The 57,671-nt window shown below is 44.9% G+C and carries 49 protein-coding genes (2 of these 49 cut by a window edge); 18 read left to right on the top strand and 31 right to left on the bottom strand.

Features of this window, described 5'->3' with window-relative positions; translation table 11 throughout:
* The 3 genes from uvrA to AC1XUF_RS29980 form a co-directional block, all read right to left on the bottom strand.
* A protein-coding gene (gene uvrA, locus AC1XUF_RS29990) for an excinuclease ABC subunit UvrA (RefSeq protein ID WP_483345563.1) crosses the window boundary here: on the bottom strand, window positions 1–1,711 show its 5' portion. It extends 1,154 nt beyond the left edge of the window; the window shows 1,711 of its 2,865 coding nt (coding positions 1–1,711); its start codon is at window positions 1,709–1,711; the stop codon falls past the left edge of the window.
* 114 nt (window positions 1,712–1,825) lie between these two features.
* Entirely contained in the window at window positions 1,826–2,614 is a 789-nt protein-coding gene (locus AC1XUF_RS29985) for a cysteine hydrolase family protein (RefSeq protein WP_483345562.1), read from the bottom strand.
* Window positions 2,615–2,644: 30 nt separating this feature from the next.
* A complete protein-coding gene (locus AC1XUF_RS29980) occupies window positions 2,645–3,196 on the bottom strand; it encodes a hypothetical protein (protein ID WP_483345561.1) in 552 nt (183 codons plus the stop codon).
* A gap of 95 nt (window positions 3,197–3,291) precedes the next feature.
* Here AC1XUF_RS29980 and AC1XUF_RS29975 point away from each other — a divergent pair, with 95 nt between their 5' ends.
* The 4 genes from AC1XUF_RS29975 (at window position 3,292) to AC1XUF_RS29960 (ending at window position 7,716) form a co-directional block, all read left to right on the top strand.
* Window positions 3,292–4,581, top strand: a complete 1,290-nt coding sequence (locus AC1XUF_RS29975; RefSeq protein WP_483345560.1) for a hypothetical protein — start codon at window positions 3,292–3,294, stop codon at window positions 4,579–4,581.
* Between the two features lie 77 nt (window positions 4,582–4,658).
* A complete protein-coding gene (locus AC1XUF_RS29970; RefSeq protein ID WP_483345559.1) occupies window positions 4,659–5,636 on the top strand; it encodes a glycosyltransferase family 2 protein in 978 nt (325 codons plus the stop codon).
* 23 nt (window positions 5,637–5,659) lie between these two features.
* Window positions 5,660–6,409, top strand: a complete 750-nt coding sequence (locus tag AC1XUF_RS29965) for a DUF5672 family protein (protein WP_483345558.1) — start codon at window positions 5,660–5,662, stop codon at window positions 6,407–6,409.
* 83 nt (window positions 6,410–6,492) lie between these two features.
* A complete protein-coding gene (locus AC1XUF_RS29960; RefSeq protein ID WP_483345557.1) occupies window positions 6,493–7,716 on the top strand; it encodes an OmpA family protein in 1,224 nt (407 codons plus the stop codon).
* A gap of 102 nt (window positions 7,717–7,818) precedes the next feature.
* Here the strand turns inward: AC1XUF_RS29960 and tpiA are convergent, their stop codons facing one another.
* Window positions 7,819–8,580, bottom strand: a complete 762-nt coding sequence (tpiA, locus tag AC1XUF_RS29955) for a triose-phosphate isomerase (protein WP_483345556.1) — start codon at window positions 8,578–8,580, stop codon at window positions 7,819–7,821.
* Between the two features lie 300 nt (window positions 8,581–8,880).
* Here tpiA and AC1XUF_RS29950 point away from each other — a divergent pair, with 300 nt between their 5' ends.
* The 5 genes from AC1XUF_RS29950 (at window position 8,881) to AC1XUF_RS29930 (ending at window position 15,816) form a co-directional block, all read left to right on the top strand.
* Window positions 8,881–10,149, top strand: coding sequence for a pepsin/retropepsin-like aspartic protease family protein (locus AC1XUF_RS29950; RefSeq protein WP_483345555.1), 1,269 nt, complete (start codon window positions 8,881–8,883; stop codon window positions 10,147–10,149).
* A gap of 32 nt (window positions 10,150–10,181) precedes the next feature.
* Entirely contained in the window at window positions 10,182–10,838 is a 657-nt protein-coding gene (gene mnmC2, locus AC1XUF_RS29945) for a tRNA (5-methylaminomethyl-2-thiouridine)(34)-methyltransferase MnmC2 (RefSeq protein ID WP_483345553.1), read from the top strand.
* A gap of 68 nt (window positions 10,839–10,906) precedes the next feature.
* Window positions 10,907–11,491 carry a D-sedoheptulose 7-phosphate isomerase gene (gene lpcA / locus AC1XUF_RS29940; RefSeq protein WP_483345552.1) on the top strand — a complete coding sequence of 195 codons (585 nt, stop codon included), beginning with the start codon at window positions 10,907–10,909 and terminating at the stop codon, window positions 11,489–11,491.
* 10 nt (window positions 11,492–11,501) lie between these two features.
* Window positions 11,502–11,942 carry an NUDIX domain-containing protein gene (locus AC1XUF_RS29935; protein WP_483345551.1) on the top strand — a complete coding sequence of 147 codons (441 nt, stop codon included), beginning with the start codon at window positions 11,502–11,504 and terminating at the stop codon, window positions 11,940–11,942.
* Between the two features lie 88 nt (window positions 11,943–12,030).
* On the top strand, window positions 12,031–15,816 hold the full coding sequence (locus AC1XUF_RS29930) for an SNF2-related protein (RefSeq protein WP_483345550.1): 3,786 nt from the start codon (window positions 12,031–12,033) through the stop codon (window positions 15,814–15,816).
* 4 nt (window positions 15,817–15,820) lie between these two features.
* On the opposite strand, the gene AC1XUF_RS29925 is transcribed toward AC1XUF_RS29930, so the two are convergent.
* Genes AC1XUF_RS29925 through AC1XUF_RS29900 form a run of 6 tightly spaced genes read right to left on the bottom strand, consistent with a single transcriptional unit; the run spans window position 15,821 to window position 23,742 of the window.
* Window positions 15,821–16,246, bottom strand: a complete 426-nt coding sequence (locus AC1XUF_RS29925) for a hypothetical protein (protein WP_483345549.1) — start codon at window positions 16,244–16,246, stop codon at window positions 15,821–15,823.
* A 12-nt stretch (window positions 16,247–16,258) separates the two neighbouring features.
* Window positions 16,259–16,642 (bottom strand): RidA family protein, encoded by a 384-nt coding sequence (locus AC1XUF_RS29920; RefSeq protein ID WP_483345603.1) that lies wholly within the window; start codon window positions 16,640–16,642, stop codon window positions 16,259–16,261.
* A 36-nt stretch (window positions 16,643–16,678) separates the two neighbouring features.
* Complete coding sequence (gene recQ, locus AC1XUF_RS29915) at window positions 16,679–18,838, bottom strand: DNA helicase RecQ (protein WP_483345548.1); 2,160 nt, start codon at window positions 18,836–18,838, stop codon at window positions 16,679–16,681.
* A gap of 50 nt (window positions 18,839–18,888) precedes the next feature.
* Entirely contained in the window at window positions 18,889–21,024 is a 2,136-nt protein-coding gene (locus tag AC1XUF_RS29910) for a ComEA family DNA-binding protein (RefSeq protein WP_483345547.1), read from the bottom strand.
* Between the two features lie 22 nt (window positions 21,025–21,046).
* Complete coding sequence (gene nadC / locus AC1XUF_RS29905; RefSeq protein ID WP_483345546.1) at window positions 21,047–21,910, bottom strand: carboxylating nicotinate-nucleotide diphosphorylase; 864 nt, start codon at window positions 21,908–21,910, stop codon at window positions 21,047–21,049.
* A 29-nt stretch (window positions 21,911–21,939) separates the two neighbouring features.
* Window positions 21,940–23,742, bottom strand: coding sequence for a hypothetical protein (locus AC1XUF_RS29900; protein WP_483345545.1), 1,803 nt, complete (start codon window positions 23,740–23,742; stop codon window positions 21,940–21,942).
* Window positions 23,743–23,844: 102 nt separating this feature from the next.
* On the opposite strand from AC1XUF_RS29900, the gene upp reads away from it, so the two are divergent.
* Entirely contained in the window at window positions 23,845–24,489 is a 645-nt protein-coding gene (gene upp, locus AC1XUF_RS29895; RefSeq protein WP_483345544.1) for a uracil phosphoribosyltransferase, read from the top strand.
* Between the two features lie 3 nt (window positions 24,490–24,492).
* Here the strand turns inward: upp and AC1XUF_RS29890 are convergent, their stop codons facing one another.
* Window positions 24,493–27,567, bottom strand: coding sequence for a carboxypeptidase-like regulatory domain-containing protein (locus tag AC1XUF_RS29890; RefSeq protein ID WP_483345543.1), 3,075 nt, complete (start codon window positions 27,565–27,567; stop codon window positions 24,493–24,495).
* Window positions 27,568–27,851: 284 nt separating this feature from the next.
* On the opposite strand from AC1XUF_RS29890, the gene AC1XUF_RS29885 reads away from it, so the two are divergent.
* On the top strand, window positions 27,852–28,919 hold the full coding sequence (locus tag AC1XUF_RS29885) for a mannose-1-phosphate guanylyltransferase (RefSeq protein ID WP_483345542.1): 1,068 nt from the start codon (window positions 27,852–27,854) through the stop codon (window positions 28,917–28,919).
* Between the two features lie 52 nt (window positions 28,920–28,971).
* Here the strand turns inward: AC1XUF_RS29885 and recF are convergent, their stop codons facing one another.
* On the bottom strand, window positions 28,972–30,069 hold the full coding sequence (recF, locus tag AC1XUF_RS29880; RefSeq protein ID WP_483345541.1) for a DNA replication/repair protein RecF: 1,098 nt from the start codon (window positions 30,067–30,069) through the stop codon (window positions 28,972–28,974).
* A gap of 126 nt (window positions 30,070–30,195) precedes the next feature.
* Between recF and pdhA the strand changes: the two genes are divergently transcribed.
* Both pdhA and tatC read left to right on the top strand, forming a co-directional pair.
* Window positions 30,196–31,227, top strand: a complete 1,032-nt coding sequence (gene pdhA / locus AC1XUF_RS29875) for a pyruvate dehydrogenase (acetyl-transferring) E1 component subunit alpha (RefSeq protein WP_483345540.1) — start codon at window positions 30,196–30,198, stop codon at window positions 31,225–31,227.
* 137 nt (window positions 31,228–31,364) lie between these two features.
* Window positions 31,365–32,237 (top strand): twin-arginine translocase subunit TatC, encoded by an 873-nt coding sequence (tatC, locus tag AC1XUF_RS29870; RefSeq protein ID WP_483345539.1) that lies wholly within the window; start codon window positions 31,365–31,367, stop codon window positions 32,235–32,237.
* Between the two features lie 11 nt (window positions 32,238–32,248).
* Here tatC and AC1XUF_RS29865 read toward each other — a convergent pair whose 3' ends face one another.
* From AC1XUF_RS29865 to AC1XUF_RS29845, 5 genes are all read right to left on the bottom strand, one after another.
* Complete coding sequence (locus AC1XUF_RS29865) at window positions 32,249–33,337, bottom strand: aminotransferase class I/II-fold pyridoxal phosphate-dependent enzyme (protein ID WP_483345538.1); 1,089 nt, start codon at window positions 33,335–33,337, stop codon at window positions 32,249–32,251.
* Window positions 33,337–34,347, bottom strand: coding sequence for a dipeptide epimerase (locus AC1XUF_RS29860; protein WP_483345537.1), 1,011 nt, complete (start codon window positions 34,345–34,347; stop codon window positions 33,337–33,339). The genes AC1XUF_RS29865 and AC1XUF_RS29860 overlap by 1 nt, the downstream gene beginning before the upstream one ends.
* 33 nt (window positions 34,348–34,380) lie before the next feature.
* Window positions 34,381–35,256: an NAD kinase gene (locus AC1XUF_RS29855; RefSeq protein ID WP_483345536.1), complete on the bottom strand. Its 876-nt coding sequence runs from the start codon at window positions 35,254–35,256 to the stop codon at window positions 34,381–34,383.
* A 93-nt stretch (window positions 35,257–35,349) separates the two neighbouring features.
* The gene (locus AC1XUF_RS29850; RefSeq protein WP_483345535.1) at window positions 35,350–36,021 is read right to left on the bottom strand and encodes a CBS domain-containing protein; all 672 of its coding nucleotides are present in this window, start codon (window positions 36,019–36,021) and stop codon (window positions 35,350–35,352) included.
* A gap of 87 nt (window positions 36,022–36,108) precedes the next feature.
* On the bottom strand, window positions 36,109–36,882 hold the full coding sequence (locus AC1XUF_RS29845) for an alpha/beta fold hydrolase (protein WP_483345534.1): 774 nt from the start codon (window positions 36,880–36,882) through the stop codon (window positions 36,109–36,111).
* A gap of 447 nt (window positions 36,883–37,329) precedes the next feature.
* On the opposite strand from AC1XUF_RS29845, the gene AC1XUF_RS29840 reads away from it, so the two are divergent.
* The gene (locus tag AC1XUF_RS29840) at window positions 37,330–38,241 is read left to right on the top strand and encodes an alpha/beta hydrolase (protein ID WP_483345533.1); all 912 of its coding nucleotides are present in this window, start codon (window positions 37,330–37,332) and stop codon (window positions 38,239–38,241) included.
* A 1-nt stretch (window position 38,242) separates the two neighbouring features.
* Here the strand turns inward: AC1XUF_RS29840 and AC1XUF_RS29835 are convergent, their stop codons facing one another.
* The 6 genes from AC1XUF_RS29835 to AC1XUF_RS29810 form a co-directional block, all read right to left on the bottom strand.
* Window positions 38,243–39,391, bottom strand: coding sequence for a polysaccharide biosynthesis protein (locus AC1XUF_RS29835; protein WP_483345532.1), 1,149 nt, complete (start codon window positions 39,389–39,391; stop codon window positions 38,243–38,245).
* A 196-nt stretch (window positions 39,392–39,587) separates the two neighbouring features.
* Window positions 39,588–40,985 carry an NADH-quinone oxidoreductase subunit N gene (locus AC1XUF_RS29830; protein ID WP_483345531.1) on the bottom strand — a complete coding sequence of 466 codons (1,398 nt, stop codon included), beginning with the start codon at window positions 40,983–40,985 and terminating at the stop codon, window positions 39,588–39,590.
* Window positions 40,986–40,991: 6 nt separating this feature from the next.
* A complete protein-coding gene (locus AC1XUF_RS29825) occupies window positions 40,992–42,440 on the bottom strand; it encodes a complex I subunit 4 family protein (RefSeq protein ID WP_483345530.1) in 1,449 nt (482 codons plus the stop codon).
* Between the two features lie 54 nt (window positions 42,441–42,494).
* Window positions 42,495–44,411 carry an NADH-quinone oxidoreductase subunit L gene (gene nuoL / locus AC1XUF_RS29820; RefSeq protein WP_483345529.1) on the bottom strand — a complete coding sequence of 639 codons (1,917 nt, stop codon included), beginning with the start codon at window positions 44,409–44,411 and terminating at the stop codon, window positions 42,495–42,497.
* Window positions 44,412–44,472: 61 nt separating this feature from the next.
* On the bottom strand, window positions 44,473–44,826 hold the full coding sequence (gene nuoK, locus AC1XUF_RS29815; RefSeq protein ID WP_483345528.1) for an NADH-quinone oxidoreductase subunit NuoK: 354 nt from the start codon (window positions 44,824–44,826) through the stop codon (window positions 44,473–44,475).
* Between the two features lie 104 nt (window positions 44,827–44,930).
* Complete coding sequence (locus tag AC1XUF_RS29810) at window positions 44,931–45,740, bottom strand: exonuclease domain-containing protein (protein WP_483345527.1); 810 nt, start codon at window positions 45,738–45,740, stop codon at window positions 44,931–44,933.
* 336 nt (window positions 45,741–46,076) lie between these two features.
* Here AC1XUF_RS29810 and AC1XUF_RS29805 point away from each other — a divergent pair, with 336 nt between their 5' ends.
* Window positions 46,077–46,658: a hypothetical protein gene (locus AC1XUF_RS29805; RefSeq protein WP_483345526.1), complete on the top strand. Its 582-nt coding sequence runs from the start codon at window positions 46,077–46,079 to the stop codon at window positions 46,656–46,658.
* Window positions 46,659–46,960: 302 nt separating this feature from the next.
* Here AC1XUF_RS29805 and glpK read toward each other — a convergent pair whose 3' ends face one another.
* Window positions 46,961–48,466: a glycerol kinase GlpK gene (glpK, locus tag AC1XUF_RS29800; RefSeq protein WP_483345525.1), complete on the bottom strand. Its 1,506-nt coding sequence runs from the start codon at window positions 48,464–48,466 to the stop codon at window positions 46,961–46,963.
* A gap of 100 nt (window positions 48,467–48,566) precedes the next feature.
* Here glpK and pbpC point away from each other — a divergent pair, with 100 nt between their 5' ends.
* A complete protein-coding gene (pbpC, locus tag AC1XUF_RS29795) occupies window positions 48,567–50,867 on the top strand; it encodes a penicillin-binding protein 1C (RefSeq protein ID WP_483345524.1) in 2,301 nt (766 codons plus the stop codon).
* Between the two features lie 6 nt (window positions 50,868–50,873).
* Here pbpC and AC1XUF_RS29790 read toward each other — a convergent pair whose 3' ends face one another.
* From AC1XUF_RS29790 to AC1XUF_RS29775, 4 genes are read right to left on the bottom strand one after another with little or no spacing between them, the layout of a single operon-like run.
* Window positions 50,874–51,902, bottom strand: a complete 1,029-nt coding sequence (locus AC1XUF_RS29790; protein WP_483345523.1) for a M28 family peptidase — start codon at window positions 51,900–51,902, stop codon at window positions 50,874–50,876.
* On the bottom strand, window positions 51,886–52,395 hold the full coding sequence (locus tag AC1XUF_RS29785) for a DUF192 domain-containing protein (protein WP_483345522.1): 510 nt from the start codon (window positions 52,393–52,395) through the stop codon (window positions 51,886–51,888). Before AC1XUF_RS29785 ends, AC1XUF_RS29790 begins: the two co-directional genes overlap by 17 nt.
* A gap of 3 nt (window positions 52,396–52,398) precedes the next feature.
* Window positions 52,399–53,901 carry a cysteine--tRNA ligase gene (gene cysS, locus AC1XUF_RS29780; RefSeq protein ID WP_483345521.1) on the bottom strand — a complete coding sequence of 501 codons (1,503 nt, stop codon included), beginning with the start codon at window positions 53,899–53,901 and terminating at the stop codon, window positions 52,399–52,401.
* Between the two features lie 33 nt (window positions 53,902–53,934).
* Window positions 53,935–54,099 (bottom strand): DUF5618 family protein, encoded by a 165-nt coding sequence (locus AC1XUF_RS29775; RefSeq protein WP_483345520.1) that lies wholly within the window; start codon window positions 54,097–54,099, stop codon window positions 53,935–53,937.
* Window positions 54,100–54,289: 190 nt separating this feature from the next.
* Here AC1XUF_RS29775 and AC1XUF_RS29770 point away from each other — a divergent pair, with 190 nt between their 5' ends.
* Together AC1XUF_RS29770 and AC1XUF_RS29765 are read left to right on the top strand one after the other, a co-directional pair.
* Entirely contained in the window at window positions 54,290–55,207 is a 918-nt protein-coding gene (locus AC1XUF_RS29770) for a PfkB family carbohydrate kinase (protein WP_483345519.1), read from the top strand.
* Window positions 55,208–55,230: 23 nt separating this feature from the next.
* Window positions 55,231–56,037, top strand: a complete 807-nt coding sequence (locus tag AC1XUF_RS29765) for a glycerophosphodiester phosphodiesterase family protein (protein ID WP_483345518.1) — start codon at window positions 55,231–55,233, stop codon at window positions 56,035–56,037.
* Window positions 56,038–56,101: 64 nt separating this feature from the next.
* On the opposite strand, the gene AC1XUF_RS29760 is transcribed toward AC1XUF_RS29765, so the two are convergent.
* The 3 genes from AC1XUF_RS29760 to kdsA all read right to left on the bottom strand — a co-directional run.
* Window positions 56,102–56,560 carry a GyrI-like domain-containing protein gene (locus AC1XUF_RS29760; protein ID WP_483345517.1) on the bottom strand — a complete coding sequence of 153 codons (459 nt, stop codon included), beginning with the start codon at window positions 56,558–56,560 and terminating at the stop codon, window positions 56,102–56,104.
* A 74-nt stretch (window positions 56,561–56,634) separates the two neighbouring features.
* Window positions 56,635–57,303 carry a phosphatase PAP2 family protein gene (locus AC1XUF_RS29755; protein WP_483345516.1) on the bottom strand — a complete coding sequence of 223 codons (669 nt, stop codon included), beginning with the start codon at window positions 57,301–57,303 and terminating at the stop codon, window positions 56,635–56,637.
* A protein-coding gene (kdsA, locus tag AC1XUF_RS29750) for a 3-deoxy-8-phosphooctulonate synthase (RefSeq protein ID WP_483345602.1) crosses the window boundary here: on the bottom strand, window positions 57,300–57,671 show its final stretch. Its footprint extends 441 nt past the window's final position; only the last 372 of its 813 coding nucleotides appear in the window; its start codon lies beyond the right edge, outside the window; it ends in the stop codon at window positions 57,300–57,302. Before kdsA ends, AC1XUF_RS29755 begins: the two co-directional genes overlap by 4 nt.

Raw genomic sequence — 57,671 nt, 5'->3', positions numbered from 1 at the left:
GTCCGCCACCGGTACCAGCTTCAGGGCCGATATCGATAATCTGGTCTGCCGCGTGCATTACCTCTTCTTCATGTTCTACCACGATAACGGTGTTTCCCAGATCCCGCAGCGATTTAAGCACCCCCACCAGGCGTTGGGTATCTCTCGGATGAAGCCCAATGCTTGGTTCGTCCAGAATATACATCGAGCCAACCAATGCACTTCCCAATGAAGTCGCGAGCTTAATACGCTGAAATTCTCCGCCGGATAAAGTACTGGTTAACCTGTTCAATGTCAGGTAGCCAAGCCCAACGCGGTTCATATAGTCCAGGCGCGTTTCAATTTCTGTCAGAACACGTTTTGCGATCTGACGGTCGTGTTCGCTGATTTCAAGATTCTGGAAGAAGGCGGAAACGTCTTCAATGGGCATTAAAACCAAGTCGGTGATCGAGGCGCCGCCGATTTTTACAAAAGAGGCATCTTTTCTCAAACGAGATCCGCGGCAGTCGGGACAAGTAGTGCGCCCCCTGAACCTGGATAACATTACCCGGTATTGAATCTTATAAGTCTGGGATTCCAATTCCGCCACGAAATCGTTAATACCCTGAAAGTATTGGTTACCTGTCCAGAGTAGTTCCTTCTGCTGAGGGGTCAGGTCTTTATACGGTCTGTGAATGGGGAAATCGAACTTAACTCCATTGCGGACAAGCGGAACCAGCCAGTCATTCATTTTTTCGGTACGCCATGGTGCTATTGCACCTTCATATACCGAGAGGCCCTTGTCCGGAATAACCAGATCAGGATCTATTCCCAGGATTTTCCCAAAACCTTCGCATCTCTTGCAGGCTCCGTAAGGATTATTAAAGCTGAAAAGATTGACACTTGGCTCTTCAAAAATCATCCCGTCCAGCTCAAACTTGTCGGAGAAAACCCGTTTTTCAACATTAACAACCTGGACAATACAAACTCCCTCACCTTCAAAAAAGGCGGTTTGAACAGAATCGGATAGCCGGTACTGGGTATCTTCGTCGTCATGCCTAATACCGGCGCGGTCGATGAGTATGAATATCTGATTGCCGGCCTGCGAAAAGTCGTCAGGACGTTCCAGAACATCTTCAATAGAAACTACTTCGTCATTCAGCACGATCCGGTTATAACCTTTTGAAAGCAAGATAGTAAGCTCTTCTTGCTGGGAGCGGCCTTCATGGACCAGAAGCGGTGCAAGAATCATCACGCGGGTCCCTTCTTCATGGGCCAGCATATAGTTAACAACATCTGTTACCGAGTCTTTTTTGACCAGATTTCCTGAAACCGGCGAGAAGGTGTGTCCGATGCGTGCAAACAGCAATTTGAGGTAGTCATAAATCTCAGTGGATGTGCCTACCGTAGATCGCGGATTTCGTGTATTCACTTTCTGTTCAATCGCAATGGCCGGAGAAATGCCTTTAATGTACTCAACCTCGGGCTTTTCCATACGACCAAGGAATTGCCGCGCATAACTGCTCAGACTTTCTACGTACATCCGCTGACCTTCCGCAAACAGTGTATCAAAAGCCAGCGATGATTTACCGGAGCCCGAAAGGCCGGTGATCACAACCAGTTTATTGCGAGGAATAGCAACATCAACATTTTTAAGATTATTAACCCGGGCACCTTTGATCAGAATGTATTTTCTTGGATCCAGATCATCGAATTGGGAAGCCTCAATCCGAGGTACAGCTAAATGCATCATAGGAGAAATTCAAGTGGATATTCGGTACAAGTTTGTAATGTACCGATCTTTATACAAACCAAAAGTCAGGTTATTTAGTTTGGCACTCTACAGAGGAAAGTAAGTCTGCCAATACTAAAGAATCAGGGAATTTGCCTTCGAAAAAGTCATTCCTTTTTCCCCTACCTCTTCGAAAATGGGATCAGCCAGATGTCCCCAATTGGTCACGTCCGACATACAATCAGAGAGCACCGTCACTTTTGGAATAAGTGCTGGCGCGTATTTTAATATCTGATTGATACTGGTAGCGACACAATGTGAGCGTGCCTCACCTGCTACCAATACCTGATCAAAGAATTCGAGTTGCGAAAGAAAACCGTTGTTCAATTCTGTTTCTGGCGCATTATCTACCGGCACCTGCGCTTTGAACACGCCAAAGTGCTCTGTCAGGGGATTGATCCCTTTTGGAATAGCCACATAGTCCCGACCGGTCCGGTGTGTCCAGGCGAGCAGCGAATGCATGAGCGTATCGTCAAGTGCAGCACCTCTGGAGCCTACAAGGCAATGTTCCGGCCAGATGAAATGATTGAATTCACCCTGACTTTCCAAGGTTTCAAGATAGCGAACAACATAGTCTTTTTGATAGCGCGGAACCCATTTTCCTGCTTTAACAGCCGCACTGGTGATTAATGTAAAAGGCGCCACAGTATTCCCGTTCTGGTCTTCCCAAAATAGGGGATGGGCAATATCCAGCACTCTGTGGGTATCCAGTGTTATAAAAATACGATCAATTTTATCGCCGTCCAGGGCAATCAGTCGCGTAATTCGTTCTATGTCCTGTTCGGAACCTGGAACATAAAGTGCTCCTTCCGGATTGCAAAAATCGAACTGTGCGTCAATGATCAACAATGCTGTTTTTTTCATAGCCGGTTTAAAATTGAAACTTTACAATAACTAGCCCTCCATTTCCTGAGGTAAGCCAAGTTGCCGGGCATACATCCGCGAACAAAGGCTGTAAACCGAATGGAGCATCCGGTTGGCGTCTTTGACATAGTCCACACGATAATCCTCCTCCAGCTTTTCCAAACCATTAAGAATAGTCAGCGCTTTCTTGGCCAAATACAGCGCGCATGTGTCTGCCCGGGAAGAGTAGGTTTTCAGTATATCAGGATACTTGTCCATAAAAGTATTGAGCAGGAACAGGTTGAGCTCCAAGCCTCCGATTTTATCCTTAGTCACTTTCACATGGTAAGCAATGTCGCCGCTGAGACTGCGCATATCCATCAAAATCCATCCAGGTGTGTTCTGGTTGAACTTGGAGGTTCGGACAATGTTCGCCATCAGGTCTTCCCGGCGCTCCAGAACCGTAGAACTTTCCTCGATAAGCTCAAAATGCAGTCTGTCAGCGAGTGTTTTATCCTTCGTGATTAGCCTGAGTAACAATTTATCCTTTTCTTTGGCAGGCATCTGGACAATCGCCTTCTTAAGTTGGTCAGGTAAGGCCATTCAAATGCATTGATAATTTTATTTAGAATCGCGGGATCTGCAATGGAACTTTATAGCTCTCGGGAGCTGTAAGTTCTTTGACAAAAATATCAGATATGAGTAAATATCTCTCAATCGGTTTGAGCATCGCCATTTTTTTAATTTTTGGATATACTCTACTGCTGAATGCCCAGGATACTCCTTCATTTGACGATTACGACACCACGCTGAATTTCATCAGAAGATTTTATTTTGATCACAATCCAATTGGTATCAGAAAAGACATTTTGTTAAGTCGGCACAACGAGCACCGGATCCTGTTTTCGAAATCAACCGCCGCCGTTTATTATTATCTGTTTGATCAGATCAATTTCCGAAATCTGATACTTTTTCAGAATCTTTTTCTCGTTGCTTTTTTTGTATTATTAATGGTTTTAATAAAACAAAAAAAGCTGTTTTTTCCGGAAGTTGTGCTTTGGGTATGTCTATTTCTGTTTAGTCTCGCTTTTTGGCAGGTAACCTTTTATTATTGGGGAGGAATTCAGCATTATACGGTATTTTTCTTCTCTATTCTCAGTTTATTTATGCTTGATAAAACTGTCGGGATGTGGGATCCGGATTTTTTTATTGCACTTGCCGCGGCGGCAATCGCTGTGCTTTCTTTCGGTAATGGTTTTATTGCACTTTTCCTTGGTGGATTTATTTTAAGCGTCAACCGCAAATGGATGATGTTGACTGTCTGGGGCTTAATGAGTCTGTCATTGCTGATCGTTACTTTTTTTATAAATTCTCCGATTGACCATGCTGCCCGCGCGACGTTCAACTTCGAGTGGATGATGCGTTTATTGCTTACGTTTCTGGGAAGTTTTGTATATGTCAACCCTAACCAAGGCCAGTATATCAATATCATTGTATGTATGTTTGTCGGTATGGGGGTTCTGGCAATATGGATCTGGCTGTTTTTCAAGGGTTATGCATTCAAAAGTCCGTTACTATATGCTCTTTTGTCCATGCCAATCCTGACGGGAATAATTGTCTCGATTTCGAGGTTTGAGGCGAAGTCGGCCGGAGGTATTGCACCACGCTATATGTTTTTTACAGCAACTATTCCCATTTTTCTGGTTTTAACGCTGTTGGATTCCAAATTGATCAAAATGACCCATTTGCGGGTCTTGTCTGGTTTTTTTCTCCTCGTATGGGCAGGGTCTTTTTATAACAACCTGAAAGAAGTCCGAAAAACAAATGGAGAGATCGTTATGAATTTGCAACGATGGGAAAAGGATCACAGCACACCGCTGATATCCGGCGGCAGATCGGAAGAGATTTCAGAGATATTAAATTGGGCAACAAATCATGATGTTGTTCGTATTCCAAAGAAGGACGTAGTTCCAGATGATTCTGAGTGAAAGTAGCGTCCCGGTATGTGAAACGGGCGCTTTTAGTATTAAATTTCGGTTTTGTATTTAAATTTTACGTACACAATATGGTTTCAGTAGCCATGTGCACTTACAACGGGGCAAAGTATCTGCCTGAGCAGTTGAAGAGCATTGCTGATCAAACAGTTTTGGTTGATGAATTAGTGGTGTGCGATGATAGGTCTGGAGATGATACTCTTGCAATCATAAAATCTTTTGCAGCTACATGCAAATTCCCCGTACATATCTATGTCAATGAACAAAATCTGGGCTCCACCAAGAATTTTGAAAAATGTCTTTCTCTTTGTCAGGGCAATATCATTCTGCTTTCCGACCAGGACGACAGGTGGCGTAAGGACAGGGTCCAGAAGCAGGTCGACTATCTCGAAAAACATCCCGACGTAGATGCTGTATTTACGAATGCCATGATGATGGACGATTATTCGGAACCGACTGGAAAGACCATCTGGCAGGAAATCGAATTTGACGAACGCGGGCAGACCAAATGGAGAAACGGAAAGCCTTATGAAATCCTCTTCAACGGTTTCGTGGTGACCGGTGCGACGTTGGCGATCAGGAAATCTTGTCTTGAAAGACTTATGCCTTTTCCAACGCATGTCCCTGATTTGATCCATGACGCCTGGATCGCGGTTGTTCTCAGCCTGCAGGGTAAGATCGATTTTATACCCGAAACGTTGATCTATTATCGGATGCATGCAACCCAGCAAGTGGGATTTGGGAGTAAGGTCGATAAGGTTCAGCTAAAAGACAGGCTGTTGAGAGACCGCAATAAAAAGCTTGTTCCATTGAGGGAAAAAGCAGATAGACTCAACGAACTTTACTTGTTGCTTCGGGCTATCCCTTTTGTGCCCCGAGAAAAACTGATCAAGTTATATTTATCGCAAAAACACTTTTACACAAGGGCATCACTTCCCGGAAACAGGATGAGAAGGCTCCATCCGGTTGTGAACCAAGTGGTAAGAGGTTATTACAGGTTTAGCAGTAAGGATTGGTGGTTACCTGCAATCGGGGACTTGCTGGAATAAAATAGTTAAATGATTGTAAACCCATGCAGGAAAGATCTTCTGTTGCCGTAGTGATACCTTTATATCAGCCATTTCTGACTGAAAATGAGGAGATATCGCTGAGGCAGTGTCTGAAGGTATTGTCCGGTTATCCGGTTAAAATCATCAAACCAAGGAGCCTGGCCGCGGATTTTATCAGCCTTAAATATCCTTCCATTGAGCTTATTTCACTGGAAGATCGTCATTTTGAAGGTATAGCGACATATAATAAGCTTTTAATTTCCATTGATTTTTATAGGCAGTTTACCTCATACGAGTATATTTTGCTCTATCAGTTAGACGCATTCGTTTTTCGTGACGAGCTGATGCAATGGTGCCGGAAGGGTTACGATTATATCGGGGCCCCCTCTTTTCACCAACAAGAGTTTGATGCATTGCAGGCAGGATCAAAGGATGTTTTTGCCAAGGCACTTGCCAGCCGTCGTTATGTGCTCAATGGTGGCCTTTCCTTACGGCGCATTTCCGCTTTTATCGGGTATTTGCAGATTTACAATACATTTTATCCTTCATGGAAAGGAAACGAGGATATGCTGTTTTCACAGGCAGCGACCCGGCTTATACCCATGAAATTGTTCATAAAGCTCCCATCCTGGCGGGAAGCCCTGAGATTTGCTTTTGAGAAAAGCCCTGCCGCGACTTATGAACTTACCGGCCACCAGCTTCCTTTCGCCTGTCATGCCTGGGAGCGTTACGACCCAGCTTTTTGGTCGCATTTTATCCCGGACTATCAGTAGGTGTGGTAGTTTAACAATTTTTAACAAACTAACAGGTGGTTTCACGCGTTCTTGCAGTTATTAAAAACTAACAATTTAAAACCATGAATTTCAAATTGCTTCTGGCTTTTTCCGGCGCGATTATACTTTCATTCCATACCACTTTCGGACAGATAACAGAAAACCCAAAGGTTGAAGAACAATCGCAACCCTATGTAAAAATTAAAAAAGTGGAACTTACAGACCGGTATACTATTATCTATTTACAGTTTACAGAAACCCGGGCGAGTCAGTCCGTACCTAAGCAATTCCCCTTTCCCTTCCCACAAGGGCCGGACCAGAAATTTAAGACAGGCGGTAACCAGATTTGGCTTGATCCCGAAACGAGATTATATAAACCGGGCGAAATCGAAAAAAAGTTCAAGTTCATCAAAGCTGAGAACATTCCTACCACCAGCAGAAAAGAAGTAACAGCGGGTGAAACGGTCGATTTCGTGGCCTATTTTGAGCGCTTAACTCCTGGTATAGAAGAATTTGACTTTTATGAAGGCCGAAGTTCGCAAGGATCTCAGTCGTGGAATTTTTATGGAGTACACATCAAAAACCCGGTAAACAGACAGCCGACAAAGATATCAAAACCGGCAGCGAAGGTAGAAGCACCTGTGTCTAAACCGGTTGAAGAGCCCATTATTAAAAATCCGCAGCCAGAGAAAAAAATGAGTGGCGCGCCAGTTATTACCGGGACAATTTATAATGCGAAAACTAAAAAACCGATCGCTGCGCAGATCAGTTACCTGGAGAATGGGGATTCATTGCAAATCAGATCTTCATCTGGCAAATATCGGATCGGTTTGGATCCTTCGGGGAAATATGATCTGAAGGTTTCGGCAAAAGGCTATTATGGTACGTCAATCAATGTTACGCCCGCCGACTCGTCGGACAATACAGCATTCGACCGGGACGTTTACCTGACCCCTTTGACCGTGGGTGAAACCATTACACTTCCTAATATTTATTTTGAAACTTCACAATTCACGCTCCTCCCAGAGTCATATGAAGAGCTCAATGGACTGGTAAATATGATGCGAGAAAGCCCTACCCTACAAATTAGGGTGGAAGGGCATACCGATAATGTAGGCGATTTTGACAAAAATCTTGAATTGTCTAAAAAAAGGGCGGAAGCTGTTAAATCGTATCTTATCGAAAAGGGCATAGATGCTGCCCGGATTGAAGCGAAAGGATATGGTGCTACAAGGCCTATCAGCAAGGGCGGGGTAGAGGATCGGAAGAAAAACCGCAGGGTGGAATTTGTAGTGACGCAAATGTAAATCGCAAAGATCAGTGATGGTCATTTATTGTCAGAAATAGGCAGGTATTGTTTTTAGATATTTCAATACATGACCAGGCCTGGCAATAAATGACCATTGTTTTTACCGGGCTTTGATAATATTGATAAACTCCCTTGATTTAAGGGATGCACCTCCAACCAGTCCGCCGTCGATATCCGGTGCTGCAAACAATTCCGGTGCACTTGCTGCGGTAACGCTTCCGCCATAAAGGATGGAAATGTCGTCGGCTACACCAGCTCCATATTTTGAAGCAATGTGCGCGCGTAATGCGGCATGCATTTCCTGCGCCTGCTCAGCACTGGCGGTAAGTCCGGTACCGATTGCCCAGATTGGTTCGTAAGCGATAATGACGGATAACAGTTGTTCTTCAGAAAGATGGAAAAGGCTTTCAGTGATCTGATTTTTTACAAATCCGATATAATCTTCATTCTGGCGCTGGTGGAGGGACTCACCGCAGCAAAAGATCGGGGATACGCCATTGGCCAGCGCGGTATTCACCTTTTCAGCCAAAAGCGCATTTGTTTCGTTGAAATACTGGCGACGCTCGCTATGCCCGATGAGCACATATTCAACACCGATAGACTGCAGCATCTGCGCAGAAATTTCACCGGTGAAAGCACCCGAGACCTTTTCGGAACAATTCTGGGCCGCCAATGAAAAATGAGGGACGTCTTCTATATATTTTTTGATCGTGGTGAGATAGATGGCGGGTGGGCAGAGGATGATTTTCGCATCATTTTGAACTTCATCTTTGGCCATATTAACCAGCTCGGAGGTGAGCGCAACTGCCTCATCCAGAAGTTTGTTCATCTTCCAGTTACCGGCAACGATTTTTTTTCGCATGAGAAAATTTTTATTGTGAAATAAGGTCTTTTTACGCAACAAAATTACCATAATTTCATCATTTGCATGATTTTACATAAATGATAAAATTATTGCCAGAAAGTTTGTTCTTATAAAGATTTTTTTGTGTTTAATTGAGTTAAAATGCATTAATTTTACTTAATTAACCTGTTTGGTGGAATCGATACTTGGGTGTACACAGAAGATATAAAGACAGAGTTCAGCCATTATCATCAGCGTGTTTTGTAGAATGTTAGCCGAAGAGTTTTAGACACAGAATTTTAAAGAAAGGAGGCCACGATGAAAACGTCTAAGTGGTTATTTTTAGCAATCATACTTTTTACAGGCATTGCATCATTTGCTAAAACAAAAGACATTCCCCCCGTTTCAGAGGAGAGGTATGGTTACTTTTTAGATAAGAACCATAAAACAGCCCGTATACCATTTGAGCTGCATTCCAATCTTATCCTCTTATATGCCAAGATCAATGATACGGATTCTCTGCGCTTTATATTAGACACAGGGGTAAGCTCGATCATTATCACGGATCCCTACATTTTAAAGCCGGACAAGCTACGTTTAACCCGCAAAGTTGATCTGACAGGAGCAGGGGAAGGGAAATCCATTTCCGCTCATGTTGCTATTGACAACAGATTTGCAATGGGGCGGTTGAAGGCCAATCATCAGAATATCGTGGTTCTGGAGGAAGATTTTCTTCGGCTCTCCGAATATGTAGGCGTTCCGGTACACGGTATTTTTGGCTATGAAATTTTTAACAATTTTGTGGTGACCATCGACTTTTCAAAAAAAGAGCTGGTTCTGATGCGGCCCGAGAAATACCACTACAAAACCAACAAGGGTGACAAACACCCACTGATTATTGAAGATACCAAGCCTTTCACAGATGCAGTAACCCTATTCGCCGATGGAAGAGAACATCCTATACGGGTCTTGATTGACACCGGTGCCGGTCATGCATTGCTGCTGAACAATACACCTAAGGAATCTTTCCGGTTGCCCGAGAAGGTAATCAGGGCTCAGCTCGGAAGAGGCCTGAACGGCGTCATCAACGGTAATCTGGGCCGTATTGACAGACTTCGGGTAGGCCGTTACCAGATGGACAATATCGTGGCCTCCTTTCCAGACAGTATTTCGTTTGGTTCAAAGTTGAAAGCGGGGACAGAGCGCCAGGGAAATATCGGATGCGAATTGCTGCGCCGGTTTAAGGTTACGATGAATTACCAGGGCGGATATATGGTTCTCAAACCTGTGAAAAGCCGCATGCGCGAGAAGTTCGAGCATGATATGAGCGGTATGGAGATCAGGGCAGAAGGCAGGGATTTCCATTCTTACTTCGTAGACCACATTGCCGACGACTCCCCGGCCTCAAGGGCAGGCCTGCTGGAAGGCGACCAGTTGCTCTTTATTGATGACCATTCGGCCTCTGAACTAAATGTCAGCGACATTTATAAGCTGATGCAAAGAGGAGACGGAAAAAACATTGACTTACTCGTCAAACGAAAAGGGGATATTTTCTTTACCCAGATTACCCTGCGAAGAATGATTTAATTACTTTTAAGCCAAACTAAAATCTGGCTTATTTGGAACGCCTTATCGTAACTGAAGACGGCTCGCATTCTTTGTTCAGCGCACAATTCAATCAACAATATCATTCGCTTCAAGGTGCTCTGAATGAATCAGAGCACATTTACATTAATTTGGGTTTACGACCAGTACTTGAAAATTCGGATCAGCCGGTCCGGGTTTTTGAAATGGGCTTCGGCACCGGGCTGAATGCATTTCTGGCCTGGAAACTGGCTAGTCGATTGCAAAAGCAGGTTTACTACACTTCCGTGGAAGCTTATCCGATAACGTCGGAAGAAGCTTCCAAATTGAATTATGGCGAATTGCTTGGTGAAAGCGGTTTTTTGGATCTGCACAATACGCCATGGTCGTTGCAGAACAATATCTCGGACTTTTTTTCCTTTCAAAAAGAAAATATACAAGTTCAGAACTTCACATCGGAAGTGCTATTCGATGTGATTTTTTATGACGCATTTGATCCGCGTGCCCAGCCTGAGCTCTGGACGGAAGAAATTTTCAAAAAAATAGCAGCCCAAACCAAGTCTGGAGGCGTATTGGTAACATATTCGTCAAAAGGAATTGTTAAAAGGGCTTTAGCTGCGGCGGGCTTCCGGGTAGAAAGGCACAAGGGCCCGGGCAGAAAATTGCATGTGCTAAAGGCTGTCAGATTGTGATATTATAGTAGCTTGCCATTGCTTGCATTGATTTTTATCGTGCATGGTTTTCGTCAAAATGTTTTCATATGGATTATCATAGTATCATCAGCCAGGAATTAAGGGAAGCGCAAACGGTGCTTGACCATTTTTTGAACGATCCCATACAAATTGAAAAAATAGAGGTCGCTGCGGCGATGATGGCATCGGCGATCAACCATAACGGAAAGATCATTTCCTGCGGGAACGGCGGCTCACATTGCGATGCCATGCACTTTGCGGAGGAATTAACGGGGAGATACCGGGATAACCGGCGCGCGTTACCCGCCATTGCGATATCGGACGTCAGCCACCTGAGTTGCGTGAGTAACGATTTTGGTTATGAGTTCGTTTTTTCGCGATACCTGGAGGCATTGGGCCAGTCAGGTGATGTCCTGCTCGGATTGAGCACAAGCGGTAATTCCGCGAACATCATCCGTGCGGTCGAGACAGCGAAGTCCAAAGGAATGAAGGTGATTATCATGTCGGGAAAAGATGGCGGAAAGCTGGGAGGCCTCGCAGATATTGAAATCAGGGTGCCTCATTTCGGATATGCCGACCGTATCCAGGAAATCCACATCAAGGTCATTCACATTTTCATGTTGCTTATTGAAAAAATGGTTTTGCAGGATTAACTGATACAGCATGAACGTACGACCTTCTGCCATCATTCTCCGGGGAAACTCGGTTTTGACTTTGCGCTATTGCTATGGCGACTCGGAAGTGTATGCGCTGCCGGGTGGAAATCCTGACCCGGGTGAATGCTTGTCTGTGGCGCTTGCTCGGGAATTGCAGGAAGAGCTGGGTATTGCCGCGACGGTCAATGCGATGGTTTGCTCAGGAGAAGTGATATGGCCCGAAATAAAAAAGGAAACGTTGCATATGGTCTTCGAAGCAGAGATTCTATCGGGTACCCCTGTCTTGAATCCCGAACAAACGACAGCGTTGGAAGTTGTGTGGCTTCCGGTGACAGAACTGGAGGTCAAACTTTTATACCCGAATATAGGGAAACAAATTCTTGATTTTTATTGCAAAACCTTGAATTCAGGCCATATAGGCGTCATCAGACAACCCTATATCCGTTGAGGATTTCTTGAGCTACCATATATTCTGGTTGGGTTTCTATAAAAGAGAAACATACCGTACTTTTGCATTTTAAACGGCAGCAGGGTAAATGGAAAACGAAAAGAGGGAGAAATTATCCAACTTCTTACTAAGGCGGGCAGACAAGGATGTACTGTCAAGAGGGCGTTCCATTTATAGTAGTGGCGGCTTAAAGGTTTCTAAACTTGATTATAATGGCCCCGGCAATGCTGAATTCAAAGTCAAGAGCGACTATTCTATTCAGTTTTACCAGATCTACATCCGGGATTTTCTTACTCCCCAGATAACAACAGAATGTTCATGTCCCGACAAAAACGGGCTTTGTAAGCACCGGGTTGCAGCAATTCTGTATATTCTTGACAAAATGCCTACGATCAAGCAAGTTGTTCATGATATGAGCAGCACGGTCGTTGAACTCCCCGAATTAAAAGAATTTCAGCTGAGAAGCCTGGTGTCAGATGACGTCTGGAAAAACAGGGCTGCTCTGCAGGAAGTGGAAATCGTTTCTGCCAAAGAAGGAGAAGCGGAGTGTCTGGTCGTGGAAAACAATGTCAGTTACCAGGTAGCCTTCCAGAGGATCAAGAATACCAGGCAGGTTCATACTTCCTGCACGTGCGGGAAAAAATTATGGGTACCGCTGTGTGAGCATAAATTGGCGGCCTTGCTCAAACTTCGAGATGAGCTCGGCGAAAAGGCCTTTGAGGTTATGCGGGATTTAACAGTCGAAAAAAACAACCTTCTGGCAGAATATGGCTTTTCATTGGAAGATCCTTATAAAGACAAATTTGATTTCAGGTTGGATGAGGATGGTGGACTGTTACTGATCAAACTGGATGCTGCTTTGCAAAAGGTCGGACCGTATCAGGACTGGAGCTCACTGAGAAAACGGATATTACCTGAACAAAATGGATCTTTCAATATATCAATCAGCGAAAATGGTCAGGACGACGAAGACAGGATTTCCATATTTGTTTTTTGGCCGAAAGGTAAGAACCATTTACTGGATGTAGGGTTCGGTGTATTTTCTGTTAGATATAGTACTAAATCAGAAAAACTGACCAATATCCGCAACATCGCCGGCGGATCGAGCCACTACTATGCAGCGGACGAAATTCCGGTTTTGAATGAAGCCGATGCGAGGCTGGTGCGTTTGGCGAAACATTGGGAAGAAGGTCTGCAAAAATTTATCCGGAAGCAGGGCTGGGCTTACAATGCGTACTTACATTTTGACGATGTCGGTGCCGAGCAGCGTTATGAAGCGCGTAACTACGTTGGCAAGCAAATCAACCGCGTTTTCAACGACCTGGATCCCGAAAGGCTATACCTGGCCGACGGTGATTATATCACCAGTAACAACCAGCTTATTCAGCTCGAATTGCTGCGTGAGCCGGTCAAGCTATTTTTCGTTCTTACAGAAGATAAGGAATTTATCACACTTAATCCTTATGTTGAACTGAAAGCCGGGACACCACTGGAACTGCAAAAAGTTATTTCCTTTGATAGCTTTTGGCTCGGGATTTACAATGAAAAACTTCTTTTTCGCTGGGCGGGGATAAGTGAAGCGGAAATGGTTGCCTATCTGAGCCAGAATGGATACAAAATACGCGTTAAAAAAGAATTCGGAGATGGTTTTCTCAAAGACTGGATCATTCCGGTTACCGAGCAGTTCGATGTGATGTTCCAGACCCGACATCAGGTACGATTGGGTCAACTTACATTTAAAAAGCCTAAAATTTACCTGAAAGAGGATGATGCCAATTTATTGATCGTCCCTTCCTATGTGTACGAATCAGCCGACAGCGAAACGGGAGAAATAGAATTTTTGCACGATCAAAGGCGGTCGAAAACCAGCTTCGAGGACAATCAGATAACCATGCTGGAACGTGACCTACCCGCCGAGAACGCAGTTTGGGAATGGGTAAAGTCGATACATCCGAACTTCGGACAGCAAACGGGTCAATCGTTCTTTTATGTTCCGTTTGATCAGGTGATGAAAGATGGGTGGCTGTTCAACTTTGTAGAGAGCGCGAGGAAAAAGCACTTTGAATTGCTTGGCTTCAAGGACCTCAAAAAAATGCGTTTCAACCCCAATCGCGGTACTGTAAAAGTGACGGCTTCTTCAGGGATTGATTGGTTTGATATGAAAGTCGAGATCAATTTCGGGGATCAGGTAGTATCGTTGGCAGAGGCGAAAAAGGCGCTGCTTAAAAAGCAGAAATATGTGCAGCTTCAGGATGGATCGCTCGGAATGCTTCCAGACGAATGGATCAGTAAGCTGGAACCGTTATTGCAGTTCGGACGAATCAATAACGACCAGATTCATCTCTCCAAAATTCACTTCTCGCTGATCGATGAACTGGTGTCAGAAATTGACAATGAAGAGGTGTTCCGTGAATTATGGGAGAAAAAACAGAAACTTCTCAATTTTAAGCAGATACCTAATGTTCCTTTGCCAGGAAATGTAAATGCTACGCTCAGACAATATCAGGAAGAAGGGTACAAATGGATCCATTTCCTGGATGAATTCGGCTGGGGAGGTTGCCTGGCAGATGATATGGGTTTGGGGAAAACGTTGCAGATGCTTACCTTTTTGCAGCAGCAGAAAAACATAGATCCCTCCAATACGAATCTTGTTGTCGTTCCAACAACACTGATTTTCAACTGGCAGGCAGAAGCAGCGAAGTTTACGCCTGACCTTAAATTATTCGTTCACCGGGGAATGTCACGGCGGAAGGATATTGATTTTTTCCGAGAATACGACATCATTCTCACCACCTATGGTACGATGCGTAGCGATGTGGAATTGCTACGGTACTTTGATTTCAACTACATTGTTCTGGATGAAGCGCAGGCCATCAAAAACCCGGATTCACTTACTTCAAAAGCGTCCCGCCTCTTGCATGCCAAAAATCGTTTAACGATGACGGGTACGCCTGTAGAGAACAATACCTTTGACCTTTATTCCCAGTTTGAGTTTTTGAACCCGGGTATGCTGGGGCATGCGGACTTTTTCCGCACCGAATATGCCACGCCTATCGATAAGTATCAGGATAAAGAGAAAGCGGCAGAATTACGAAAGCTGGTATATCCGTTTATGCTGAAACGCACCAAGGAAGAAGTAGCAACGGACTTGCCTGATAAGACAGAAACCATTTTGTTTTGCGAAATGGGCAATAAGCAGCGAAAAGTTTACGAGACTTTCCGAGAGAGGTATCGCCAGGAAATTGCGGAAAAGCTTGCTACTGACGGGTTGAACAAAAGCAGCTTCCTGATTTTGGAAGCATTACTGAAACTAAGACAAATATGTGATTCTCCGTCTATTTTGTCAGGGGATGAGGATTTTGGAAACGAATCGGCTAAGTTGGAAGAGATAACCCGGGAGATTGAAGAAAATGCATCCAATCATAAGATTTTGATTTTCAGTCAATTCCTTGGTATGTTGGACTTGATTCGCCAGCATTTGGAAAAGATGAACATTCCTTACGAATATCTGGATGGTCAAACGGTTGACAGAGCGGGAAGGGTCAACCGTTTTCAAAATGATCAGACATGCCGGGTTTTCCTCATGAGCTTAAAGGCGGGCGGGGTAGGATTGAACCTCACAGAAGCGGACTATGTCTATCTGATTGATCCCTGGTGGAATCCGGCCGTAGAACGGCAGGCAATCGACAGGACGCATCGTATAGGGCAAACCCGAAAAGTTTTTGCTTATAAAATGATTTGTAAAGACACGATTGAGGAGAAAATATTGCTGCTACAACAGCGCAAGCAGGATCTGGCTGAAGACTTGGTGGGAGGGGAATCCGGTTTTATCAAAAAGCTCAGCCAGGAGGATATTATGGGATTATTCAGCTGAAAACTTAATAGTTCAGAACCTTATTACTCGCCGAAATATTCAGCAAATTCTGCGACGTGGAATCCGCTGAAGCAAATTGAAACAATGGTGAAGGATTGTATAGTGATTTTTCTCCTGCCAATCCTTCTTCATGGTTTTGCTCCACTGTGGCATTGCTGTTGATATTTTTATCCGGAAAATTGTACATATTTTCCACATTCATATTTCTTCCAGCTTTGTTGCTTGCTTGCTTTTCCAATACGCAGAGTACTAGTAAAAGTGATGCTATGATTAAAGTAAGATGATTTTTCATAAAAAGATGCGTATAGCTTCGTGTCAAAGTGAGACAACTACCACTCAAAGAGCAAATTTTGAGCCAGAGGGTTGTAATTCCTAAAAAATAATTTGGATGAAAAATGCCCATTGTTGCATCCTGAGGGCTATTTTTCATTATTCCGTTACATTACTGAACTATTGCTGTAAACTCTATTTCTACCAGATAATCAGGGGAAACTAGTTTGCTGATCTCGTAGATGGAGGTTGTAGGCTTAATATCAAGGAAATAGGCTCCATGCGCTCTCGCTATTTCATCGAAGTAGATGATGTCGGTCGTGAAAATCCGGGTACGAACAACATCTTGCAAGCTTGCCCCTGCTTCTTCCAAAACTTTCGCAATGCGTTCTATGATGTTATTCGTTTGGGCATAAGGATCATCAGCTTTGACTTTTTCCCCATCCACTATGGCGACAGTACCGGACACTTCTACAATATTTCCGATACGTACTGCGCGACAGTAACCCATTTTATCTTCCCAGGGAGACCCTGAACGTATATTTTGTCTTGGCATGGCTAAATAAGAAATATAATTATACAAATATAGCGTTTAAAATGACCTTTCTCCCTCCTCCTCCCAAATTGCCAGTGCTAAGCGGATCTGCCCATAATCAAATTGTTCGTTAAGTAGTTCGAAAAGAGGCTTAAGGGGATCATTTTTGGTGATCTGCATTTCCAGCGCCGCTTGAATAATTGTCTTGTAGGCCCGATCATCGATCAGTGCTTTCAGATCAATTTGATTGCCTTCTTCTTTTAATTTGATCAGATGGGAAATGATCGTAACTGCATTCAGATTTCTCTTTTCTGCAATAACTTTAACTGAATACCCCTCTTTGTAAAGATCAAGTGTTTCAACGAAGGTCATTCCTTTGACGACCCGCGTGCCTGGCTTTGTATTTTCGCGTGCAAAATCAATGATTTCTTTGATGAATGTTTCGCCGTATCTTCTGAATCGTTCATCGGCTATGCCGGGTATTGCTTTCATCTGTGCTTCGGAAATGGGTTTTTTCTGTGCCATTTCCGAAAGGGTCGCATCGCTGAAAACGACGTAAGGGGGGACTCCAGTTGCGTCGGCCATCTGTTTCCTGAGCAGCCTTAGTCGCTCAAACAGTGCATCGCGAATGATCTCCTGCTTTGCTTTTTCCTTAGGTACAAGCTCTTCTTCTTTTGCTTTTCGTTCGTTTAGGGGAATGAATTTCACCAGTTCAACTTTACGTTCCCCTTTTAAGATCTGCCTGCTAACAGGGTTAAGTTTAAAAGCGTGCGCCTCGTCGTAGGCAATATCCATCACGCCTGAGTTCAGCAATTGGCCAATGTACTCAGCCCACTCTTCACTGCGAAGCTCGTTGCCTGCTCCAAAAGTGGGAAGGCGGTCGTATCCGTATTGGAGTACATTTCGGTTCCTGCTACCACGCAAAATGTCAATCAGCATGCCCATTGCTACCTTTTGATCTGTTCGTGCAATACCAGAGAGTGCTTTTTGAGCTATAATCGTTGCATCGAACCGAACTCTTGGGTTTCTGCATACGTCGCAATTGCCACAATCTCTGTCGACTGCTTCATTAAAATAGCTCAACAAAATCCTGCGTCGGCATATGTCCGCCTCGGCATATTGTTTCATCCGATTGAGCTTAGCGTGGAGCAATTCCTTTTGTTCTGCGGATTGGTCGGAATTGTTGATCATGTCCTGCCGGGTAATGATATCCATATAGCTGTAAAACAGAACGGTATCCGAGGGCGACCCATCGCGCCCGGCACGCCCGATTTCCTGGTAAAAGCTTTCTACATTAGAGGGTAGGTTGTAATGAATCACCCAACGGACATTGGATTTGTCAATGCCCATGCCGAAGGCAATCGTGGCAACAATGATCTGGATATCGTCCTTTAAGAATTTTTCCTGAACCTTTGATCGTTTTTCTGCTGCAAGGCCGGCGTGATAAAATTCGGCTTTGAAACCAGCATTCTGCAGACTTGCGGCTACGGTTTCGGTCCCTTTGCGGCTGAGACAATAAATGATACCAGCCTGGTTTTCGTGTTTGCTGATAAAACTCTGGATTTGCTGAAGGCGTTTTCTGCCCGGCAATACGCTCAGGTTCAGATTGGGCCTGTCAAAGCTGGCAATGAAAGTTTCGGCATGTTCAATGCGAAGTTGCTTTAAGATATCCCGACGTGTAACCCTGTCGGCAGTGGCAGTGAGTGCAATGAGCGGAACCTCGGGAAAACGAAGTTTCAACGTGTTTAGCTGGCGATATTCCGGGCGGAAATCGTGGCCCCAGGAAGAAATACAATGGGCTTCATCAATTGCGAAAAGCCCGACGTTCCATTCCTTTAAAAAATCAAAAGTATTGCCGGAGAACAGCCGCTCCGGGGCGATATAAAGCAATTTGAGCTCGCCTATTTTGGCCTGCCAGAGAACTTGGTCCTGCTCTGCTGAGGAAATCGAAGAATTCAGAAATCCGGCATTTATTCCATTACTCCTGAGCGCTTCCACCTGGTCTTTCATCAAGGCGATCAGCGGGGAAATAACCACAGTAAGCCCGGGTCGCAACAGAGCCGGAATCTGAAAGCAAACGGATTTTCCGCCTCCGGTCGGCATCAGGACCAGGCAGTCCTTGTCGGCCATCACGGTATCGATAATTTCAGATTGTTGGGGGCGAAAAGAATCGTATCCGAAGTATTTCTTTAATGCATCCAGTTTTTGGTATGCCATATTTGTTTGATATTTAGGTTTTATGTTAGCCTTAACTTGTCAACAGCATCTCAGAACTGGTACATAAGCTGCATTTTGAGTTCGCTGCGTTTGTTTCCATTGATCTCATTCAATCCTGAACTGATTTTGTCCAGGTTCTTGTACCTCGTTTGGGACCACCGGAGCCAGACTTTCATTTTTTTCGAAAGATTGTAGCGTACCATCAGATAGTGCCGGGTGCCGGTATCGTAGTAAGCCGGTATGGAAAATGCGTAAAGCAAGTCTTTTTCATAAACATACTGCCGACTGTCGTAATCATCCGTATTAAACCAGGCTAACCTGGCGCTGAGTTCAAATTTTGGGAAATGCCAGGTGATATCTTGTAAAGCAGTCAGGCCTTTTGATTTGGAAATACCCTGATAGTTAAAGTTACCACATTGGAATCGGGTCCGGATCGAGAATCGTAGCGGTTTCTCGTACTCGAAATTGAACATAGCCGTCCGCCTGACCGTACCAGCCAGCGGAGAAACATTATCGTCGTTTTTTTGAGGATTATTCTGTTCTTTGTGTTTTTCGTGAAACAAAATGTAGGCGTTCAAACGCTTATTGGGTTTCCAGAGCAAATGGAGATAATAATCGTGTCCTCTTGAAGCAGCATCTACCTGATATTTCAGTCCCGGAAAACGGAAGTAGTCGAAGTAGCTGCTGATTTGCCAGCTACGGTTCGGAGCAAATCTCAATCCCCAATAGGCGCCGGTTTCATTGATAGGCCGGGATGACTCGCTAAACGAGTTGCCGTAGAAAGTGTGGAAGTCCTTATCGTAATGTCTGAAAAGCATTGAAAAATCCAGCTTCTTGCCCAAACCCACTATGGTGCCGGCAACAACCCCCATTCCTCCACCTTTAGATATCGAGCCCTCACCAAAGAAATGGAAATTTTGCCAGCGGTAATCGCCATGCAAGCCTGCGACTGAATTTTGCCTGCCCGAGAATTCGAATTGGTTGTAAGGTGCGTCCCGCTTCCGGAATATAGTGCCATAATGGGTACTTAAGGTAGTCAATCCAATTTGGCCCGTTTGATTTGGAAGGCGGTACAAAATATGCAGACCTACGTTTTCTTCTGAGAAATTGTTGTGCTTTGCAATTTCTGTCGGAGTGCGGTGATATCCGGTCACCGGTAAAGAAGTAGTAATCTTTTCGTCGGAATTTCCGGAAACGGTTTCCTGGGTCGCATCTCTTTTTAAAAATGAAACCAGCAATGTGATTTCCATATGTTCAAGCGGCGTGAGGGTCGCGGCCATGCCACGGAAAAAATTGGCCTCCATAGCCGAGGTGTATGGTTTCATTCCCAGGTTGCTTCGGTAAGTCGTCTTTATCACTTCCGAGCCTTTTCCCAAAGGAAAACCTGCTCCCAGGATCATCCCCTGCCCGGCCTGCATCATGAAATCGCCGATTATAAGATTTTTAAGTTTTCCACGGTTCATGATCTGGGCATGGAATGAAGTGAAATCGATTCCATATAGCTGCCGTTTTGCCGACCAGCACCAAAATTTTTCGCCGGCGTCTTTTTCCAATGAAATACCTAAGCTATATGCTCCAGTCCTGGCATTCCGGTATCGGAGATATCCGTTAAAAGGGCTCCCCTGGTATCTGGTGCTTGATCTCGAGTCCGGATCTAAAGCGCTGAAACCTTTTTGTTGTTCCAGTATTCTGCTTGAGCGGAACATGAGAAAATGCTGGCTGGGATTTTTGAGCGATTCATGCAATGAAGTCTCGGACCGATTGACTGTTACGAAAGGAAGCAAGCGCTGGATCGTGGTCAGGTCGAAATCAGGAACTGCCTGCAATTCGTAAAGTGACAAAAGAGGGCCTAGTTTTTCCCGATAGTTGAAAAATGATGTTAATTGAGCTTCCGAAAGAATAAAAGTATTGAAAAGCTCGTCGCGGGTTACCTTATTCAGGTCGAGCGGGCTCGTGTAAAGCTGATAGAGCGATTCATAGAGTTCGGCATTATCATTATCTTCTGTGGGGACCGGAAAAAGGTCGGCGATAAACTGGTTAATATCTATTTCTTTGCGAGGAGGATTCTGGCCTGTTGCAGATTGTGAAATCAGCGGGCAAATCAGAACGAACAGAATTAACCTAAACCCTGATTGTTGCGCACATGGTTGTCTGGAAGCGTATGTTTTCGGTATAAGTCTCTGCATACGCTTCGGTATTAGATGAGGGTTAGAAGGCTTTTAAACTTAAATCCAAACTTCTCGCCTGATGTGTCAAAGCACCACTGGATATACCATCGACGCCCGTTTCCGCGACTGCACGCAATGTTTTTTCAGTAATATTTCCAGATGCTTCAGTTTCAAACCGGCCGCCAATTCTTTTGACGGCTTCACGCATATCGGCCAGCGAAAAGTTATCGAACATGATGATGTCCACGCCACCAACCCGCAATACCTCGTCCACTTCTGCCAGATTTCTGGTTTCAATTTCAATTTTCAGGTTTTTGCCAGTGTCCTTTAAATACTTTTTGGCTCCGGTAATGGCTGCTTCAATCCCCCCCGCATAGTCAACATGATTATCTTTCAGCATGATCATGTCATAAAGCCCCATTCGATGATTGACTGCTCCGCCGATTTTTACCGCGAGCTTTTCAAATAGCCGGAAATTGGGCGTTGTTTTACGGGTATCCAGCAACTTGACGGGCAGATCGGTGACCAAAGCTGACATTTGCCGCGCATAGGTAGCTATCCCGCTCATTCTCTGCATGATATTCAGTACAAGTCGTTCCGCTTTCAGGATCAGTCTTGCATTTCCTTCCACTGTAAACACCACGTCACCTATTTTGACGTTGGAACCGTCAAGAAGTAACACATTTATTTTTAGGGGTGGATCATGATAAAACGAAGCCGTCTCATCGAAAATAATCTGGGCCACTTCGACACCGGCAAGAACACCATCCTGTTTGACAAGCAATTTGGCCCTTTTGGTAGCCTCAGCAGGTACAGAAGAGAGAGAAGAGTGGTCTCCGTCACCAATGTCTTCCAGTAAAGCAAGCCTGATCAGACTGCGCAGTTCGTGTGGGTTGGTTTCCATTTTTTTTAAATTAATCAGAACGTTTGTTGTCAGAAGGTCTGTTGGCGATAAGCCATATTGTAGCGTACTGCGAACGTAAAAACATTGGATTTTGTCGCAACATTTACGTCCTGGGAAGTGATCTTTCGGACCTGGTAACGGCCGTCCAGAAACAGGTTATGAGCAAGCGAATAGGAAACGCGCAGATCTGTAAATAAGGTGGCGGCTTTGATACCCTGACCAATTTTTTGGTTGTATTCCCCGTTGCGGTTGACGTTCCTGTCATCGTAACTTTTTGAAATGTCCCCTCCAAAATTCATGTATGGGCCGGTCGTAGGATTTTTTCCCTGATCGGCGACCATCAATGTGCCATATACCGATAGCCGGGAGGTTGCTTTGTAACGGATAATTCCCAGATATTCACGGAAATTCGCGCCTAACGGATGAGCCAATGCTTGTCCATAATGCATGTAGTTCCGGCCACCATCTTTATGGGAGTAGGTATACGGACGTACCATGTTGTATTCGGCCTGCAAATCAAGGTTGGGAACCCCCAGCACGTCGACATATTTTGCCCCTACCTGTAAGCTGTATTTGTTGCCCCAGAACCCACTTCCGTTAAAAAGGTCTTTGGAAAGAAACTCATCCAGCACAACTTGACTGTAAATGGAAGCTTTCTTTCCCAGAAGCCAGCGAAAATCAAAACCTAAGAGTGCATTATCCTGACTTCCAATATAAGATTCGACATATCTGTAAAAAATGATGGGATTGAGATAATTCAGGTCATAACCACCTCCCACCGAGTCGCGGTTAAAAACTTCTGCCTCGAAAACACCTATATTAATCTTATCGGAAAGATTGATGCTCAAATGATGGATAGCAGCAAACTTTTTCTTCTTCAAAAGTTCCGAGAATGAATCTTTACCGGCAGTGATCATGCTGGTCCAGAGGTTAGTATAATGAAAGCGGCCTAGTTGGGTATCGATCCTCAGAAAAAGATAAGGGCTGCTATTATCTGAAAGTATCAGCGAGCGATAGCCACTTCCAAAAACATTGTAATCATTTCCGAATTTGACGTTGACGCTTTTCAATGGACGAAATGTGATGTATCCACGCGCCGAGAGAAAATCGACGCTGCGATTTCGGGGACTATACTTTGTGAAACCTTCACCTGGAAAATTTGAAGAGGTTCCGTCGGGGTGACTGAAATCATTGACATATCGTGGGAATCGCCCTTGATTGTCAGCTACATAGGTGTAGAACCCGAATTTATTATTGATCATTCCCCTGATTTCCACTCCTCGTCCCGTATACCATAAGTTATTAAAACGGGCCGTGTCATTGCTGTTGTCCTTACCTGCAAAATTGGTTGTTACAAAGTTAAAGTGCAAGTCAAAGTCTTGATTATGAATGCTGTATAAATCCACGGGATGTTCGAAAAATTGCCTTTTTTTTCCAGGCGGCGGGGCCTTAAACCAGCCTAAACGGGCAAGCTTGTTGTATTGAGCAGAGTCGGTAGAAACCATTCCGTTTGTCCATTCCCAGCTATCTTCCCTGATATAATCAATGATTTCCCAATCGCGCTTGGTGAGGTTTACAGTACCTTCCTTTAAAATAGAATCGGTAAGTGCTACAACGGCCTTCCTTTCAAATGGTTTCACGTTGATATTAAGGCCTTCGGTGAGCTTGCCGCGCTTGATTTCCAGGCGGTCGATCAGATGATAATAGTCGTCATTGAGAGGGATAAACGAGCTTTGCGCATATGTATACGACAGGGATATCAGCGTAAAAAACAGGATATTGAGATGCCGGATAATTCCTCGGTACATAGGCAAAAAAAATCTACTGTTCACGCAGACAGGGTTTTTGCGGATAATTTTTCGGTTAACTCTTCCAAATTACGTCAATGAATTTGTATTATCTTGCATTGAGTAGTTTAAAAAACTGTCACATCCATGTTTTTACTTTCCCAAAAACCTTCCATTGCCGATCACTATCTGGCCGAGCTGCGTGACGTAAATATTCAAAAAGACCGGATGAGATTTCGGCGCAATATGGAGCGGATTGGGGAGTTATTGGCCTATGAGCTTTCCAAAACGCTCACCTTCCGGACCGGGAAAGTGGAAACGCCGCTGGGCCAGGCGCCGTCACGGTCATTGCTCCAGCCAGTGGTTTTGGCAACTATTTTGCGGGCCGGCCTGCCACTTCATGAAGGCTTTTTGAGTATGTTTGATATGGCCGATAATGCGTTTGTCGGCGCTTATCGCGGGCACCATATTAATGAGGAAGAGGAATTTACCGTCGAAATGGACTATATCACCAGCCCTGATCTTACAGGAAAAATCCTGATCCTGATTGATCCGATGCTGGCTACGGGAAGATCCATGGAAAAGGTTTACCACGCATTGCTCCGCTTCGGGATTCCTTCCCAAACCCACATCGCGTCCGTCATAGCCAGCCCGGAAGGGGTTGAGTTTCTGCAAAAGAGGATCCCGCATTGCAGGTTATGGTTAGGCGCAATCGACCAGAAGCTGAATGAACAATACTACATTGTGCCAGGCCTTGGCGACGCGGGCGACCTGGCTTATGGAGAGAAGTAGCGGCTAGTTCATCAGCTGATCGAATGTGATGGAAATGTAGTATGTCGAACCAACATTGGGGCTGGCATACGATTGCACATAAGATTTTCCAAAAAGGTTGGTGCCACCCAGCTTGATGATCGATTTGATCGACGGCACTTTCATGCTTATCTGGGCATCGAGGTTGCTGATCGCCGGCACCGTCGTGTTAGAGAAAATGGGCACGTCGGTGGAAGTAGGGACAACAAAGCTGGATTCCCACAGAAACGATTGCTGATAGCGGTAAACCACATTGAACCCAAATGAGTTGCTGCTGGTAATCCGTTTGCCAAAGTTGAGGTTATACCTGTATTTTGGTGTATTGAATTGTGAATACTGCACCTCCGGCGATGGCTTGAAGTTTACGATCACATTGTTGGAAACGTTTCCGCCTATATTGAACCCCTTTGGGAGAGCGTAATTTAATCCGATTCCGAAGCCCCTGGTGGTGATGGTTTCATCCGTGTTAACGGTCCTCGCGTAGGCATTATAATTGCCAACACCAATTCCCGATTCGATCGGTAAGCCAGGCGCGGCTGCTGCCATGGGCACAACAATTACGGTTCCGCCCATAAAATCCTTGTATTTGCTGACGTAGTAATAAGCGTCAATGAAAAGTTTTTTGGCAATCACTGATTTATAACCGATTTCATAGGAGGCGATTCTTTCCGGTTTTAGTTTTTTGGGCTGGTATTTTGGCAACTTTTCAAGCGCATACGCTTTGGCAAGATTGGGGACAAGGCCTGGTACCTGGGCAGCCAAAATTCCTGGTAACTGGGCGGCCAACACTCCCGGCAATGCCTGGCTTACGCCCGCAGCAATTGCGGCCTGTATCGCATCCGGAGTGTTTGGGATTTGCCCTGCAGCGACCGCCTGATTAACTCCCGCGGTTACCTGCGCGGTTACAGCTTGCGTAATAGTAGTCGTAGCCTGTTGCGTAACTGCGGCCTTCGCATAATTGGTGGCGTTCTGAACGACAGTTGGGTCACTGTTGATCACCTGCAAAATGGCTTCTTCTGACAGATTTTGTCTTAAAATCCCGTTGGAGAGGTTGTAGCGCGTATCAAATTCGGGGAGGCCGCCCACCAATGTCCCTGACGGGGTTTTCAGATCGATATATTGATTTTGGGTTGTCGGAATCCTGAACCCGGTTTGGTAAGATAGGCGGATGTTGTGTTCTCCAAAAGAAGTAACCGCCGAAATCCGCGGTGTAAACTGGCCGTCAAAATTTTGATTTTTATCATATCGGATGGACCCGGTCAGTTTCAGATGATTGGCAAGGATTGTTTTTCCTGCTTGCACGAATGCGCCAAATTCATTGATCGGAATTGTCCCGTTCCTGCCTTCCTTATTGTCGGCAAACAAAGTTCCATGGGACCTGAGGCGATATTGACGATAGTTGGCACCAGCAAGTAGTTCTACAAAATGGACCTGATTTTTAAAATTGTAAAATCCTTCCACATGGTAGAGGTTGGTTTGATCTGCGAAACCTCCGCCCCCATCCACAATCGGCATATTCCGGTATTTGTCGAGCAATTGATCAAAAGTTGCGGTACCCGGCATTGGCATGCCGTTATCGGCCGTCTGCCTGGCCAGCAAATGGGCATCTGCCTCGGTAGCCCCTCCGGCCCGCGCTGTTGCAAAAGCCCCTACGTATTGTCCAAACCAGGTACTGTTGGGTTTGAATTCATTGAGCATGGAAACTGCTGCCAGGCCGGTCAGATAGGATTTTCCGGATCTTTCCTGTGTTGTGTAAGCTCTTACGGTGAAGTTGTCGCTTCGGAGTTCAAGCTTGGCCTGGGTCAGGTTGAATGCACGGAGGGAATAGCGGCCGGTACCGGTATAAACGGTTGTACCGTAACCATAATTAACTTGTGCAACCGCCTCAATTTTTTCGTTGATGCGGTAATGTACGGCTGCATTGGCTTTGAAACTCCTCGTGTTGTAATCGACCAGGTCTTTCTCTCTATATCCAGTCCGGCTCACAAAAGTGTTTGGAACGAGTGCAACGGCATTTTGAGGGATAATCCCGCTGGATGCCAGCGATTGTGCGACGGCATTGATGTTCGTCTGGATTTCATCTCCGTAGACATTAACGCCATCGTAGTCAACATCTGCACCTGCCCCACGGTTGGGATCGGCGGTACCTCCGACATTCAGGTTGGAATAATTGGTAGCTTCCCAATCTTTGGCAGCGATATAGGACAGATTTGCTTTGAAAGCGATTTTGTTATTAAATGCTTTGGCGAATCGGATGGTGGCATCTACGAACGGAGTAGTTGCATTGGTACGTCGGGACTCGTGCATGACGCCGCTTTTAACGTTCGCGCTCAACCCCTGATATACAAACGGGCTTTTGCTGTTCATCAGGATTAATCCGTTAATGGCATTAGGCCCATATAGCGCTGATGCTGCGCCAGGCAGTACTTCGATGCTTTCGACATCCAGTTCTGACATGCCCACGATATTGTCCAACGGAAAATTGAGGCCTGGGGCCTGGTTGTCCATTCCGTCGATCATCTGCACAGTACGCGGATTTCCTGTGCTTCCGAATCCCCGCATATTGACGGATTTAAAAAGAAATCCCTGCGTGGTCATATCAATCCCCTTGAGGTTGATCAGCGCATCATAAAAATTGGCCGACGGAGAATTGCGGATATCCCTGACGTCCATTTTTTCAATGGCGACAGGTGATTTCATGACGCTTTCCTCAAATCTCGACGCTGAAACCACAATTTCTCTCCCTAATACCGCCTGCTCCGCCAGACTGATATTTAATGCGGATTCGTTGGCTTTTACCTCGATTTCCTGCGTTTGAAAGCCCACAGACGATACAACAATTGTAAAAGGGGGCGTGGTCGTCGTGGTTAGGTCAAATTGCCCTTTAGTGTCTGTAATGGTACCAATGACTTTTCCTTTGATCCGGATGCTGACGCCCGCGAGTGGTTCCTTTGTAAGGGTTTCGGTTACTTTTCCCTTCAGGTTGACCTGTCCAAAAGCATGAGCTCCGGATAGCAAGAACAACAATATTAATCTGAGGTATGTAAAGATTTTTTTCATAAGCGTAGCGGATATGTCGAGTAAGTTAGCGGGATTGCGGTTCAATAAAAGAATTTTGGTACAATTTTTTCTTGAATTAGTTAATATTTTTTTGACACCAAATCTTCACTAAGTTATTGTTCTTTAATGAAACGAAAAGGAAGTTACGCTTCTACCGGATTTTAACGGAAAGGAACCATCTGCTAAATTTCTGGACCTTTTGATTATCATAGCTCATCATAGTGATGGTTTATCGTTAGTTTTGAACGAAGTTTTATAAATGTGTTTAAAAATTATAGTATATAATGCAGGATACCTTTGTAATTATCATGGCTGGCGGAGTTGGGACGAGGTTCTGGCCTTTTAGCAGGACTGACTTTCCAAAGCAGTTCCACGATGTCCTGGGAACAGGAAAAACACTTTTACAACAAACAGTCGAGCGGTTTGAAGGCGTGTGCCCCATTGAAAATATCTACATTGTTACGAGCCAGGAGTATAAGGAGCTGGTTAAAGAGCAATTACCCGCACTAGTTGACGATCAAATCCTGTTGGAACCTAACAGGCGAAATACTGCCCCTTGCATTGCTTACGCCTGTTATAAAATTGCATCCAGAAATCCGGACGCGAATGTGGTGGTGGCACCTGCAGACCACATTATTCTGAAGGAAGAAGTTTTCAAAGACACGATCAAAGTAGCATTGGGCGCCACACGCAACGAGGATATCCTCGTTACATTGGGAATCCAACCTACGCGCCCTGATACGGGTTACGGATATATTCAATATGTACCCGACAAGTTGACGGTTAAAAAGGTGAAATCCTTTACTGAAAAACCGCACCTGGAGCTGGCGATACAATTTCTGGACAGTGGCGATTTTGTGTGGAATGCCGGTATTTTTGTGTGGAATATCCATGCGTTCAAAAAGGCCCTGGTACAATTTCAGCCCGAAATTGCGGAGATATTTGAAGGAGGCGAACCGCATTATTATGTGGAAACGGAGGATGCCTTTATTCAACGTGCTTATCAGCATTGCGGCAGCATATCAATCGACAATGCGATTATGGAAAAGGCCGCAAACGTGCACGTGGTATTAAGCAACTTTGGCTGGTCGGACCTCGGTACATGGAAATCGCTTTACGAGGTTTCCGAAAAGGATGCTAATTTGAATGTGACGGACGGAAACCTGCTTCTTTACAATACTACGAACTCGATCATCAAGATGCCGAAGGATAAGTTGGTGGTAGTGAATGGCTTGGATGGGTACATTGTGGCGGAATATGACGGTGTGCTGCTGATTTGTAAAAAAGAAGAAGAACAAAAGGTCAAAGAGTTCGTCGCCGACGCAAAGGAGATTAATTCGAAATATGTTTAAAAAATGGCAGAGCCTATCTGCTTTTGGCTCTGCTTTTACAAATTCAATACTTTTACAAATTCAATACTTTTTCAATTTCAAAAAATCTTACATCAGCTTTCACGCGCTCCAATATTTTCTGAGAACGTTCGGGACGGGCGTCGGTGATGAATACCTGGCCGAGAAAACCGGTGTCGATCAATTCAATAAGTTTGCTGATACGGCGGTCGTCGAGTTTGTCAAAAATATCATCCAGTAATAGAATGGGAGTTTTTCCCTTTTCCTCTTTCAGTAACTCGAACTGCGCGAGTTTCAGTGCAATCAGAAACGATTTCTGCTGACCTTGTGACCCGAATTTCTTTAAGGTAACTCCGTTTATTTCAAAGGTATACTCATCCTTATGGACACCTTTGCCGGTTCTTTGGGCATACAGGTCCTTGCTTCTGTTCCGCCTGAACTCTGACGGAAAATCTTCGCTGGCAACTTCACTTTCATAGATTACATCCACCTCCTCGTGGCCGCTGCTCAGAAAATCGTAATATTTATAAAACAACGGCACATACCTGCTCATGAAAGAGCGCCGGTGTTCATAGATTCTCTGTGATAAAATGATCAAAGGTTCATTGTATGTTTCCAGCAGATCTTCATCCAGATAATTGCGCTCCGCAAAAAGCTTCAGCAGCCCGTTTCGCTGGTTAAGTATTTTATTGAACTGAAGAAAATCATGGAGGTATCCTGGCGTAGCCTGGGCCAAGACCCCGTCAAAAAATCGCCTGCGCTCTTCGCTCCCGTCCCGGATCAGATCGGTGTCATTGGGAGCAATCAGAACGAGGGGAAACAATCCAATATGTTCGCTTAAACGGTCGTAGGGCTTCTTGTCGGCCATGAAAATCTTTCGTTGACCCCGCTGAAAGCTGCATGTGATCTGTGTTTTTCGGACAGGCTCCCTAAAAACTCCGTCCAGGACGAAGAAATCGTTGGAATGGCGGATACCGAGGGCATCCTGATTGTGAAACGCGCTTTTGGTAAGTGTTAAGAAGTAAATGGCATCAAGCAAATTCGTTTTTCCACTTCCGTTTTCCCCAACCAGACAATTCACATGTTCGCCGAAGGTAAAGGCTTTCTCCTCATAACTTTTAAAGTATGTAAGGTGGAGCTTTTCTAGCCACATGAACTTCTTTGTTATTTAGTTTATGCTTATTTTCGCAGATCATTGCGTGAGTACGGCAAACAACAGACTCTGTTCAAACCATAACTTTAAGACAAAGTTCTGTCTTTATAAACGAGAACCAAATACATGGCCACCGTTACTGAAAAAAAGAAATCTTCAGCCCCCAAGAAATTACAGCATCCGACAGACCGCTATTTGTTCTGGTTCGAGAACATGCTTTTACAACGTCGTTTTGAAGAAAAGGCGGGCCAGCTTTACGGGCAGCAGAAAATCCGTGGTTTTTGTCACTTGTATATCGGTCAGGAAGCTTGCTCATCCGGTGCAGTAACTGCATTGAAAGAAGGGGATAAGTACATCACTGCTTACCGGGATCACGGAATACCTCTTGCGCTGGGAACTTCTCCCAACGCGATCATGGCCGAGCTTTACGGTAAGAAAACAGGAACAACCAAGGGTAAAGGGGGTTCGATGCACATTTTTGATAAGGAGAAAAACTTTATCGGCGGTCATGGTATCGTAGGTGCACAAATTCCTTTGGGCGCTGGTATCGCATTTGCTGAAAAATATAATAAAACAGACAACTTATGTATCTGTTACTTTGGTGACGGCGCTATCCGCCAGGGGGCTTTTCATGAAGCCCTGAATATGGCAATGAGCTGGAAACTACCTGTTATTTTTGTTGTTGAAAACAACGGCTATGCAATGGGTACTTCAGTAGCTCGCTCGTCTAACGTAACCGAACTTTATACGCTTGGAGAAGCGTATGACATTCCTTCGGAACCCGTTGATGGCATGAGCGTGGAAGCTATTCATGAAGCCGTTTCTAGAGCAGCTGAACGTGCCCGTAAAGGTGAAGGTCCAACATTCCTTGAATTCCGTACTTATCGCTATCGGGGACATTCCATGTCGGATCCTCAGAAGTACCGTTCCAAAGAAGAGGTTGAGGAATACAAGCACAGGGATCCGATTGAGCAGATACGTGCCGTTATTCTGGACAACAAGCTGGCGACGGAGGAAGATCTTGAAAATATTGATAAAAAAATAAAAGAAATCGTTGCCGAATCGGTGCAGTTCGCAGAAGAATCAGAGTTTCCGGATGCCAAAGAAGCATACACAGACGTATATGTGGAAAGCGATTATCCTTTTGTGATGGACTAATCTGCACATCGTCATCTAACAAGAAACCCGCCGGAGTACTTCGACGGGTTTTTTAAGTAATTTCGGTTTTTCGCAATCAGGGTTGATCCTGTTTTTGCATTTTCACGTAAATAGAATTTTAGTAATATAATACTCATATGCCCTTGGATCAGGAATTTGAAAACGAAGAAGAAGATGTTGAAGGCAAAGAGATGTCGTTTCTCGGGCATCTGGAAGAGTTAAGGTGGCATGTGATCCGTGCAGGGGCCTCCATTTTGGTATTTGCGATACTTGCATTTGTTTATATTAAAGAGATTTATCACTATGTCATCATAGCTCCATCCCAGCCTGATTTCTGGACTTATCGGATGCTATGTAAGCTTGCAGATGTTGTGGGTTACGACGAATTGTGTATCAAAGCATTGAATTTCAAATTACAGGCAATTGGCGTAGGTGACCAATTTACGATGAGTATGACCTCTGCGGTCATCGCTGGCCTGGTGTTCGCGTTTCCCTATGCATTCTGGGAGGTATGGCGGTTCATTAAGCCTGGGCTGAAACCCTCTGAGAGGCAATCGGCGAGGGGCGCGGTATTTTATGTCACATTCCTTTTCTTTTCGGGGGTGTTTTTTGGTTACTATGTGGTGACGCCGCTCGCCATCAACTTCCTGGCCAATTTTACACTGGATGAGTCCATTATTAACGAGTTCAGTCTGTCGTCTTACATTTCGCTGGTTGCAACACTGACACTGGCCTGCGGAATTGCGTTTCAGCTTCCAATCATTGTTTATGTACTCGCAAAAGTGGGCGTACTAACTCCTTCCTTTATGCGTGAGTACAGAAAACATGCAATGATTGTAATCCTGATCGTGGCAGCCGTGATCACTCCGTCACCTGATATTTACAGCCAGGTAATTGTCGCCATTCCTTTATTCCTTCTTTATGAGTTGAGTATCCTGGTTGCAGGAAAAGTAGAAAGAGAAAAACTAAGGGAAGAGAAAGCTTTGGCTAACCGGACAGGGGACTTGTAGAAGCAGCTGTGTTAAAAAAATGCATTACAGACCTCGGCCAATCGGTTGAGGTCTTCTTTTTGATGAACAGTGCTGATTGCTATTCTGGTGGCAGGGAGGTCGGTCGGAGACGGATAGGAGAAACACGAGGCCATCATGCCATTACTAAGCAGATATCCGAACAAATCTGCATTTTGACTGCAAAAAACGGGGTAATTTGTCGCAGACAGGAAGAGATTTTGGCCCGAAAGCCTTTCTGAAAAATAGCTGACCTGCTCCATTAATTTCTGGTTTGCAGCCTGGTATAACCCATTTTTCAAAATATGGTTAAATGAAAATATATATGCCGGAGCGGGAGGAGAAGCGCCAGCAAACCACGCAGACCGACGGATCGATTTGGTCACCTGCTCACCACCCCAAATGATGCCTGCCGGAATGCCAAGGGCTTTGTTAAGAGACGAAACGAAAATAGTCCGTTCGATCAGAAACCCTGGTATTTGGGACCCTACGCCAATTCCGTTTTCCCCTATAACTCCAAGGCTGTGTGATTCGTCGACAATCAGCCAAACATCCCTGGAATGATTTATTTGATCAAAAATTGAAAAGTCAAATGCCTCTACAAGTGGCGAACCTATTGCATCCGAACAAATAATGTGGGTTTCGCACGGGTTATTCGTATTAATGGTTGTAACGGTTTCCAATGCCCAATCTTTCCAAGTCTCCACTGTTTGCTTAAAGCTTTTGCCCCACAGCGCGGGGTGAACCTTAGGAGCATAATGATAATGAACAGTAAAGCCGGATTCTTTCCGTGCAATTTCGTCAATCTCTTTCATTACCAACTGTCCCGCCCACATTCCGGAGGAGACGAGCAGGGCGGACTCGCTCTTTGTAAAACCTGCAAAAGAATGTTCGGCTTCTTCGAAAACGCTCAGACGCAGGCTGCCGTTTCTGGAACTTCCAAAGTGCATTCCGTAATCCTTCGTGGCTTCGGTCAAAACGGTACGAAACACTTCGTGGTGGGCCATCCCCAGATAGTCCGTTCCGCTAAACCACAGATACTCTTCTCCCTGGCGAGTCCTGACAGTTCTGCCGGGAAGTTGATCGGTAAGGAAAATCTCCATTATTTCAGAAGGGCGCCACTGCCGTTTGTGTTTGCGTAGAGTACCTTACCGTAATCGAAAGTGACACCGGTTGCAGGGTCATTGGTTATTAAAAGAGAACCATCCATATCTACATAATCGAGCAGTGGAAGCAAATGCGCGATTGCCGAAATTCCGACACTGCTTTCGGTCATACAGCCCACCATTGTTTTCATGCCAAGTGACTTAGCCTCACTCAACATTCGCCTTGCTGGCGTAAGCCCCCCGCATTTGGTCAATTTTATATTTACACCGTGAAATAATCCGTGACATTTGGCCACATCACTTTCAATAATGCAGCTTTCGTCGGCAATAACCGGCAATGCACTTTCGGTAAATACTTTTTTCATTCCTTCGATATCGGAAGCAGGCAAAGGCTGTTCGATGAACTCGACCCCCAGTTCTTTCAGTTTTGGCGCAAGTTCAATCGTTTCCTCAGCTGTCCGGCCACAATTCGCGTCGACGCGGAAAACGGCGTCTGTTTCTTTACGCAATTCCTTAACTATACGGAGATCGTTGTCGGTACCCAGCTTGATTTTGTAGATAGGCCAGGGAAGTTCTTTCATTTTGGATACCATTTTTTCGACGGTATCGATTCCAATAGTGAAGTTGGTCAGCGGGTTTTTATCGATCGAGAGCCCCCAGCTCTGATAGAGCTTCTGTCCTCTCTTTTTGGCGAAAAAATCGTGCGCTGCTTCGTCCAATGCGCACTGGGAGAACGAATGGGACTTTAGATATGGATGTACGATTTCCCAAAGCTGCTCCGCCGAATTGTATTCTCCGCCCTCAATAATGCCTCTTACCGATTCCAGCGCGTTGATCATACGATCAATCGTAACACCATAATAGGGATTGGAAGTGGCTTCGCCAAACCCGTGAAAATTACCATCGCTCAGTTCAACAATGAGTGTTGGTTGAATGTCGCGGGAGTCGTGCGCGATGGTGAAGGTATGCCTAAGCCGAAGATCGAAAGTGTGGTATGTGAGTTTCATGATTTTGACTTTAAAGGAAAATATGGAGGCGGATTAATTGCGCATATCGAGGCCCCAGGAAAGTTTGCTTCGTAAGGTATTCAAAAAGCTATCATCTTTCATTTTGATCAAACGGGCAGTGAAATCGGCTTTTCTGACGGTTAGCAGCGTATTTTCATCAACGACTCTTGAACGTGCATCCAGGGAAACCAGGAAATTGTTACTGCGGCTTTTAACTTCCAGTCTGATCACGGCAGTATCTTCCACGACGAGCGGCCTTACATTGAGGTTATGTGGACTGATTGGCGTGATGATAAAATTCTGGGAATGTGGGACAAGCACCGGGCCGCCGCAGCTCAGTGAATATCCAGTGGAGCCGGTTGGTGTGGAAATGATCAATCCATCAGCCCAATAGGAATTCAGGAATTCCTGGTTCAGATAGGTGTGGACGGTGATCATGGAAGAAGTGTCGGTTTTGGTGATTGTGAAGTCATTTAAACCAAAATTTAGTCCTTCAAATAAATCAATATTGGATTCAATCGCAACCAGTGTCCGTTCATCAATGCGAAACTGGCTGTTTTCCAAGGCAGCGATCATATCAGCAATCCTTTCAGGGGATACTGTTGCCAGAAACCCCAGTCGGCCAACGTTGATGCCCACTGCGGGTATCTGTCTTTTCCCGACATGCGAAATGGTTTCGAGCAAGGTTCCGTCACCACCCATACTTACAACCAGGCGGGCATCAAAAAGCTCGTCGGGCTTTTCGTAAACCAATTCTGAATAATGTGAAATCCCGGTTTGATCCAGAAACGTTCGGAAGGGTCTGGAAAGCTGAACTTCAATTTTTCTTGCCGAGAGTTCATTGAACATATTTTCAATAAACGGGCGGGCGGACTCATTAAAGTTGCGTCCATGAATTGCTATTTTCATGAAGGATGAGAAAATACAGATGGTTTCAGCCGAAAGATACGTGACAAATGTGCCGATTCAAAAGCGGGTACACATTTAGAAAGGGGCTGGGAACTAGGTTGCAAGGTATCTCAGAAGCATATCCAGGCGCTCTTGATCGACACTTTCTATCGGATCATTCGCGTGCGCTTCCTCGATCTCATACCCGAATCGTTCGAGCGTCGCAATAAGAGGGGTAATATGGGTTCTGTTGAGCTTTAACGTAAGCCGCGCCTCGTTGGAGGGATTGTAAATTTCTCCGGAAGTATAGTAGCTACTGAGTATGCGGGTGCCATTTGATTCGATCAGGCGGCTGATCTCTGATAACGAATAATTGCGTTCGGCGATCTTTAGGACAATCACCGCGCCTTTTTCCTGAACGCCTAGTTCGTTTACGAAATGTTCTACAAGATCGTTGGCCAGGATACTTCCTGCGAAAGTCCTGTCATCATGTAAGACGGGGATTATTCTCAAACCAAACTGATTTACAAGTCTTAAAAGCTCATAAGGGTGCTGGTCTTCGGAAGCAAAAATGTCTTTGTGCTGGATTATAATCCTGGCGAGAGACTCTGAACTGTCGACAACATCGAACAGGATATCCTCCGAAACGATGCCTTGATAAATGCCTGAGTCTACCACTGCGAGCTGTTTGATACCAAATTCGTCCATCCAATCCAATGCCGTGCTCACCGAATCTGTCGGTTTGAGAACTGGTATCATCGGATTAATGAGGGAAGTAGCAAGCATAATTCAGGACGTCATTTGTCGAAGCTATAAAAAAACTATATATGTATCAACTCTCGTACCAAAAGAAATTTCAAAGAAAACCGTGCATCAGGCTGCAGCAACAGGAACATGTTTTTCCAAAAAACTTTCCAAAATGACGTTAAACTCATTTGGATGTTCCATCATCGGTGCATGGCAGCACTTATCTATGAAATATAATTCCGAATTGGCAATCAGTCGGTTGAACTCATAACCAACGTGTGGTGGGGTGATCGTGTCATTTAGTCCCCAGACTAGAAGTGTGGGAACAGTAATTTCGTGAAGATCTTTTGCCAGGTTATGTCTCTGTGCGGATTTTGCTATACCCACAATGCTCATGCATTTCGGAATACTGGACGTTGTTTCGAAAACTTCATCAATAAGGTCCTTAGTTGCTACTTCCGGGTCATAAAAGGTGTAGGCCACACGTTCTTTGATATAATCGTAGCTTCCCCGTTTTGGAAAAGACCCACCCATTGAATTTTCAAAAAGGCCGGAACTACCGGTCAGCACCAGCTTATGAACGTTACTTTGGTTTTTAAGTGTATATAACAACCCAATATGCCCACCCAGCGAATTGCCAATAACCGTGACATTGGTGAGATTTTTAAAAGAAATGAAATCCTCAAGAAATGCGAGAAGCGCTTCCAAACCAGCCTCTCTGGGCGGCAACTCATAAATGGGTAAAAGCGGAATGACAACCCGGTAACGATCAGAAAAATGATCGATGATACCGTCCCAGTTACTCAATGCGCCGAAAAGGCCATGCAAAAGCAGCAGTGTTTCGCCTTTTCCCTCGTCTATAAACTGAAACCTGTCTTCTGCATGTACGGTATATTTCATTCTTCTATTGTGGATTATATGGATAATGAAGTCGCAAAAGGGCAAAAGAGTTCAATTAAACCATCTATAACGTATCAAAGAAAGTAGTGCATGTTTCGGGTACATCGCAAAACTAGCTAATTTTTTTTTGGAATGCGGAAGCAAAGTAACAAACCAAATTTTATTTTCTTGTAAATATTATATTAATAATATAGGAAATAATCATTTGGCACGGAAAGATGCAATTTTATTTGCTTACTTCATGGGGTAATGCAAAATGTTCCGGAGGTAAATTCAGCGGCCCTGTGACTTCCTTTGATAACCTTGGCTTGAGCTCGTTAAAAGCACCTCTTCCAGATACGACTTAGGCCTGGATATTATTCTAACCGAAATTTAGGTAGAATTTACTTCCAAAGGAATTAGAAAAAAATTAAAACAAGGGTTGTCAATAGGTTATACCCGCCGTCAATGATGATGATGTTCAGACTAATGTTCCTCGCGTTTGTTTTTAGCCTTACCGGGCTCACGGTCAGGGGCCAATCCGAAATTCCACTGTATCCGGATAAAATTCCTAATTCATTCGATGTTCAGGATCAGGAAACCAATAAAGATCATGTGGCAAGAAATGTCTCCAAACCTACATTGACTGTATTCCTTCCGCCTTCGGACATTGCCAGCGGAACGGCTGTCATTGTTTGCCCGGGCGGCGGTTATGGGGTGTTGGTGATAGACAGGGAAGGGTATCAGGTTGCGAAAGAATTGAATAAAGTGGGTATTGCCGCATTTGTCCTCAAATATAGGTTACCCAGCGACAGGATTATGCAGGACAAATCCATCGGGCCTTTGCAAGATGCTCAGCAGGCAATTAAAATGGTCAGGCTAAGGTCAAAGGAATGGCAGATCGATCCTGGAAAGATTGGGATTATGGGTTTTTCGGCAGGAGGACATCTGGCCGCAACAGCCGGTACACATTATGATAGCAGCTTTGTTTCAAATCCGCAAAAAATGAGTCTTCGTCCCGATTTCATGATTCTGGTTTATCCTGTTATTTCTTTCCAGGACAAAGTTGGGCATAGAGGATCCGCTGCCAATTTGCTGGGTGCTAATCCTACTGCAGAAAAGATCAAGTATTTCTCAAACGAATTGCAGGTAACTTCTTCTACTCCTCCCGCATTCCTTACGCACGCAGGAGATGATACAGTCGTCCCCGTTTCCAACAGTATATATTTTTACGAAGCGTTGAATGTCAAAGGCATTCCTGCGGACCTCCATATTTATTCCAAAGGGGAGCACGGGTATTTAAAGGAACCCTCTTTTCAGGAATGGTTTACCAGGTGCCTGATCTGGATGCGTACTAACAAGCTATTGGAGAGCAAATAGCTCAGGTACCTGAACTGCTTTTGTCGAGCTTGTCAAAATGCGAGTTACGGCTGACGTAGTCGGGGACTGCCGCCTTTAAAGCGGCTACCATTTTTTCAGGCCTTCCCGAATCCAATGCTTCCAGCATTACTGACATCATTTTTTTAATACAGATATCGGGTTTCCCGTCAAATAATGCTTTTCTTATTTTGGGGTGTTCGGCCGTATATTTTGTCTTCTCGTCAATCAAATCCTCATGGAGTTTTTCTCCCGGGCGCATACCAATGTATTCTATTGAAATTTCGTCGGACTGAAAACCTGCCAGGCGGATCATCTTTTTTGCGATATCATGGATAAACAGGGGTTTTCCCATATCAAAAAATAAGATCTCATTGCCCTGGCTGATCGCATTGGCTTCAAGTACCAGCTGGCAAGCTTCGGAAACAGTCATAAAATAGCGTTGCACATCACGATGGGTAATCGTAATAGGGCCCCCGTAGCGGATTTGTCTTTCAAATGTGAATAAAAATGAGCCATTGGAACCCAGTACATTTCCAAACCGTGTAATGATGAATTGCGTTGATGCGGGATAATTGGTGCTGAGGTATTGCAAATAAAGTTCTGCAAGCCGCTTGCTCGCGCCCATGACGCTGGCCGGTTTCACGGCCTTGTCTGTCGAAATGAAAAGGAATTTCTGCACTTGATAGCTAATCGCGAGATCGGCAAGGATTTCGGTGCCCAAGACATTTGTTTTGATCGCTTCGTAGGGATGTTTTTCCATAAACGGGACGTGCTTGTAAGCCGCAGCATGGAAAACGGTGTGTATCCGGAATTGCGAAAATATTTCTGACATACGCAAAACGTCGGTAATATTGGCCACAAAGGAATGTACTTCCAGTTTGCGAAATTGCTGACGAAGTAGCATATCCAGATCGTTTAGCCATGTTTCGGACTGGTCAATGAGGATCAGTTTAAGTGGGCCATAGCTGCTAATCTGTAGGCTAAGTTCTCTTCCGATTGAACCGGCCGCCCCTGTGACAAGCACAATGCTGCCTTTGATCTCCCGAACAATATTTTGCTGATCAAGCACAATGGGTTCGCGATCCAAAAGATCGGCAGGATTGCAAATGAAATTTTGTTGGGGAATAGCGCTGTTACTTTGGATTTGCATATGATATATCGTGAGAAGGTGACGGATATATCTAATACGCGGTACTTGGCAGGAGGTAACAAAAAGAGCTGTACATAGGCAGCTCTTTTTACAAATCGAAGTTAGCCCGGCGACCGAAGGGGAGACTACTGAAACTTTTCCAAGACGAGCAGATGAAAGCTTTCCTCCATAGATCAGGGAAAAAGTGCACCGCCCTCTACATTAATCCTTCAAATATCCCCGGTGCGAGACCAAACAAAATAGTCAGAAAAGTTGCCAATACGAGGATAGCCTGGTAAAAGGGCGCAACACGGATTTTAAGCAGATCGCCCTCTTTGAGGTATGAGGAAATGATCACCCTGAAATAATAATAGATACCAACCGTGGACATCAAAACAGCGACTACCGTGATCCAGATTATACCTCTCTCAGCGGCACTGGTGAAAATGAAAAATTTACCCCAAAATCCTGCTGTAAGGGGGATCCCTGCTAATGATAACATGGATACTGCCAATACAAATGCAAGCAATGGATTTTGTTTGGAAAGTCCATTGAATGCTTCGTAACGTTCGTTGGGCTGTCCTTCGATGGTTTTTTCTTTCGATACCAGCATCAGCACGCCAAATGCCGCGATCGTTGAAAGAGAGTATGCCAGTGAGTAAAAGATGATTGCGTTTTGAGATGGTTTGCTCAGGGAAGTCAACGCGATGAGCAGGTAACCTGCGTGGGAAATACCTGAGTAAGCAAGCATGCGTTTGAAACTGTTCTGGCTGGTTGCACCAATGTTTCCAACGAGTAACGTAAGGATAGCGATTACTGCGATGACGATCCACCAGAAACCGTAAATTCCTGTGAAAGAATGGCTAAGCAGTCGATAAAGTGCTGCGAACCCCGCTGTTTTTACAATTGTCGACATGAAAGTTGTAAAAATCGTAGGCGCACCTTCGTACACATCGGGGGTCCAGAAGTGGAAAGGAGCGGCGGATACTTTAAAGAGCATACCGATCAGCAGCAATAATAAGCCAGCATACAGAATATACGATTGCGTCCCGGCGGGAATATTGGATGCAAATCCTTGTATCTGCATAAGGTTAAACGACCCTGTTGCGCCGTAAAGCAAGGTCATCCCAAAGAGCATAAAGCCGGTAGCGAAAGCGCCCATTAGGAAATATTTCAATGCAGCTTCGTTGGAACGCAGATTACGTTTATTGCTTCCGGTCAGTACATACATGGCTACCGACAGAATTTCTACGCCGATAAAAAGCATGATCAAATGTTCAAAGCCGATCATCATAATGGCCCCAACCAGCGAGAATAGCATCAGTCCGTAATATTCAGCGGGTTCTGAGTCGGGGTTATCGTGAAAGCCGCCAGAAATAGCTACGATCATGAAAGCTGAAAGCAGGACGATACCATTGAAAGCCAGGGTAACATTATCGACCCTTAACATATCATAGAAATACAGTAAAGGCCCCTGGTTCCACTCTATAAAGTTGCTTACCAACGCAATGATCAGGAACAGAAGGGTTGCCGGAAGCAAAATGTTTTTTGATTTCGAGAAGCCCAGGAAAAGCGCTACGATTCCAAAAAACGACAATAATATGATGGGATACATACGTACTTAGTTATTTACCAGTTGCAAAAGTTGACTTACAGCAGGCTCTGTTATTTTCAAAAATGTATTGGGATAAATACCTATCCAGAAAACCATGATTACGAGTGGCAATAGAACGGCGCGCTCGCTGGCAGTAAGGTCCTGAAAACCTTCCACCCATTTGGATTTTGGCCCGAACATTGACTTCTGGAAGAGCCTCAGCATATAAACAGAACCAAGGATAATCGTCAGTCCGGCGACCGCGCCAAGCCAGCCATCGTATTGAAAAACGCTTGACAAAAGCAGGAACTCGCCCACAAATCCATTGGTCAGCGGAAGTGCAACACTTCCAAGGAGTAATACCATGAAATAAACGCTCAAATGAGGAGTACTCTGGGTGATACCGCCTAACTGATCCAGGTAGCGTGTTTTGGTCCTGCTGTAAATGATATCGATAATAAAGAACAAGCCTATTACATTGATACCATGCGCAAGCATTTGAATTAAAGCACCCTGCAAGCCATTAACCGATGATGAAAAAACACCGGCAGCCATGAGGCCTACGTGAGCGAACGAAGAGTAGGCGATCAAACGTTTCATGTCGCTTTGCTGAATCGCGATAATGGATCCGTAGATGATACCAATTACTGAAAGTACCATGGCCATCGTGCCCCAGGTTTGCATTCCGGCTGGCACGATCGGAAGCAAAAGCCTTATCAATCCATAAACCCCCATTTTCAGCATAATTCCAGACAATAGCATGGTTGCTGGTGTCGGGGATTCGGTGTAGGTATCAGGCTGCCATGTATGAAAAGGGAAAAGAGGCATTTTAATCGCAAAGGCAATAAAGAATGCCCAGAAAATAAAACCTTGAACTGTCGGGGATAATTGGAGCTGGTAAAACGCAGTAATCTCAGAAGTGTGGGTGCCTGGTGTCTGGTAATACAGATAAACCAGCGCAACCATCATAAACAAGCTACCAAAGATCGTATATATGAAAAACTTGAAAGTGACTTTCAAACGGTTCTCGCCTCCCCAGATCGCCGCTAGAAAATAAACAGGAATAAGGGCGGCCTCAAAGAAAAGGTAAAACAAAAATGCGTCGGTTGCCGTAAAAACACCAATTAAGGCAGACTCCATGAAAAGGATCAGCGAATAAAAGGATGCTGTACCTTTGTAGTCATGCTTGAAAGCAGAAAGGATGATCAGTGGGGTGAGGAAAGTGGTAAGCAGAACGAGTACGAGGCTGATCCCGTCAATTCCTGCAGCGAAAGAGATACCTCCTGATGCAACCCACGCGTATTTGAAACCAAACTGACTTCCGGCTTCTGGATCAAATTGGAGCCAGGTGGCAATAGCGACACCAAGGGAAGCCAACCCGCCGATTAATGCAACTTGTTTGGCCAGCCGCTCACCCGACAAGAGGGTGATGATGCCTGCTGCTATTGGTAAAAGTATTAAAAGAAGAGTAAACATATTTTAAGTCAACGGTCAGCAATAGATGTGAACGGATTTATGGACAATGACGGATCAAAGTAAAAGTTTCCAGAATAGTATGGCGACAATGCCTAAAACCATGGCAAAAACATAATCGCCGGTGGATCCGGATTGTGTTTTCCTCAACTGGCCGGCCAGAAAGCTTGTCAGCCTCGCGGAACCATTTACAAAAAGGTCGATGAAAAACTCGCCGAAGCTGTATAGGATATTGGACAGCGTTTTGATTGGTTTCACAAAAACCGCGTCATAAAGCTCGTCAACATAGTATTTATTGTAAACAACTTTCTGTAGAGCTGTCTTTTCCGTGGTATCAGGCGCGGGTACAGAGGCTTTCTGAACATACATGACATAGGCAACCACTGCCGAAACCAATGCTACTGCTACAGAAACACCCATTAGAAGGTACTCTTGCGAGTGGGACAGAATAGTTGGTTCAAATGCAACTGGATTAACCTGGCGTGCCGCATCGTACAACGGGTTCATGAATTCTGCCAGATAATGCGTACCATGTAATGCCTCGGGGACACCAATAAATCCACCGACCGCCGAGAGTACAGCAAGAATAACCAGCGGTATAGTCATGGAAGCGGGCGATTCATGCAGGTGATGTTCCTGCTCATGCGTACCGCGGAAAGTACCGAAGAAGGTAAGGAAAAGCAGACGGAACATGTAAAAGGAAGTCATCAAAGAACCCAGAACCCCAATTATCCAAAGGATTTTGTTGTGCTCAAATACATGTGCCAGAATTTCATCCTTGGAGAAAAAACCTGCAAATGGAGGGATACCGGAAATCGCGATTGTAGCAATAAGAAATGTCAAAAAGGTAATCGGCAATTTCTTTCTTAAACCTCCCATCGAACGGATATCCTGTTCGTCGGACATGGCGTGGATCACGCTACCAGCGCCAAGGAACAATAATGCTTTGAAAAACGCATGGGTAATGACGTGGAACATGGAAGCGGAATAAGCCATCGCCCCCAGACCCATGAACATATAACCCAGCTGACTTACGGTAGAATACGCAAGGACCTTTTTAATATCGTTTTGTAAAAGGCCAATCGAAGCTGCAAACAACGCGGTAGCTGCGCCGATGATACCGACCACTTCCAATGTAGAAGGCGCCAGGGAATACAATACATTGGAACGGATCACCATGTAAATTCCGGCGGTAACCATGGTCGCTGCGTGGATCAATGCAGATACCGGGGTTGGACCGGCCATTGCGTCGGGCAACCAGGTATAGAGTGGAATCTGTGCTGATTTTCCCATTGCTCCGATAAACAGGAACAAAGTAATCGTGACGATAACGGGGTCGCCGATCTGAAAACTGGTTGCCTTGGTGAAAACTTCTGAATATTCGACAGAACCGAAAGTAGCGATGATTGTGAAGATACCTAGCAGGAAACCAAGGTCACCTACGCGGTTCATAATGAATGCCTTGCGAGCTGCATTGTTGTAATTGGTGTTCTTGTTCCAAAAACCGATGAGCAGGTAAGAGCACAAACCCACACCTTCCCAGCCAATAAACATAATCACATAGTTGGATCCCAGCACCAGTAGCAGCATGAAAAACAAAAAGAGGTTAAGATAAGCGAAAAACTTACCGAAACCCGGGTCGTGATGCATGTAGCCAATGGAATAAATGTGGATCAGCGACCCAACACCGGTGATGATCATCAACATGAGCAGCGAAAGCTGATCGACCTGGAATGAAAAAGGGATATTGAGGTTTCCGACGGTGATCCAATCAAAAAGAGGTACGATGAATGGCTGACTTCCTGATGCGAGGAAAGCATTAAAGGTCATGATGGAAAGAACAAAACTCGCCACAACGGCCAATGTTCCTATTATTCCGACAGCTCCCTTTGGGATATTTGGAAATCCGATCCCGTTGATGAGGAAACCAAGCAATGGTAACAGCGGAATCAGTATGAGTAATGATGCAGACATGTATTTTAAACTTTAATCTCTAATTATCTACAGGCTGTGTGTCAGTAAGGCAATAAGCATCTTACCATTTCAGCTTATTCAGGAAGCCGATATCCGTATTTCTTGTATTTCTATAAATCATTACGATGATAGCGAGGCCCACAGCTACTTCCGCAGCCGCGACAGCCATGATAAAAAACACGAAAACCTGGCCGGAAGGATCAGATCTGTAAGAAGAGAACGCGATCAGCAGCAGGTTCGCGGCATTCAGCATTAATTCGACAGACATGAAGATGATGATTGCATTCCTACGCGTCAGAACACCGATGATGCCGATCACAAAAAGTAAGGTACTGAGAATTAAGTAATGTTGAAGAGGAATGTTCTGAATAACCGCTGGTATATGAACCTCTGGTAAATTAGGGTTTGGAATCATAGCAGGTTTACCTTATTGGATATTCGGTTAAAATAGTCAAAAATAGATTTCTGGCAAAAATAGACATAAATACCACTTACTCAAACCAGTTGAAAAGGATTATGTCAGCGCTGGGTTAAAGCCCTCAATTTAATCTCGGTCAATTTTCTTTTGGTGTCCAGCGGGAATTCCCCCTTCATCATCCAATCGAAGAAGGAAGGTTCATTTTTCAGGATATCGATTACTTTTTTGCCGTTGTGTTTCCCAAAATTGAAAACTTCCTCGCCTTTATCATTATATACCATCCTGCCCGCGAAATCAATGACTTTGGATGCGGTCAATTCATGGAGGATTGCGATGTCATTTTTAATGGGCTCTGTTTCCTTCCCATGGCTGTCGATGATGGTAACCCCCTCATATCGAGCTATCTGCCCTTGCAGTACTTCGAAAGTAGCAATGGTGTCGGCTTCTGCACTATGTGCGTTGGTGAGGGTCTTTCCACAGTAAAACTTATAAGCTGCCGCAAGGTTGCGAGGCTCCATCATGTGGAAAATGCGCTGGGCATCCACCATTCTCCGGTTTTTAATATCAAATTCAACACCCACCCGAAGAAATTCTTCAACTAGCATGGGGATATCGAAACGATTACTATTGAATCCAGCCAGATCGCAACCTTCGAGGAAGGTTGCCAGGTTGCGGGCGATACCCTTAAAAGTAGGGGCGTCTTTCACATCCTCATCATAAATGCCATGGATGAGGCTGCTTTCGAGAGGGATGGGCATTTCGGGGTTGATCCTTCGTGTGCGAATCTCCGTTTCGCCATTTGTTAAAGCCTTCACAACAGAAATTTCAACGATCCGGTCACGTACAATGTTGACACCGGTAGTTTCAAGATCAAAAAAAGCGAGGGGCTTTTTCAGACGCAGGGTATGCATAAGGCTACTCTAATTTGATTTTCGCGCCCCGAAGTTACGCCTAAACGCCAGACAGCGCAAGAAAGCGAGTAGTTTATACAGATTATAAAAAGGTTAAAGAGGGGCTTGGTTCGGAGTTGGTGGAACTTGCTAACGTCAGGTTTGTTGCCTCCTCTAGACATGGAACATGCGTTCGACATATCTACCATTGGCTAGTTTAATTAACTAAACTGTAGAGATTTCTCCTTTCAATAATTGATAGTAGCCTTTAAGCAAGCCTTTTTGCATAATCAAGCCACCACAACTAGGTTACCAAAATGTCAAATATGGGTTTTGGCAGGTGTGATTAATCAATTAATGAAAAAGATTCCGACAATTTTTGAAAGAGACTGGCAGGGCGACAAAAAAGTTATTGATAAGATTGCCGTAGCAGATTTCGATTTTTCTAATTCAGACGCAATTGAGAAGCTGGATGGCAGGAATGTGCGCATAACGGTCAGAAGCGGTCAATTGGTAAGACTGGAGAAGCGGAGAAATCCTACAAAAAAGGAAAAAGAGGCCGGGATTGTAGAGCCTTGGTACACTGATGCGGTTTCAACGGATCGTGCTGACAGGTATATTTTTGAGGCAGCTGGCAATACTAATTTGGCAGAAGTACCAGATGGAGAGTGGTGTGCAGAAGCCTTAGGAGAAAAAATTCAAGGAAATCCTCTTAATCTTCATGGTCATACCCTGTTCATTTTTTCATTGGAGTTTTGGAGATCAAAAGTAAAATTTGACAATGTGCCGGTCAATTTTCTGGAATTAAAAACTTGGATTAATCAGCAAAAAAGCAAGTTTGGCAGTGATTGTGGAATTGAGGGAATTGTTTGGCACAATCGGATTACAGGAGAAATGTGTAAGATCAAAGTCAGAGATTTCAATAATAGTGATATCTGACGAATATTAGATTCGTTAGGTAGTGCGGACCGTTTAATTAATCTATGACGACTATTGAATAGAAGCTTTTCGGCGGATTTGTTTGATAAGATGGTTTGCTGGTAGCCCAAACTTCATTCAACAGTAGCAGAATTAAACATGCTATAAGTTATTGACTGCAACAGTTGACCGCAGAAAATGTAATATTTCAACTCCTGTTTTAAAAAATTACCTACGCCGGCATGGAATACATGGATAAATGATAGTGATTCTAATTCAAAGACTTATCCACAACTCCCGTACTTTGATTTAACCACAAGCTCCTAATCCATCCAATCATACGATTTCGTAACTGCCTTCTTCCAGCCTTTGTAAAAGCGGCTGCGCTTTTCTTCGTCCATACCGGGATTCCAGGTATGCGCAATTGCCCAGTTCTTTTTCAGTTCTTCGGTATTTTGCCAGTAGCCAACGGCCAGTCCGGCCGCATAGGCTGCTCCCAATGCGGTGGTCTCCGCGACGGCAGGGGCTACGACCTGGGTATTGAGGATATCGGATTGGAATTGCATCAATAATTGGTTCAAAACCATACCGCCATCGACCCGAAGTGATGCAAGTTCAATTCCGGAATCCTGTTCCATGGCGCGGACCACGTCAACCGTTTGGTAAGCAGTGGCTTCCAAAACTGCTCTAGCAATATGGCCTTTGTTTACATATCTTGTCAAGCCTGCAATAACACCGCGGGCATCGTTTCGCCAATAAGGCGCATATAGTCCGGAGAACGCCGGTACAAAGTAGGCACCACCGTTATCTTCCACTGATCGCGCCAGATCTTCAATGTCGCTGCTGTTTTGGATCAGGCCTAAATTGTCTCTAACCCATTGTACCAATGCGCCAGTTACGGCCACGCTTCCTTCCAACGCATACTTGACGGGCTCATTTCCAAATTGATAGGATACCGTTGTCAGCAGGCCGTTTGCTGATGTTTTTAATTCGCTGCCCGTATTCATGACCAGGAAACAACCAGTCCCGTAAGTATTTTTGGCCATACCCGGCTCGAAGCAGGTTTGTCCTACCAATGCCGCATGCTGGTCACCCAGATCGCCCGCTACTGGTACGCCGGGCAATATTTCATTGTTGACATAACCATATATTTCGCTGCTGCTTTTGATAGCGGGCAACATTTTCTCAGGGATATTGTAGGCGGCCAGCATGTTTATATCCCATTGAAGCGTTCTCAAATTCATCAGTTGGGTGCGGCTTGCATTGGTAACATCTGTTACATGAATGCCGCCGTCGCCATGCGCGCCGCCTGTGAGATGCCAGATCAGGAATGTATCGATATTGCCAAAAAGCGCTTCGCCTTTTTCGGCATCTTCGCGGATACCTTCCACATTTTCCAGAAGCCATTTTAATTTTAGCCCGCTGAAATAAGTGGACACCGGAAGGCCAGTAATGTCCCTGAACTGGTTGAGGCCGCCTTCTTTTTCATATTTTGTAACAAGATCGGTGGTTCTCGTATCCTGCCATACCAGTGCATTGTAATAAGGCTTGCCCGTGCGTTTGTTCCAGACAACCGTTGTTTCTCTTTGATTGGTGATCCCGATTGCCGCAATGTCGGCCGCGGTTGCGGAAGCTTTGATCCGGGCAACCGCGATTACTTCCAAAGTATTTTTCCATATTTCGGTTGGATTGTGTTCTACCCAGCCTGGTTGAGGATAAATCTGCTCGTGCTCTTTTTGTCCTACTGATACGATATTTCCCTGGTGATTGAAAAGTATGCAGCGGGTACTGGTTGTTCCCTGATCAATTGCGGCAATGTATTTTGACATAATGGGATTATGATTGACTTTATTTGCAATAAAGTCAGTAAGTAGGGAAAATTAACCGAGCAGGGCAAAATAGCTTCGGGATTTTATTATTTAGAAAGCGATGAATTTAAAAAGAGCCAGAAAAACACTTCTTTTTATTGCAGCCCCAGTTTTTCTGTTTTTAGTGACAGACCTCATTTTTCCTTTTTCTCCGGAAATTCGTTATGCGACCCAGATCACCGATAGCAGGGGAGTGGTTATACATGCATTTCTAAGCAAAGATGACAAGTGGCGGATGTACTCAAATATTTCGGAGATCACGCCATTGCTCCGTAAAACCTTGATTTACAAAGAAGACCAGTATTTTTATTATCACCCGGGCGTAAATCCTTTTGCGATTGGCAGAGCGGCTGTCCGCAATATTTTTACTGGCAAAAGAACATCAGGTGCTTCCACGATCACCATGCAGGTAGTGCGACTTATTGAGCCGCGGAGAAGGACTTACTTCAGTAAAATGATTGAAGTTTTCAGGGCGCTGCAAATGGAATTACATTACACCAAAGACGAAATACTGCAATTGTATGTCAATCTGGTTCCTTACGGGGGCAATATTGAGGGGATAAAGGCTGCTTCAATTCTCTATTTCGGCAAACCGCCGCAGTTGCTTAGTCTGGCGGAAATTACTGCCTTGACTATCGTTCCGAACCGTCCGTCGAGCCTTCGCCCCGGAACGAGGAACGACGCCCTGCAACAAGCCCGCAACGAGTGGTTAAGCCGTTTTGAAAAAGAAGGTTTATTTGAAAAGAGCGTCATTCAGGATGCATTGGACGAGCCTTTGGTCGTAAAACGCTTGCAAGCACCCAGGCAGGCACCGCATTTATCCCTGCGTCTAAAGCAGCAGTTTCCTGACGAGCCGATTATTCATACTTCTATTAAAACCCAGTTTCAGAATCAAATCGAAGAACAGGTCAAAAATTATATTAACCGCCGGAAGTTGATAAATATTCACAATGCTTCGGTTTTAGTAATTAATAACGAAACCATGGAAGTGGAGGCATATATTGGTTCTGCTGATTTCAATAATCCTTATGACGGGGGCCAGGTGGATGGTGTCAGGGCAATACGGTCTCCGGGCAGTGCATTGAAGCCGATCCTGTACGCCACCGCCTTTGACAAAGGAATTGTCACGCCGAAAAAGGTTCTGAACGATGTGCCTACCAACTTCAGTGGCTATGAACCTGAAAATTTCGATAAGCATTTCAATGGGGCTGTTACCACCGACTTTGCACTGGCTAATTCCCTGAACATCCCGGCCGTGAAAGTATTGAAGGACGTCGGGACGCCTGCATTGATCGAGAAGCTGAGAAAAGCGGGTTTCAAAACGATTGACAAACAAGCTAAGGATTTGGGATTGTCCATGATCCTCGGTGGCTGCGGGGTTACACTGGAAGAGTTGACAAGGCTTTTTGCAGCTTTTTCCAATGAAGGAATTTTAAAAGGCCTGAGGTACACGACTGAAAGTCCACTGGATAAGAAGGGCGCCGAGATCGTTTCGGCGGAGGCGGCATATATGGTAACCAACATTTTAACCCAGATCACCCGGCCCGATTTGCCAACAAACTTTGACAACACTTACCACCTCCCAAAAATTGCATGGAAAACAGGCACATCGTACGGGAAAAGGGATGCCTGGAGCATCGGTTACAATAAAAGATATACGGTTGGGGTTTGGGTTGGCAACTTCTCCGGGGAAGGCGTCCCCGAACTGAGCGGTGCGAATACGGCAACGCCACTGCTCTTTTCTATTTTTAATGCATTGGATTATAATTCTCCAAAGGGCTGGTACAGATCCCCGGCCAATATTTCGTCTCGACAGGTTTGTGCTTCAAGCGGGGACATACCTTCTGAATTTTGCGATCATCAGATCCCCGATCTATATATTGTCGGGGTTTCGGCTTATACAAAATGCCAGCATCTCCGCTGGGTTTTTACCGACGATACAGGCAGGATTTCCTACTGCACTTATTGCCTTCCCGGAAAGGGGTTTGAAAAAAGGTCTTATCCTAATATAGCTCCGGAACTGATTGCTTTTTACGAAATGCAAAAAATACCTTATCAAAAGATTCCTCCCCATAATCCGGCTTGTGAACGGGTTTTTCATGAAGGTGCTCCGCTGATTGTCAGTCCTAATGATGGCAGCGAATATTTTATCCAAAAAAACGAACCTCAGCAAATCCAGCTGGCTTGCCAGGCAGCGAATGACGTGGAGGAGGTCTTTTGGTATATCAATGATAAGTTCAATAAAAAAGCCCGTCCTGGTGAAGCGATCTTTATCAATCCGCCATTTGGAAAGGTTAAGATCTCCTGCAGTGATGATAAAGGAAGGAATTCGGATATTTGGATCGTGGTTCGCAGGATGTAGGTCATGCTACAATGCCTGATCCGCTGCTTCCTGGTAAAGCACCTGAACGAGCGTCTGGCCAACAGCTTTTAACGTTTTTGGGTCAATCTGTTCCATGTTATCCTGTGTGGTGTGCCACTGATCAAAGAAAGTGCGGGACAAATTGTTCTGCCGCGTATGGATGATATCGATCATGGGGATATGAGCCAGCTTGTTAACGGGCAAGTGGTCGTCCGTAATGGCAGAGCCTCTTTCGTCAATAAAATAATTGGAATATCCAATGCGGCTGGCGGTCGTCCAAACCTCTCTGACAACATCCTCGGCCATTTGGATAGAATAACCTTCTTTAAAAAAAGTGGCGCCTTTTGCGCCAGCCATATCAAGCAAGACCCCAAAATAAGCGGTATAGTTTGGGACGTGCTTATTAGCGGCCCAATGTTGTGATCCCAGACAAAATCCGCTGTATTCCAGGTTGGTTTCTTGATCCGAACTTCCCCAGTCTTCCGCGTCGAAAAAGATGATATCAACGCCAATTTCCGGCTTGGCAGTCTGTGTGGAAAGCACTCTCGCGATTTCCAGTAAAATTCCCACGCCGCTCGCGCCATCATTTGCGGCGATCACCGGTTTGGTTTTGATGGTCGAATCCTGGTCGGAAAACGGTCTTGAATCCCAATGAGAAGTCAGCAGGATCCTTTTGGCGGCAGAAGGGTTAAAGCTGCCTATGATATTCCTGGCGTTGAGCTTTTTACCGTCGAATGTCGTGGGTGTAAAAGTTTGTTCTGTTACCTGGAAGCCATACTTTTTTAGCATAGCTACCAGATAATCACCACAAGCTCTGTGTGGAGCGGTATTGGGGACTCTTGGGCCAAAATCAACCTGTTTCTGCACAAAGTTATAGGCGGAATCGGCGTTGAATTCCGGGCTTTTGACCAGTTTGGGGGCGTTTTGCTCGCTGGTTTGCTCGGAACTATCTTTGGAATTACAGCCGTAAAGAAGCGTAAAGAAAAATAAGGCTGGTAATAGCCTTGAAATGAAGCTTTTAGAAAGATATTGCATCTCCGGATTTGATATTATGACGTTCTGTGAAACCTGCATTGACCTCCACTACATATTGGGCATTTCCGAGCGACGGAATGCTTTCTTCGGAGTAAGGTTTGGTATTTTTTGCGATTGAAACGATCTTTTTATTTTCGTCGACATAAATGATGTCCAGGGAAATGGCGGTGTTTTTCATCCAAAAACCCTGAGGGACGGAATGATTGAAAATAAAAAGCATACCCACCGAATCGGGAATATAGGGCCGGAACATCAGACCTTTGTTCCGCTCGGCCTCGTTCTCGGCAATTTCTACATCTATTTTCTTTATTTTTTCACCATTTTTCCAAAAGGTCACTTCTCCCTCCTTGATGTAAGTGGCATTGGATTTGGGAGAAACCGGGGACTTTGAAGGATTATCCGCCGCAGAAAAGGGGATGAACAGATAAGCAGCCCCGCCCAGCAGAAAAACGCCAAGAAGAATCAATGAAAGGAAGGAGCGTCTTTTTTCCATAACTTATTCCTCATAGGCCCAATCGACCCTGACTTTCGTGTCGCGGATTACCAGGCCCTGATTTTTGAAGTAAGAACGGATTTCGTCCACTTTTTCGTAGTTCTGCGAGAGTTTGAATTCGCGGTACAGGTTAAGCATTCCATCCAGGATCGCATGACCTTCGCTCAATTCTTCCTTGAGCCCGAGCACCTCTTCGAAGAAAACAATGAAATTATCTTTTAAAGAAGTAAAAACAGCTTCGCCGAGGGCAGCAGATTTGAGCTGGCCCATGTTGAGCATGTTAATGTATTTCAGCAGATTGAAAAGGTTGGCAAATGCGACTGCCGTGTTAAGATCATCGTTCATCGCTGCGTAGAAACCATCAATGGATTTCTCGATGTCAGCTTTTTTGGCTTCATCCGGATTCACGCCTTCTTCATGGATATAAGTAAGCAGCTTCGCATTGCGAAGGCCGTTTGCCAGCTTTTTGTAGCCTTTTTGTGCAGCCTTCAATGCATCGTTTGAAAAGTCGAGGGTGCTGCGATACTGGCTTTGAAGCATGAAGAACCGGACTGTCATTGGGCTGAAAGCCTGTTCGAGCAGATCGTGGTTTCCAGAAAACAGCTCTGCCGGAAGGAAAGAATTGCCGAGTGACTTAGACATCTTTTGTCCATTCACCGTCAACATATTGGTATGCATCCAATAGCGTACAGGCTCTTCGTCGGTAAGTGATTTTCCCTGCGCGATTTCGCATTCATGATGCGGGAATTTGAGGTCCATTCCGCCGCCATGGATGTCAAATTGTTTGCCCAGATATTTGGCACTCATACACGTACATTCCAGATGCCAGCCAGGGAAGCCCATGCCCCAGGGTGAATCCCATTGCATGATATGTTCTGGGCTGGCTTTTTTCCAGAGCGCAAAATCAAGCGGATTGCGTTTCTCAGCCTGCCCGTCCAATTCCCTGGTTTCATTGAGCAAATCCTCGAGAATGCGGCCGGAGAGCTTGCCATATTCATTTCCGCCTGCCTGGTATTTATTGATATCGAAATAAACCGAACCATTGGATTCATATGCAGCGCCTTTATCAATGAGCTTCTGCACAGCTTCGATCTGTTCGATCAGGTGGCCCGTCGCGGTAGGCTCAATACTGGGGGGTATGAGGTTAAAAATAGCTGTCACATCATGAAAATCATTGGTATAGCGCTGAACGATTTCCATTGGTTCCAGCTTCTGGAGCTTGGCCATCTTCCCGATTTTGTCCTCGCCTTCCTCACCATCGCCCACCAAATGCCCTACGTCTGTAATATTTCTAACATACCTCACCTTGTATCCGATATGTGTGAGGTAACGGTAAAGAATATCAAAGGACAAAAATGTACGGATGTTCCCTAGATGGACATTATTATAAACGGTTGGCCCGCAAACATACATTCCGACATAAGGAGGGGCTATTGGAACGAATACATCCTTTTTACGGGTAAGCGTATTGAAAATTCGGAGAGGCTGGAAAGTTTGTGCGGTCATTTATATGGGTACTTACTTGAATACAATTCTAAATTAATGTTGCGTTTTAGCAAGCCGGGTTTCAACCCAGCGGATGATTTTTTCCGCTTCTTCCAAACCCAGTGACGCTAATTTTGCACTTTTACTTCCCTGGTAACCCATGTCGATGTGCAGGATTTGGTAAGCGGTGGTGAATTTTGCTTCCGAAATTGCTTCCATTGGCTAGTATGTGTTGGAGATATAAAATGGATAGGGGCAAAAATAAGAAATAACAAATGATTGATTGGCAACCGCTCAGATATTGAGGGGTTGCAAAAGATGCTATTCGGTCGTTTTGATTATCTTCGCAGCGTTTTTTGCATATTAAAACCAGTTTGAAACTTACTTAAAATCAATACAGTACTTATTTATGAGTTTATTAACCGTAGGATCTGTTGCATTCGATGCACTTGAAACACCCTTTGGAAAAACAGACAAAATTATTGGCGGGGCTGCCACCTATATCACACTAGCCGCATCCTATTTCACGCAGGAAAATAATCTGGTCGCCGTAGTTGGCGGTGATTTTCCGAAAGAAATGATCGATTTGCTGGAAGATCACGGGGTTAATACAGAAGGACTTGAAATTGTTCAGGACGGTAAAACCTTCTTCTGGTCGGGGAAATACCACGAGGATATGAACAGCCGGGACACCCTGATCACCGAGCTAAACGTAATGGAGCATTTTGATCCGATCATTCCGGATGCTTACCAGGATACCGAGTTTCTGATGCTGGGAAATACCGTTCCTGCAACCCAGAAACTGGTGATCGAAAGAATGTCAAAACGTCCCAAGCTGATCATGCTGGACACCATGAACCTTTGGATGAACATTGCATTGGACGATCTGAAAGCGGTTTTAAAACTGGTTGATTTGATTACCATTAATGATGAAGAGGCGCGTCAGCTTTCGGGAGAGTATTCTTTGAGAAAGGCCGCTAAAAAAATTATGGAGATGGGCCCTAAAACGCTGATCATCAAAAAGGGCGAGCATGGCGCATTGTTATTCCAGGAAAACAGGATCTTTTTTGCTCCCGCTTTGCCATTGGAGGAGGTTTTTGATCCAACTGGGGCTGGCGATACTTTCGCAGGCGGATTTATCGGTTACCTGGCCAGTACCAACGATATTTCATTTGAAAATATGAAAAGAGGCATCATCTATGGTTCGGCGATGGCTTCATTTTGCGTAGAGAAATTCGGTACCGAACGTCTGGTCAATCTTTCTCAGCAGGAAATCAATTCCCGCGTTCAGGAGTTCGTGAATTTGTCGAGCTTTGAAATACAATAGAATGTTCCTTTCCAATTGTTGACATGAATACTTTACTGAAGTACATTTTAATTCCATTCATGGTCTGCACGGTTGTTTTTGCAAACGCTCAGCACCATGGTACGTTACCCAAGGTTAAGAACAAGATCGTGGTAATTGCCCATAGAGGTAACCATGTGGATGTCCCTGAAAATACGCTTGCCTCCTATAAAGAGGCAATCAGTTGCGGGGCCGACTACGTGGAAGTGGACCTGAGGACTACGAAAGACGGACACCTGGTTGTTTTGCATGACGCCACAGTAGACCGGACAACCAATGGAAGTGGAAAAATTGCTCAGATGACTTTGGAAGAAGTGAAGAAGCTGCAGGTTTTCAATCACAATAAAAAAACCCACCGCATCCCGGAGTTCAAAGAGGTACTAGCGGCTTGTAAAGACAAAATCAATATCTATCTGGACTTTAAGGAAGCAGATGTGGCCGAAACATGGAAGCAGATCAAATCTGCGGGAATGGAAGGGCAGGTAGTTGTTTATCTGAATAAAGAATCCCAGTACAAGCATTGGAAAGATGCTGCCCCGCAAGTGCCGCTCATGACCAGCCTGCCCAAAGAAGTTACAAATAAGGAGCAAATGCAGGCTTTTCTAGGCAAGGTGAGTGTTCAGGTGCTTGATAATGTGACGGAGCCTGCCTTGGTACATATCGCCCATGAACTTGGATTATCTGTCTGGCTCGACGTCCAAAGCCCTACAGAAGGGCCTGTATCCTGGAAAGTTGCACTGGAAAAAGGCGTACAAGGCCTGCAGACAGACAAACCAGAGGAATTGCGGACATATCTCAACAGCCATTTATAATTCGTGAAAACGCGTGTATTCGTGGCAAAAGGGGTTGCTGCGGATGCACGCGTTTCCACGAATATTAGTTCAATAACCCAACTTGAACCTCAGTGATATTCCTCTCCGGGTTTTGGAAGTCCATATTGATATAGATTTCACGGTTCTGGCCTGACAAAGTTTTATTCTGAGACATAATCTGCGAAATCAAAGAGCTATAGATTGTTCCCAAACTGTTCCAGTCTCCGTAAAGCTGCTCTGTTATACAGTTGAAGGCTTCCAAGTATTTGGTTCTAAATCCCGAATGCAGCAATACCGTCACAGGAGTTACCGGCAGGGCGATAGTCAGGGAAAATATCGTATCGGGCTGTCCGTCGGCTCCTTCATAAATCCAGTAGATGGGCCCGGTAATTTCCATATCATTGCGAGAAGCATCCCGGTAAAGTTTGTGCGCAACATGCCGGACATGTTCAGAAAGCTGCGTCAAGGAAGTTTTTGTTTCGAAAAACAGAACGTGAATGGGTTGAATGGTCCTGGTTTGCATGTGGATGAGTTTTGAAGTTTCCTCAAAACAAACACCTCCGTATGACAACCCTATGTCAGTTGCATTGTGATTTTTTATTGATGTCTCATTTTTCTGACCGTTTTCTGAAGCCAGGGATAGCTGATATAAAACACCTTCGTTGCACCAATACCGATAGCCGCGCCCATCAGCACATCGGCAGCCCAATGCTTGTTTTTTAAAACCCGTAGTGTACCCACGGCTGTTGCCGTCCCGTAACCTCCAATGCTGTAAAGAACACTCCTGTCACCATACTCTTCATGCAAAATGGTCGCATTGGTAAATGCAGTGGTAGTATGTCCGGAAGGAAAAGAATGGTAGTCCTCGTGATCAGGCCTGGGATATCTGATAATCCTTTTCAGGCTTTGCGTTACACCTTGTGCAGCCAGATTGGATAATAATGCAAGAATAACCTGATCCCCCAGTGAGTGTTTTCCTTTTACGCCCGCAGACGCCAGTCCAAGGCTCACAACGCCCGGCGTATACTGCAGGTATTCATCCCAATGGGATTGGAATGAAGGATATTGCGCTACAACATTTCGCTGTAAATGCCTGCTGATTTTGCCTTGAGTAATGAATGCGGCTAGGCCTAGTGTAACGGGAGGAATGACGTCCCCGGCCTTCACTACCCAGCGCGTAGAGTCTTGCTGGGCAAAAGTAGCCTGCGAGCATAAGCAGCAGAAAATAATGAAACAGTAGCACTGTAATCTGACGGTTCTAATCATAAAATGGCCTCCCTGACTCGCACCAGCCGCTGCAAAAGTCCTTCCAATTGGTCGAGTGGCAACATATTGGCCCCGTCGGACTTTGCTTCGGAAGGATTAAAATGTGTTTCGATAAATAATCCGTCCGCTCCTACGGCAATAGCAGCCTTGGCAATTGTTTCGATTAGCTTAGGTTTGCCGCCCGTGATACCTGAGCTTTGATTGGGCTGCTGCAGAGAATGGGTGCAATCCATCACCACTGGAATCCCGAATGCAGCCATTTCTGGCAGGTTACGGTAATCTACCACAAGGTCACCGTAACCGAAACTATTGCCGCGATCGGTTAAAATGACCTGACAGTCAGGATTGACATCATTGATTTTTTCAGC

The sequence above is a fragment of the Dyadobacter sp. HNCC25DJ185 genome, assembly GCF_056895195.1.
The sequence above is the reverse complement of the archived record's forward strand: the minus strand, read 5'-3'. Positions and strand labels throughout refer to the sequence as shown.

Excerpts from the sequence above, each read along its gene's own strand:
- AC1XUF_RS29985 (WP_483345562.1), bottom strand. The coding sequence starts at position 2,614 with ATGAAAAAAACAGCATTGTTGATCATTGACGCACAGTTCGATTTTTGC.
- AC1XUF_RS29980 (WP_483345561.1), bottom strand. The coding sequence starts at position 3,196 with ATGGCCTTACCTGACCAACTTAAGAAGGCGATTGTCCAGATGCCTGCC.
- AC1XUF_RS29975 (WP_483345560.1), top strand. The coding sequence starts at position 3,292 with ATGAGTAAATATCTCTCAATCGGTTTGAGCATCGCCATTTTTTTAATT.
- AC1XUF_RS29970 (WP_483345559.1), top strand. The coding sequence starts at position 4,659 with ATGGTTTCAGTAGCCATGTGCACTTACAACGGGGCAAAGTATCTGCCT.
- AC1XUF_RS29965 (WP_483345558.1), top strand. The coding sequence starts at position 5,660 with ATGCAGGAAAGATCTTCTGTTGCCGTAGTGATACCTTTATATCAGCCA.
- AC1XUF_RS29960 (WP_483345557.1), top strand. The coding sequence starts at position 6,493 with ATGAATTTCAAATTGCTTCTGGCTTTTTCCGGCGCGATTATACTTTCA.
- tpiA (WP_483345556.1), bottom strand. The coding sequence starts at position 8,580 with ATGCGAAAAAAAATCGTTGCCGGTAACTGGAAGATGAACAAACTTCTG.
- AC1XUF_RS29950 (WP_483345555.1), top strand. The coding sequence starts at position 8,881 with ATGAAAACGTCTAAGTGGTTATTTTTAGCAATCATACTTTTTACAGGC.
- lpcA (WP_483345552.1), top strand. The coding sequence starts at position 10,907 with ATGGATTATCATAGTATCATCAGCCAGGAATTAAGGGAAGCGCAAACG.
- AC1XUF_RS29935 (WP_483345551.1), top strand. The coding sequence starts at position 11,502 with ATGAACGTACGACCTTCTGCCATCATTCTCCGGGGAAACTCGGTTTTG.
- AC1XUF_RS29930 (WP_483345550.1), top strand. The coding sequence starts at position 12,031 with ATGGAAAACGAAAAGAGGGAGAAATTATCCAACTTCTTACTAAGGCGG.
- AC1XUF_RS29925 (WP_483345549.1), bottom strand. The coding sequence starts at position 16,246 with ATGAAAAATAGCCCTCAGGATGCAACAATGGGCATTTTTCATCCAAAT.
- AC1XUF_RS29920 (WP_483345603.1), bottom strand. The coding sequence starts at position 16,642 with ATGCCAAGACAAAATATACGTTCAGGGTCTCCCTGGGAAGATAAAATG.
- recQ (WP_483345548.1), bottom strand. The coding sequence starts at position 18,838 with ATGGCATACCAAAAACTGGATGCATTAAAGAAATACTTCGGATACGAT.
- AC1XUF_RS29910 (WP_483345547.1), bottom strand. The coding sequence starts at position 21,024 with ATGCAGAGACTTATACCGAAAACATACGCTTCCAGACAACCATGTGCG.
- nadC (WP_483345546.1), bottom strand. The coding sequence starts at position 21,910 with ATGGAAACCAACCCACACGAACTGCGCAGTCTGATCAGGCTTGCTTTA.
- upp (WP_483345544.1), top strand. The coding sequence starts at position 23,845 with ATGTTTTTACTTTCCCAAAAACCTTCCATTGCCGATCACTATCTGGCC.
- AC1XUF_RS29890 (WP_483345543.1), bottom strand. The coding sequence starts at position 27,567 with ATGAAAAAAATCTTTACATACCTCAGATTAATATTGTTGTTCTTGCTA.
- AC1XUF_RS29885 (WP_483345542.1), top strand. The coding sequence starts at position 27,852 with ATGCAGGATACCTTTGTAATTATCATGGCTGGCGGAGTTGGGACGAGG.
- recF (WP_483345541.1), bottom strand. The coding sequence starts at position 30,069 with ATGTGGCTAGAAAAGCTCCACCTTACATACTTTAAAAGTTATGAGGAG.
- pdhA (WP_483345540.1), top strand. The coding sequence starts at position 30,196 with ATGGCCACCGTTACTGAAAAAAAGAAATCTTCAGCCCCCAAGAAATTA.
- tatC (WP_483345539.1), top strand. The coding sequence starts at position 31,365 with ATGCCCTTGGATCAGGAATTTGAAAACGAAGAAGAAGATGTTGAAGGC.
- AC1XUF_RS29865 (WP_483345538.1), bottom strand. The coding sequence starts at position 33,337 with ATGGAGATTTTCCTTACCGATCAACTTCCCGGCAGAACTGTCAGGACT.
- AC1XUF_RS29860 (WP_483345537.1), bottom strand. The coding sequence starts at position 34,347 with ATGAAACTCACATACCACACTTTCGATCTTCGGCTTAGGCATACCTTC.
- AC1XUF_RS29855 (WP_483345536.1), bottom strand. The coding sequence starts at position 35,256 with ATGAAAATAGCAATTCATGGACGCAACTTTAATGAGTCCGCCCGCCCG.
- AC1XUF_RS29850 (WP_483345535.1), bottom strand. The coding sequence starts at position 36,021 with ATGCTTGCTACTTCCCTCATTAATCCGATGATACCAGTTCTCAAACCG.
- AC1XUF_RS29845 (WP_483345534.1), bottom strand. The coding sequence starts at position 36,882 with ATGAAATATACCGTACATGCAGAAGACAGGTTTCAGTTTATAGACGAG.
- AC1XUF_RS29840 (WP_483345533.1), top strand. The coding sequence starts at position 37,330 with ATGATGATGATGTTCAGACTAATGTTCCTCGCGTTTGTTTTTAGCCTT.
- AC1XUF_RS29835 (WP_483345532.1), bottom strand. The coding sequence starts at position 39,391 with ATGCAAATCCAAAGTAACAGCGCTATTCCCCAACAAAATTTCATTTGC.
- AC1XUF_RS29830 (WP_483345531.1), bottom strand. The coding sequence starts at position 40,985 with ATGTATCCCATCATATTATTGTCGTTTTTTGGAATCGTAGCGCTTTTC.
- AC1XUF_RS29825 (WP_483345530.1), bottom strand. The coding sequence starts at position 42,440 with ATGTTTACTCTTCTTTTAATACTTTTACCAATAGCAGCAGGCATCATC.
- nuoL (WP_483345529.1), bottom strand. The coding sequence starts at position 44,411 with ATGTCTGCATCATTACTCATACTGATTCCGCTGTTACCATTGCTTGGT.
- nuoK (WP_483345528.1), bottom strand. The coding sequence starts at position 44,826 with ATGATTCCAAACCCTAATTTACCAGAGGTTCATATACCAGCGGTTATT.
- AC1XUF_RS29810 (WP_483345527.1), bottom strand. The coding sequence starts at position 45,740 with ATGCATACCCTGCGTCTGAAAAAGCCCCTCGCTTTTTTTGATCTTGAA.
- AC1XUF_RS29805 (WP_483345526.1), top strand. The coding sequence starts at position 46,077 with ATGAAAAAGATTCCGACAATTTTTGAAAGAGACTGGCAGGGCGACAAA.
- glpK (WP_483345525.1), bottom strand. The coding sequence starts at position 48,466 with ATGTCAAAATACATTGCCGCAATTGATCAGGGAACAACCAGTACCCGC.
- pbpC (WP_483345524.1), top strand. The coding sequence starts at position 48,567 with ATGAATTTAAAAAGAGCCAGAAAAACACTTCTTTTTATTGCAGCCCCA.
- AC1XUF_RS29790 (WP_483345523.1), bottom strand. The coding sequence starts at position 51,902 with ATGCAATATCTTTCTAAAAGCTTCATTTCAAGGCTATTACCAGCCTTA.
- AC1XUF_RS29785 (WP_483345522.1), bottom strand. The coding sequence starts at position 52,395 with ATGGAAAAAAGACGCTCCTTCCTTTCATTGATTCTTCTTGGCGTTTTT.
- cysS (WP_483345521.1), bottom strand. The coding sequence starts at position 53,901 with ATGACCGCACAAACTTTCCAGCCTCTCCGAATTTTCAATACGCTTACC.
- AC1XUF_RS29775 (WP_483345520.1), bottom strand. The coding sequence starts at position 54,099 with ATGGAAGCAATTTCGGAAGCAAAATTCACCACCGCTTACCAAATCCTG.
- AC1XUF_RS29770 (WP_483345519.1), top strand. The coding sequence starts at position 54,290 with ATGAGTTTATTAACCGTAGGATCTGTTGCATTCGATGCACTTGAAACA.
- AC1XUF_RS29765 (WP_483345518.1), top strand. The coding sequence starts at position 55,231 with ATGAATACTTTACTGAAGTACATTTTAATTCCATTCATGGTCTGCACG.
- AC1XUF_RS29760 (WP_483345517.1), bottom strand. The coding sequence starts at position 56,560 with ATGCAAACCAGGACCATTCAACCCATTCACGTTCTGTTTTTCGAAACA.
- AC1XUF_RS29755 (WP_483345516.1), bottom strand. The coding sequence starts at position 57,303 with ATGATTAGAACCGTCAGATTACAGTGCTACTGTTTCATTATTTTCTGC.